The organism is Paenarthrobacter sp. GQ52 (assembly GCF_059759005.1).
Map to the genome: position 1 here is coordinate 1 of NZ_JCAXEJ010000013.1, position 56163 is coordinate 56163.

56 protein-coding genes, 8 tRNA genes, 1 pseudogene and 1 riboswitch (1 of these 66 only partly in view) are annotated in these 56163 nt (G+C 60.6%); of the genes and pseudogenes, 20 read left to right on the plus strand and 45 right to left on the minus strand.

Annotation, left to right across the window (positions count from 1 at the left end):
- Positions 1-194: 194 nt before the first annotated feature.
- Positions 195-1514 (plus strand): Shedu immune nuclease family protein, encoded by a 1320-nt coding sequence (locus AC6CH8_RS15735; protein ID WP_498191442.1) that lies wholly within the window; start codon positions 195-197, stop codon positions 1512-1514.
- 24 nt (positions 1515-1538) lie between these two features.
- Here the strand turns inward: AC6CH8_RS15735 and AC6CH8_RS15740 are convergent, their stop codons facing one another.
- Together AC6CH8_RS15740 and AC6CH8_RS15745 are read right to left on the minus strand one after the other, a co-directional pair.
- Entirely contained in the window at positions 1539-2561 is a 1023-nt protein-coding gene (locus AC6CH8_RS15740) for a hypothetical protein (protein ID WP_498191443.1), read from the minus strand.
- Between the two features lie 187 nt (positions 2562-2748).
- On the minus strand, positions 2749-3210 hold the full coding sequence (locus AC6CH8_RS15745) for a hypothetical protein (RefSeq protein WP_498191444.1): 462 nt from the start codon (positions 3208-3210) through the stop codon (positions 2749-2751).
- Positions 3211-3557: 347 nt separating this feature from the next.
- Between AC6CH8_RS15745 and AC6CH8_RS15750 the strand changes: the two genes are divergently transcribed.
- A complete protein-coding gene (locus tag AC6CH8_RS15750) occupies positions 3558-4397 on the plus strand; it encodes a hypothetical protein (protein WP_498191445.1) in 840 nt (279 codons plus the stop codon).
- Between the two features lie 780 nt (positions 4398-5177).
- Here the strand turns inward: AC6CH8_RS15750 and AC6CH8_RS15755 are convergent.
- The 3 genes from AC6CH8_RS15755 to AC6CH8_RS15765 all read right to left on the minus strand — a co-directional run bounded on the left by AC6CH8_RS15755 (position 5178) and on the right by AC6CH8_RS15765 (position 7934).
- Positions 5178-5702: a C40 family peptidase gene (locus tag AC6CH8_RS15755; RefSeq protein WP_498191446.1), complete on the minus strand. Its 525-nt coding sequence runs from the start codon at positions 5700-5702 to the stop codon at positions 5178-5180.
- A gap of 572 nt (positions 5703-6274) precedes the next feature.
- On the minus strand, positions 6275-6985 hold the full coding sequence (locus AC6CH8_RS15760; RefSeq protein WP_498191447.1) for a hypothetical protein: 711 nt from the start codon (positions 6983-6985) through the stop codon (positions 6275-6277).
- A 49-nt stretch (positions 6986-7034) separates the two neighbouring features.
- Positions 7035-7934, minus strand: coding sequence for a sigma factor (locus AC6CH8_RS15765; RefSeq protein WP_498191448.1), 900 nt, complete (start codon positions 7932-7934; stop codon positions 7035-7037).
- Positions 7935-8116: 182 nt separating this feature from the next.
- Between AC6CH8_RS15765 and AC6CH8_RS15770 the strand changes: the two genes are divergently transcribed.
- Positions 8117-8440, plus strand: a complete 324-nt coding sequence (locus tag AC6CH8_RS15770) for an ArsR/SmtB family transcription factor (RefSeq protein WP_498191449.1) — start codon at positions 8117-8119, stop codon at positions 8438-8440.
- On the opposite strand, the gene AC6CH8_RS15775 is transcribed toward AC6CH8_RS15770, so the two are convergent.
- Complete coding sequence (locus AC6CH8_RS15775) at positions 8394-8900, minus strand: hypothetical protein (RefSeq protein ID WP_498191450.1); 507 nt, start codon at positions 8898-8900, stop codon at positions 8394-8396. The two genes, AC6CH8_RS15770 and AC6CH8_RS15775, sit on opposite strands and share 47 nt — an antisense overlap.
- Positions 8901-9091: 191 nt before the next feature.
- On the opposite strand from AC6CH8_RS15775, the gene AC6CH8_RS15780 reads away from it, so the two are divergent.
- Entirely contained in the window at positions 9092-9358 is a 267-nt protein-coding gene (locus tag AC6CH8_RS15780; RefSeq protein WP_498191499.1) for a helix-turn-helix domain-containing protein, read from the plus strand.
- Here the strand turns inward: AC6CH8_RS15780 and AC6CH8_RS15785 are convergent.
- The 10 genes and pseudogenes from AC6CH8_RS15785 to AC6CH8_RS15830 all read right to left on the minus strand — a co-directional run bounded on the left by AC6CH8_RS15785 (position 9327) and on the right by AC6CH8_RS15830 (position 17373).
- Positions 9327-10067 carry an alpha/beta hydrolase family protein gene (locus tag AC6CH8_RS15785; RefSeq protein ID WP_498191500.1) on the minus strand — a complete coding sequence of 247 codons (741 nt, stop codon included), beginning with the start codon at positions 10065-10067 and terminating at the stop codon, positions 9327-9329. The two genes, AC6CH8_RS15780 and AC6CH8_RS15785, sit on opposite strands and share 32 nt — an antisense overlap.
- Positions 10068-10190: 123 nt before the next feature.
- A pseudogene (locus tag AC6CH8_RS15790) lies at positions 10191-10544 on the minus strand (DUF8805 domain-containing protein); the annotation flags it as partial.
- Positions 10522-10980 (minus strand): hypothetical protein, encoded by a 459-nt coding sequence (locus AC6CH8_RS15795; protein ID WP_498191451.1) that lies wholly within the window; start codon positions 10978-10980, stop codon positions 10522-10524. The gene AC6CH8_RS15795 and the pseudogene AC6CH8_RS15790, both read right to left, overlap by 23 nt.
- Positions 10977-11993, minus strand: a complete 1017-nt coding sequence (locus AC6CH8_RS15800; protein ID WP_498191452.1) for an MAB_1171c family putative transporter — start codon at positions 11991-11993, stop codon at positions 10977-10979. Before AC6CH8_RS15800 ends, AC6CH8_RS15795 begins: the two co-directional genes overlap by 4 nt.
- Positions 11990-12481 (minus strand): hypothetical protein, encoded by a 492-nt coding sequence (locus tag AC6CH8_RS15805; RefSeq protein ID WP_498191453.1) that lies wholly within the window; start codon positions 12479-12481, stop codon positions 11990-11992. Before AC6CH8_RS15805 ends, AC6CH8_RS15800 begins: the two co-directional genes overlap by 4 nt.
- An 812-nt stretch (positions 12482-13293) precedes the next feature.
- Positions 13294-14121: an ETEC_3214 domain-containing protein gene (locus AC6CH8_RS15810; protein ID WP_498191454.1), complete on the minus strand. Its 828-nt coding sequence runs from the start codon at positions 14119-14121 to the stop codon at positions 13294-13296.
- A 55-nt stretch (positions 14122-14176) separates the two neighbouring features.
- The gene (locus AC6CH8_RS15815; RefSeq protein WP_498191455.1) at positions 14177-14983 is read right to left on the minus strand and encodes a DUF8453 domain-containing protein; all 807 of its coding nucleotides are present in this window, start codon (positions 14981-14983) and stop codon (positions 14177-14179) included.
- Positions 14925-15695 carry a DUF8548 family protein gene (locus tag AC6CH8_RS15820; protein ID WP_498191456.1) on the minus strand — a complete coding sequence of 257 codons (771 nt, stop codon included), beginning with the start codon at positions 15693-15695 and terminating at the stop codon, positions 14925-14927. The genes AC6CH8_RS15815 and AC6CH8_RS15820 overlap by 59 nt, the downstream gene beginning before the upstream one ends.
- Before the next feature lie 378 nt (positions 15696-16073).
- The gene (locus AC6CH8_RS15825) at positions 16074-17204 is read right to left on the minus strand and encodes a tyrosine-type recombinase/integrase (protein WP_498191457.1); all 1131 of its coding nucleotides are present in this window, start codon (positions 17202-17204) and stop codon (positions 16074-16076) included.
- 87 nt (positions 17205-17291) lie between these two features.
- A tRNA-Leu gene (locus AC6CH8_RS15830) sits at positions 17292-17373 on the minus strand.
- A gap of 198 nt (positions 17374-17571) precedes the next feature.
- Here AC6CH8_RS15830 and AC6CH8_RS15835 point away from each other — a divergent pair.
- On the plus strand, positions 17572-18177 hold the full coding sequence (locus AC6CH8_RS15835; RefSeq protein WP_011774540.1) for an ANTAR domain-containing response regulator: 606 nt from the start codon (positions 17572-17574) through the stop codon (positions 18175-18177).
- A 126-nt stretch (positions 18178-18303) separates the two neighbouring features.
- Here the strand turns inward: AC6CH8_RS15835 and pyk are convergent, their stop codons facing one another.
- From pyk to hisI, 11 genes are all read right to left on the minus strand, one after another.
- On the minus strand, positions 18304-19797 hold the full coding sequence (pyk, locus tag AC6CH8_RS15840) for a pyruvate kinase (protein WP_498191458.1): 1494 nt from the start codon (positions 19795-19797) through the stop codon (positions 18304-18306).
- Positions 19798-19851: 54 nt separating this feature from the next.
- Positions 19852-21309 carry a glutamate synthase subunit beta gene (locus tag AC6CH8_RS15845; RefSeq protein ID WP_091466800.1) on the minus strand — a complete coding sequence of 486 codons (1458 nt, stop codon included), beginning with the start codon at positions 21307-21309 and terminating at the stop codon, positions 19852-19854.
- Entirely contained in the window at positions 21302-25915 is a 4614-nt protein-coding gene (gltB, locus tag AC6CH8_RS15850) for a glutamate synthase large subunit (RefSeq protein ID WP_364309465.1), read from the minus strand. Before gltB ends, AC6CH8_RS15845 begins: the two co-directional genes overlap by 8 nt.
- A gap of 259 nt (positions 25916-26174) precedes the next feature.
- Positions 26175-27329, minus strand: coding sequence for a prolipoprotein diacylglyceryl transferase (gene lgt / locus AC6CH8_RS15855; RefSeq protein WP_498191459.1), 1155 nt, complete (start codon positions 27327-27329; stop codon positions 26175-26177).
- 21 nt (positions 27330-27350) lie between these two features.
- Entirely contained in the window at positions 27351-28163 is an 813-nt protein-coding gene (gene trpA, locus AC6CH8_RS15860; protein WP_091466796.1) for a tryptophan synthase subunit alpha, read from the minus strand.
- Entirely contained in the window at positions 28163-29539 is a 1377-nt protein-coding gene (trpB, locus tag AC6CH8_RS15865; protein WP_091466794.1) for a tryptophan synthase subunit beta, read from the minus strand. Before trpB ends, trpA begins: the two co-directional genes overlap by 1 nt.
- Before the next feature lie 114 nt (positions 29540-29653).
- Positions 29654-30472 (minus strand): indole-3-glycerol phosphate synthase TrpC, encoded by an 819-nt coding sequence (trpC, locus tag AC6CH8_RS15870; RefSeq protein ID WP_178995458.1) that lies wholly within the window; start codon positions 30470-30472, stop codon positions 29654-29656.
- A 2-nt stretch (positions 30473-30474) separates the two neighbouring features.
- Positions 30475-30747 (minus strand): HGxxPAAW family protein, encoded by a 273-nt coding sequence (locus AC6CH8_RS15875; protein WP_011774532.1) that lies wholly within the window; start codon positions 30745-30747, stop codon positions 30475-30477.
- 132 nt (positions 30748-30879) lie between these two features.
- Entirely contained in the window at positions 30880-31485 is a 606-nt protein-coding gene (locus tag AC6CH8_RS15880) for a Trp biosynthesis-associated membrane protein (RefSeq protein WP_498191460.1), read from the minus strand.
- On the minus strand, positions 31482-33065 hold the full coding sequence (locus tag AC6CH8_RS15885) for an anthranilate synthase component I (protein ID WP_420180809.1): 1584 nt from the start codon (positions 33063-33065) through the stop codon (positions 31482-31484). Before AC6CH8_RS15885 ends, AC6CH8_RS15880 begins: the two co-directional genes overlap by 4 nt.
- A gap of 58 nt (positions 33066-33123) precedes the next feature.
- Entirely contained in the window at positions 33124-33540 is a 417-nt protein-coding gene (hisI, locus tag AC6CH8_RS15890; protein WP_017197407.1) for a phosphoribosyl-AMP cyclohydrolase, read from the minus strand.
- A gap of 89 nt (positions 33541-33629) precedes the next feature.
- Between hisI and AC6CH8_RS15895 the strand changes: the two genes are divergently transcribed.
- Positions 33630-34274, plus strand: coding sequence for a TIGR03085 family metal-binding protein (locus AC6CH8_RS15895; protein ID WP_402937575.1), 645 nt, complete (start codon positions 33630-33632; stop codon positions 34272-34274).
- Positions 34275-34345: 71 nt separating this feature from the next.
- Here the strand turns inward: AC6CH8_RS15895 and hisF are convergent, their stop codons facing one another.
- The 16 genes from hisF to AC6CH8_RS15975 form a co-directional block, all read right to left on the minus strand.
- Positions 34346-35122 (minus strand): imidazole glycerol phosphate synthase subunit HisF, encoded by a 777-nt coding sequence (gene hisF / locus AC6CH8_RS15900; protein WP_091466787.1) that lies wholly within the window; start codon positions 35120-35122, stop codon positions 34346-34348.
- 43 nt (positions 35123-35165) lie between these two features.
- Positions 35166-36026, minus strand: a complete 861-nt coding sequence (gene hisG, locus AC6CH8_RS15905; protein ID WP_017197405.1) for an ATP phosphoribosyltransferase — start codon at positions 36024-36026, stop codon at positions 35166-35168.
- 84 nt (positions 36027-36110) lie between these two features.
- Positions 36111-36374 carry a phosphoribosyl-ATP diphosphatase gene (locus tag AC6CH8_RS15910; protein WP_018778638.1) on the minus strand — a complete coding sequence of 88 codons (264 nt, stop codon included), beginning with the start codon at positions 36372-36374 and terminating at the stop codon, positions 36111-36113.
- A 105-nt stretch (positions 36375-36479) separates the two neighbouring features.
- A complete protein-coding gene (ribH, locus tag AC6CH8_RS15915) occupies positions 36480-36965 on the minus strand; it encodes a 6,7-dimethyl-8-ribityllumazine synthase (protein ID WP_014921429.1) in 486 nt (161 codons plus the stop codon).
- A gap of 17 nt (positions 36966-36982) precedes the next feature.
- Complete coding sequence (gene ribA / locus AC6CH8_RS15920) at positions 36983-37687, minus strand: GTP cyclohydrolase II (protein ID WP_178995464.1); 705 nt, start codon at positions 37685-37687, stop codon at positions 36983-36985.
- Positions 37684-38379 (minus strand): 3,4-dihydroxy-2-butanone-4-phosphate synthase, encoded by a 696-nt coding sequence (gene ribB, locus AC6CH8_RS15925; protein ID WP_420180808.1) that lies wholly within the window; start codon positions 38377-38379, stop codon positions 37684-37686. The genes ribA and ribB overlap by 4 nt, the downstream gene beginning before the upstream one ends.
- Entirely contained in the window at positions 38376-39005 is a 630-nt protein-coding gene (locus AC6CH8_RS15930) for a riboflavin synthase (protein ID WP_420180807.1), read from the minus strand. Before AC6CH8_RS15930 ends, ribB begins: the two co-directional genes overlap by 4 nt.
- The gene (gene ribD / locus AC6CH8_RS15935; RefSeq protein ID WP_498191461.1) at positions 39005-40144 is read right to left on the minus strand and encodes a bifunctional diaminohydroxyphosphoribosylaminopyrimidine deaminase/5-amino-6-(5-phosphoribosylamino)uracil reductase RibD; all 1140 of its coding nucleotides are present in this window, start codon (positions 40142-40144) and stop codon (positions 39005-39007) included. The genes AC6CH8_RS15930 and ribD overlap by 1 nt, the downstream gene beginning before the upstream one ends.
- Entirely contained in the window at positions 40141-40842 is a 702-nt protein-coding gene (gene pnuC / locus AC6CH8_RS15940) for a nicotinamide riboside transporter PnuC (protein ID WP_498191462.1), read from the minus strand. The genes ribD and pnuC overlap by 4 nt, the downstream gene beginning before the upstream one ends.
- 90 nt (positions 40843-40932) lie before the next feature.
- Positions 40933-41088, minus strand: a riboswitch (FMN riboswitch).
- 78 nt (positions 41089-41166) lie between these two features.
- Entirely contained in the window at positions 41167-41841 is a 675-nt protein-coding gene (rpe, locus tag AC6CH8_RS15945) for a ribulose-phosphate 3-epimerase (protein ID WP_498191463.1), read from the minus strand.
- A 58-nt stretch (positions 41842-41899) separates the two neighbouring features.
- Positions 41900-43468, minus strand: coding sequence for an RsmB/NOP family class I SAM-dependent RNA methyltransferase (locus tag AC6CH8_RS15950; protein WP_498191464.1), 1569 nt, complete (start codon positions 43466-43468; stop codon positions 41900-41902).
- The gene (fmt, locus tag AC6CH8_RS15955; RefSeq protein WP_498191465.1) at positions 43465-44385 is read right to left on the minus strand and encodes a methionyl-tRNA formyltransferase; all 921 of its coding nucleotides are present in this window, start codon (positions 44383-44385) and stop codon (positions 43465-43467) included. Before fmt ends, AC6CH8_RS15950 begins: the two co-directional genes overlap by 4 nt.
- Complete coding sequence (def, locus tag AC6CH8_RS15960) at positions 44382-44954, minus strand: peptide deformylase (protein WP_498191466.1); 573 nt, start codon at positions 44952-44954, stop codon at positions 44382-44384. The genes fmt and def overlap by 4 nt, the downstream gene beginning before the upstream one ends.
- Before the next feature lie 50 nt (positions 44955-45004).
- Positions 45005-45898: a cytochrome gene (locus AC6CH8_RS15965; protein ID WP_091466771.1), complete on the minus strand. Its 894-nt coding sequence runs from the start codon at positions 45896-45898 to the stop codon at positions 45005-45007.
- A gap of 12 nt (positions 45899-45910) precedes the next feature.
- A complete protein-coding gene (locus tag AC6CH8_RS15970; protein ID WP_498191467.1) occupies positions 45911-46090 on the minus strand; it encodes a hypothetical protein in 180 nt (59 codons plus the stop codon).
- Positions 46091-46222: 132 nt separating this feature from the next.
- Positions 46223-46297: transfer RNA gene (locus AC6CH8_RS15975), tRNA-Val, on the minus strand.
- Between the two features lie 248 nt (positions 46298-46545).
- On the opposite strand from AC6CH8_RS15975, the gene AC6CH8_RS15980 reads away from it, so the two are divergent.
- The 9 genes from AC6CH8_RS15980 to AC6CH8_RS16020 all read left to right on the plus strand — a co-directional run bounded on the left by AC6CH8_RS15980 (position 46546) and on the right by AC6CH8_RS16020 (position 50511).
- Positions 46546-46618 (plus strand) — tRNA-Gly (locus AC6CH8_RS15980).
- A 46-nt stretch (positions 46619-46664) separates the two neighbouring features.
- Positions 46665-46735 (plus strand) — tRNA-Cys (locus AC6CH8_RS15985).
- Between the two features lie 39 nt (positions 46736-46774).
- Positions 46775-46849, plus strand: a tRNA-Val gene (locus AC6CH8_RS15990).
- Between the two features lie 57 nt (positions 46850-46906).
- A tRNA-Gly gene (locus tag AC6CH8_RS15995) sits at positions 46907-46979 on the plus strand.
- Positions 46980-47002: 23 nt separating this feature from the next.
- Positions 47003-47077, plus strand: a tRNA-Val gene (locus AC6CH8_RS16000).
- Positions 47078-47134: 57 nt separating this feature from the next.
- A tRNA-Gly gene (locus tag AC6CH8_RS16005) sits at positions 47135-47210 on the plus strand.
- A 178-nt stretch (positions 47211-47388) separates the two neighbouring features.
- The gene (locus AC6CH8_RS16010; protein ID WP_498191468.1) at positions 47389-48843 is read left to right on the plus strand and encodes an amino acid permease; all 1455 of its coding nucleotides are present in this window, start codon (positions 47389-47391) and stop codon (positions 48841-48843) included.
- Positions 48844-48939: 96 nt separating this feature from the next.
- Positions 48940-49173: an antitoxin gene (locus tag AC6CH8_RS16015; protein ID WP_091466768.1), complete on the plus strand. Its 234-nt coding sequence runs from the start codon at positions 48940-48942 to the stop codon at positions 49171-49173.
- A gap of 120 nt (positions 49174-49293) precedes the next feature.
- Positions 49294-50511 (plus strand): benzoate/H(+) symporter BenE family transporter, encoded by a 1218-nt coding sequence (locus tag AC6CH8_RS16020; protein ID WP_498191469.1) that lies wholly within the window; start codon positions 49294-49296, stop codon positions 50509-50511.
- 19 nt (positions 50512-50530) lie between these two features.
- Here AC6CH8_RS16020 and zapE read toward each other — a convergent pair whose 3' ends face one another.
- Positions 50531-51571, minus strand: coding sequence for a cell division protein ZapE (gene zapE, locus AC6CH8_RS16025; RefSeq protein WP_091466765.1), 1041 nt, complete (start codon positions 51569-51571; stop codon positions 50531-50533).
- A gap of 209 nt (positions 51572-51780) precedes the next feature.
- Between zapE and AC6CH8_RS16030 the strand changes: the two genes are divergently transcribed.
- The 3 genes from AC6CH8_RS16030 (at position 51781) to ybaK (ending at position 53801) form a co-directional block, all read left to right on the plus strand.
- Entirely contained in the window at positions 51781-52707 is a 927-nt protein-coding gene (locus tag AC6CH8_RS16030) for a sulfurtransferase (RefSeq protein WP_498191470.1), read from the plus strand.
- A 92-nt stretch (positions 52708-52799) separates the two neighbouring features.
- The gene (locus AC6CH8_RS16035) at positions 52800-53261 is read left to right on the plus strand and encodes a SufE family protein (RefSeq protein ID WP_178995486.1); all 462 of its coding nucleotides are present in this window, start codon (positions 52800-52802) and stop codon (positions 53259-53261) included.
- Between the two features lie 33 nt (positions 53262-53294).
- Positions 53295-53801: a Cys-tRNA(Pro) deacylase gene (gene ybaK / locus AC6CH8_RS16040; RefSeq protein ID WP_178995488.1), complete on the plus strand. Its 507-nt coding sequence runs from the start codon at positions 53295-53297 to the stop codon at positions 53799-53801.
- A gap of 42 nt (positions 53802-53843) precedes the next feature.
- On the opposite strand, the gene AC6CH8_RS16045 is transcribed toward ybaK, so the two are convergent.
- Entirely contained in the window at positions 53844-55112 is a 1269-nt protein-coding gene (locus AC6CH8_RS16045) for an alpha/beta hydrolase family protein (RefSeq protein ID WP_498191471.1), read from the minus strand.
- Between the two features lie 135 nt (positions 55113-55247).
- Here AC6CH8_RS16045 and AC6CH8_RS16050 point away from each other — a divergent pair, with 135 nt between their 5' ends.
- Positions 55248-55739 carry a hypothetical protein gene (locus AC6CH8_RS16050; protein WP_091467649.1) on the plus strand — a complete coding sequence of 164 codons (492 nt, stop codon included), beginning with the start codon at positions 55248-55250 and terminating at the stop codon, positions 55737-55739.
- 14 nt (positions 55740-55753) lie between these two features.
- Positions 55754-56163, plus strand: the 5' portion of a protein-coding gene (msrB, locus tag AC6CH8_RS16055) for a peptide-methionine (R)-S-oxide reductase MsrB (RefSeq protein ID WP_091467647.1). It continues 31 nt past the right edge of the window; only the first 410 of its 441 coding nucleotides appear in the window; it begins with the start codon at positions 55754-55756; the stop codon falls past the right edge of the window.

The window sequence follows — 56163 nt, forward strand, 5'->3', positions numbered from 1 at the left end:
AGTTGCTCGAGGTTCACGCACTTATTAGTCTTTTATAACTGTGCGAATGTGAGTACGCCACCCGTTCACCTGCCCACTCCCCACCCAGGGTCAATATGCAGGCCCTGACGAAAGTTGATGACTAGAGTATGGCGCAATTTGGGATGCAGGCCGGAGACCGAGGGAGCCTGGAAGTCCGAACGACTGAAAACGGATTGATTGAAGGCTACTTCATCCCAAAGGAGGCTCCGGCTCCTGGGACGGCGGCAACAAATCAGTCCTCTGGCATAAAACTCATAGAAGTCAGTCCTGTTAAGGGATACTTGACGAGTTACCCTACAGACACCCGGCCCGGGAGCGGCAGCTTTCTGGGCCCGAAGTATTCGAAGATCAGATCACTTGTCATCCCTGTGGATGTCGCACACGACGCGGATCTCTTCGACATTTTGGATACGTTACCTCCGGGATTCACTACGGATTACGAGTATGGACTCGGGCTGACGCAACTTTGCGACCCCTTGGTCCACCTGATTGAGGAATCGACAGATTGCACGGCTATAGAGTTTGTGACCTCAGGGGATCCAAGAGTCGTCAAGGATAAGTTCTTAATCAGCTTCACCAGGTTCAACGCCCTACGAACAGAGCTGCGACGAATCAGGGACCGCGGCAACCGCGGAATCCGCCGGGTTAAGGAGACCTATGCCCACAATGATCTTGCAGACGTGCTCGGCCTGAAACCTCGGTGCCTCTCGCTCGGAAATCTTGAAACATCGAAGTGGATGACCAAGGTCGCCGCAGGTCAGGAGCCGCTTAACGGCGAGGAACAGGACGCGTTGGTCAATGCAACCTCCGAATTCGCGCCACAGATTGCTTCCGAGGCCCCGGAAAAAATGGCGCGACTACAGCGCAACATCAGCTTAGTCAATCTAGAGCAGCTCATAGCATCGTACGAAGTGGCGCTTGATGCTCAGCATAAAGAGAACTGGTGGCAGCAATTCTTCGAGGAGAACATTTTCGCCCTACAACTTTTGTTTGGCGGCCCGACGATGTTCATAGATGCTCAAGTTCCAATAGGCGATGGTTCCAACGCAGCCAAAGGAAAGAAGATCGCCGATTACGTGCTCAAGAATGCACTGACTAACAACGCAGCTTTAGTGGAGATCAAGAAACCATCGACCACACTAATGAAAAGAAGGCCATATCGGCAGGGCGTCTACGGAGTACAGTCCGAGATTGCTGAGGCAGTAACTCAAGTCCTCGATCAGGCGCTACAGCTAACGCGCCATGAGATGGCTACGAAACAGCGGACAGGCGATGTTTCCTGGATAAGCAACGCTCCTCGCTGCTTCGTTATTGCAGGGCTCGCCAAGGAGCTCGACACTGATGACAAGAAAAAATCATTTGATTTGTATCGAGAACACCTGTCAAGTGTTCGTCTCGTTACCTATGACGAAGTCTTGGGACAGCTGACAACACTCCACGACTTTCTCTCGGCTGAGGAATCAATCGACCGTCGAGGTACCGACAAACACTAGCTGAAGTGCAGCCGCTAATCGGACCTACAAATTCTCGTGGTCGAACTCGAATGATTCGATGAGCCTGTTGTAAGCTTCTTCGCCCAGGTCTTCCTGTGAGACGTCATAGCGGGATGCGGGCAGCTGACCTTCGCTTAGTTCTTCCGTTCCATGCAGTTCGAGCCTGCACACGTTGCAGACGTAGGTCTCAGGATGAAAAGTAAGTTTCCAGTAGACGCCCGCCAAGACTGGTTCATAGAGACCATTTCCGAGTGGTTCTACATCCCAATCGGCTTCCGGATCGCCGTCAATCCTCCCGAACAGTCGTCCTTTCGAACCGCATTCGGGACACGCCCAATCCACGCTGGAGAAACCGCTCCCGAAGTCCTCTGGGCTGAGTAAAGCATCAGCTTGCTCCTCTAGTTTATCGGTGGCCTCTTGGAATATGACCTCTCCAAGCCGAATTTCGAGGGCATTGAGGTGATTGCGCGCACGTGCGCGTTTTGCTGCAACTCGGTGACCAGCCTCGGAGAGTTTTTCCTCCAAGAGAGAGCGTACGGTCCAATAGTGATCACCGTAGAAGATCTTGGGATCCTCCTCTAATTGTTCCAGAAGCGTTTTGCATAGAGCCAAAGAATCCAGAAGCACGTGACGCGACTCGCTCGGAGACCCGACATGCATGGCCCCATTACGGATTTCCACCATGCGGCCGCGTCTCTTCTTGTCGATTGGCAGCACGCCAAGAATCTGCTCGAGGCGTCGAAGCAGCACGGCCAGACTTACAGTTCGGAGACGAGGGTCCGAAATATCAGGTTTAGTGGCCAGACTTATGAGAGAGTGTTCCGCATCCGGGCTTAGTGGAACGATTAGAACCGGGTTCGTCATCCAAAGGGCCGCTTTGCCCAGGTGCTCCACAGCCAAAGGGGCTAGCACCGCCACTTTTGCGTAGTCGTCTTCCGCCCAAGCTTTTAGAGCGTCCTCCATCCATCTGGACGCCGAGCTCATCAAGCTCGCAACTGCCGGGTGGATCTTGATGTCTGCTGCCTCGTGGTCAGAAGGTTTCCCCATTGGTGCAGTATGTCAGGGTCAGCGCCACCGGCGGAATTTAGAGCCGCGGTGACCGCCCTAGTGCCCTGCTCACGTCACCAGCAACGATGATTTATGTGACACCAGGCACCAGCCATTGTTGGATCGTTAGATGAAAGTCCTGGAAGGTGAAGCGCTGCAGGCGCCTTGTGATCGATGCGGCCGCACCTCAGAGGGTAGCAGCGGTGTCCGAACGTAAATCATGTGGCTGCTCACAGCCGAGGTGCCCGCGGAGAACGGCGATATCCCGCGCGTGATCGCGTAGTATCCGCTTCGATTTGACGACGAATGTGGATTTAGCGATGACCACAAGGCGCAAACGGTGCATGGGAATGAGCAGACGCTTGCGCTCGTCGTAGAGGCGGCGCTGCTCGCCGCGATCGACGCCAGATATGGTCTGTCGTCGATCGAAGAACGGCGAAGGCCGCGTATGCTGCTCCTCCTGAAACTCTATGACTAGCGCGAGATCCGGCCAATAGCTGTCAACTGGGAGCCTGGCGCCGATGGGACGCGCGGCAGAAACGTCGCCGCGGAGCCAATCAAACGTCGCCTGACGATTGCCACTAAGGCCAAGAATCTTGTCGCATAGGTCCAGGACGTAGTGCTCGTCAGATGCAGCGCGGTCACCCATAAAGTGATTCTCGCAGATTTAACTGGGACCATAAATCAGCCCCTCAGAGAGCAGCCGACTTGGACAGCGATGAGGGGCCTAACGCTTCGGGCAAAATGCACTGAAGCATAAAACCGGCTCATCCCTCCGATCTGCGGGCATGATGGCGGCACTTAGATGCTTTCGCCGCAAGAATGAAGGCAGCGTCGGAGACGCCCCCAGCGAGCCTGGAGCGGAGGGAAAGTCGTGCTTAGCGACCTGCTTTGCCTAGGCTGCTTGGCTGCGACACATCCCAGCCTTCTCAAATCAAGTGGACCAAGAGGTATGGTCAGAAAACGAACGAGAAAATTCAAGGCTGGGCGGGTGTGATGAGCAACCTATTTGGAGCATACGATGCGTTCTTTTCCAAAGGCTTCCGATCACGTCAGTGCATTTATGCCGACTCAGTCAACGGCTGCCTGATCCCGGGCACCGAGGATCGCTTCAAGGAGGCGGTGTACTTTGCTAGCCAAATGGAGGCTGGATATCATGATCCACAGAAGTTTCGCTATTCACTAGGCGCCTTCCTTTCCGCATTTGGATCGATTTCGGAGATCTTGACCAAAGAGCTCGAAGCTAATAGGCGCTGGGCAGATTGGAAAAAGCATCTAGCGACCATCCCGAAGGGGATAGCAGTCAATGAGTATGCTCCAGCGCTGACTCGCGCCCGTAACATAAACATTCATCAGAAGTCGGTTTTTGATGGAAGCACTTGCCAAATCGGCCTCTATCGCGGCCGAAGGCACAAGCTGAGTATTGCATCAGAAGTTCATTGGGATATCTCAAGTGCTGAACTAATCGATCGACTCTGGGATTCTGAGTTCGGCCAAATGATGCTGGACAGAGAACACTCCACGATTGGCGAACAATATGGAGTCCGAAGAATTTACCGTCTTAGAAGAATTACAGATGAACTTCCACGTTCATCCAAAGATCTGAATATCTTGGAAGTTATCCGACGGGCGTTGCTAAGGACCCACGACCTCCTAGGATTCACGCATACTATGGACGGACAGGTGGTTGGCCTACTGAGCGGCGGAGAGATCGCGAACCCTTTCACCTTCGCGCAGGTCACAATTTTGTTGGAAAGCGACATTCGTCCCGAATTGCTCCAACTCTGGAACTGGCCGGATTTGGGGGAAGAGCTAGTACCAGTGCCGAATTTCTAGTACCTGCAGACCTCAGAATTCCACCGGTCGGAAGTCTGTTCCGGCAGACCTGATCTCACCCAAGCCTTGAATCTATGGGAAACAACGCTTTCGGTGTTTCATCTGCGTGCTGAGGCGACTATTGCCTCGGTAATCGGTGTCAAGGATTCGAATAGTCACCGAGGCTTCGCAGGGAAACCGTCGGCCAACGTGGTATGCAACTAGAGCGATATGTATGCAGGCTACTCGCCCTTCCCCAGCCTCCCACCAAGGGAACCGCCCAACCCGGCATTTATTAGTTCGAGGTCTCTAGAGGTCGCGGAGCGCCCCCGGGCTACGGGTTCTCAAAGCGCCCGGATTGAAATTCTTCACGCGCCCCCACAAAGTGTGTGACGGCGCGCGATCCTATGCGGGCGCCAACGACGGCGTGCCGAGTCCTTCATCGGCCTGGCTGCCACTCCCCTGCTAAACAGGGAGATGTCGCATCTGCATCGCCGTCAAGACGAACGAATCTACTAACACCCTTCCGGCCCGGAGGATTCAGCTTAATGGTGCCCTTCTTCTTGCCGAGTGTATTGGTAAGGAGACCAGCGCCTCACCGCAGTCATTGGGAGGACACGCCAAGGCCAGGAACCGGGATCGCCTAATGGACTCTTGGTTCGACACCGCCGATACCCTCGAAGTCACTTGCTGAAAACCCATAGGTTCCTTGCAGAGGATTATGCGCCGATAGCGGGCTCCTCTCTGAGCCCAATCGTCAGGTAGTCATCGAAGAACGATAGAGTTACAGCCACTCTAATTCTAGAGAAGGTCAAAATAGGCACTGCCCGGGTTCCAATCAATTGGATGCAGCAGCGTCCCAGCGGACGGGTTGAGCGCGCTGTACATCATCCCGTTCCCCGCATAGATGCCCACGTGCCCCCAGTTGTACGGACCTTGTGGGTTCTGCACGACAAGGTCCCCTATCTGTGGGCTGTCCGTCATTCGCCCGACCCGCCACTGCTCCACACGCGGCAATTCGATCCCAACCTGCCGATAGATCCACTGCACGAATCCGGAGCAGTCCCAGGCCTTGAATGCCGTTCCACCCCAGACGTAAGCACCGCCCAACCCTGCCTGGGTGAAGCGCAGAATGTCCTGCCTGATTTGAGACAAACCTTCCGCAGACACCGGATTAGGCTCGCCGCTCTCCACCGCACTGCACGTCGGGACTGTGGTGACACCCTGGAGCAGGTAAACGATGGCTGTCGCCTGCGGTTCCCATCGGGCATAAAGCTCTGGAAACGCTGAAACTTGAACTGATTGGGCAGCCTGCCCTTTGCTCATGGCAGACCAGCCTGGCACATCCAGCAAACCTCGAGGACTACCTTGATTCGGTCCAGACGGCCCTCCATAGAATGCCCGTGCGTTGTATGAAGGATCCATCAGCTCTGCAACGGTTCCCCATCCAGCCGCCGGCCGCTGCTGTGCCGAACCTACAGAGTCGTGGTCACTCCCAACCCCGTCATGAGGAAACTGTAATGACGCAGGGACGTTCGCGTTGGCGAGCATCCGGAGGGTCGACTCCTGGAGAGACATCATTATGGCGATCACCATCGCCTCCCGAGGGACGCCAAGTTGCTTCCCGACGGAAATGTACCCCTGTGCCACAGCAATCTGCCCTGCGGAGAGTCCGACAGCTTGACCATCCGGCCGAGATCCACTGTTCTCGAGAACGCTTTGTCTGACTGCGCCGCTGCTTGACACACACCCGACGGGTGATTCCGGCTTGTCGCCCGCCCGGGCTATAGCAACTGCACTGACGACAACACTTAGGGAAAGCACGATGACGAGAACGACGGCGGTTGCGGCCCGCAAGAGCGTTCGGCGCCTGGCTAGCGCGATAGCCGGATGCGGCATCAGTAGACGATCCGGCTAGTCGAGGCATAGAAGCCGACCATGTGGCATCGATCAGGAGGGGCGGTCGCTGCGGGCGGGCAATTGGCCATGACACTGACCGGCGCTGTGTACGAATTGCTGCTACTGACTGTCTGGTCGATGACCTTGAGACGAACCGTGCAGACGTGAAGCCCCGCCCACGGAGCCGGCCGTTCGCGAACTTTTACAAGTTCGTTGTCGCATGCCATGGATTCGAACGTAGCCACCCTGTAGGCACCTTGGCCCGCAAGCGAAGCGAAGGACCCCGCGTTTATGCCCGTCGCTTCAAACTCCTGGACCAGGACGGCCAACGGATTTGATCCATCAGGGAGGACGAACCACCAACCCCGAATTCGAGCGTACACATCAGAATAGGACGAACTACGGGTGTCCCAGCTATAGATTGCCACGGCGGCCGCGGAAGCCAGCGCCCGATAATCGGCCGTGACAGGCGGAATGGGCGCCGGCACCTTGGCGAGCGGAGCTGACTTCGGTTTCGCTGTAGTAGTCGGGGAAATGCTCGGCAGATCCCGCGGCGTCGAAGATTCAGCCGATGGGACACCCGCCCCTTTCGTAGACGGGGACTCCCGCGGTGCGACCAGAACGACAATGAGGGCGCCTAGGATGGCCGCCAGTGCTAAGCCAAACGCCCACCGACGCGTTGTTCGCCCATGCCAAAGGGACTCAACCATGTTTGCCTCCTGGCCTGTTCATGCGCAGCTCGCCAATGAGCAACATGACTCAAACAGCCGAAGTCATGGAACTGCGAATGACTCTCCATGCCGTTTGGTACAGGCGACGGGCCGTGCCGATTTGAACTGCCACATATCGAGCAGTCACTTTGAACTCCTCGGCAACAGCGGCGATGGCAACCTGCCGTTCGACGCCGTGATGTTCAGGCACAACGATTGCTTCGGCCACTCCCCGCAGCAGCGGACTCGGCAGACAACCAACGGCCTGCCGGCATAGACCGGGCATGTCGTGCACAGCTTCAGGATCTACATCCAACGCTTGGCTTATCGTCTTTGCAGTCTGCCGAACCGCGGTGACTGCATTCCAGCGGCGACGGTCTTGGGGCGATGGAGGGGCGTATCGTCGCGGCTCGGTCAGGCTGCCCACTGCCAGGCGCCATACCGGAGCTGACACAGCGGCCCGAGTCAGCCCCAGAACCATGTGCGCCCATTCTTGATCGATGATCTCCTCGGCTTCGCGGTAATCACGGGACACGACCAGCACTGTTAGCTGCTGGAGAATGTCCGGGCTCTCACCGTTGCCCGGATCCAAAAGCAGCGGCAGCGTCTTGTGGCCGAGTTCCCTGCGGACGTGCGCTGCGCAGACATTCCCGGTTACGCCTTGCACCCAGGCTTCGAACGGAACCCCAGGGATCTGCCGGTAGTTTCCGCGTGCCACCCCGTCCCAGACTGCCATCCTGATGTCCTGCATGACATCGTCCACATCGCATGAGCGGCCGATCCGAGCCAAGTGCGAGATGACGTAGCGACGCACGCCTTCGACCGCTCCCATCATTTGGTCGACGGAAACTCGCAGGGTCGGTGTCACCGGATTCAGCAGCGAAAAGTCCACTGGGGATGAATTTGCGTTCTCTATTTCAGCGTTGCCCGCCAGGTGTTCCAGGCTCATGGCTCTCACCGCTTCGACTAACGGATTCGAATATCTCCAGCGCCACCAGACGTGGCGACTCAACGTGGCAGTGACGACACTGACCACAACACAAGCTTCTAAAGAATATTGTCGAAGATAATTAAAGTATCGTCAAGATCCCAGTTCTTACTTTTTGCATGTTGTTCAGTAAGAATGGAGCCATGCCACGGATCACGCAGCCTCACGACGACGCCTGGTCGCCTGAGGTTGAAGACGCCGTGGCGACGTTCGGGAACCGATCAAGGAATGAGATTCTGAGGTTCCTGACGGCAAATGGTCCTGCGTCCAGGGGGGACATCGTCGCTGCGGTCAGCGCCGGCGAACCCAGCGTCGCCAAACACCTCATAGCCCTTGAACAGGTCGGCGCCATTGAGGTCGATGTGGAGGCCGGACGGCGCCACGGCCGGTCTCCTCGCTACTCAGCGAACTCTGCCCGCATCAAGGAGTTGCTGGACGCCCATCTCCGGTATGTCTTGGAGGAGTAGCCGCGGCACGCTCCCCATTCGGGTGCAAGTCGATGTCTTTGTTCAGATACTCGGAGATTGCGCGAAGCGTCTCCGGCGAGACGTCCCCGAGCGTCCTAGCAGCGAATGACTTCACCCGGGCTGCCCTCAGAGACTTCACAAACTCCAACTGCGAGTCGATTCGTTCGGGAACGTCGCCTTCGACGCCGTTCAGCAAATAGGAGGGATCGACGTCGAACATCTCGCAGATAGCGGCAAGCAGCTGCGGATCGCTGACCAGGCGTCCTGTTCCATCCTTCATGTAGAACCATCTTGCTCGAGAGATCTTGATTCCTCGAGACCGGAGTCCGGCCTCAATCTCCCTGAAAGTGACGGGCGAACCCCTCTCGGCTACAACGACGTCGAGCAGCAGGTTTAGCCGGCGCGCAAGGGTCACCTGTGGTGACAACTCTCCGTTGCGGCTAGCGTCTTTTGCCGGCATGCTCCACTGCCTCGTTCCAATAGAAATACTGCTGCGTTGCCATCAGTATTCCGCGAGCGCAGTGACTAAACAATCAACCCCACCTTGAATCTAGTCCGCTGCCTACATGAGGCGTATCCTGTTGCTGTAGACCCGTCTACAGCAAGCATCCCCAAACCTGAGCCGTGGTTTGAATGTCGACATCCATCTTGATGAACCGAACACGGAGCCAGATCCTTCGCTTCCTTATCAGAAGTGGGCCATCAACCCCTGGCGTCTTGGCGTCAGGACTACGGGCTTCCCGCGCGACGGTTCGGCGTCATCTCCTCGTCCTTGAGTCGGCTGGCTACATTCAGGCTTTGGCCGACGAGCGTTACTCCGCTCACGCCTCACTCGTCGAGTGTCAGCTCATTGACCTAGCGGCCCAATACTCAGTGCAGATGCCTCCTACGACTGCCCTCCCGTTGGTTCAAGACTAGAGCCAGCCAGAGGGAGACCGTAGAACCACTCCTCGACCGATCGCTCCCACTTTTCGGGGTCGACATTCCACTCCAGAGAGTGGCCCACAGATTCAAACTCCACCAATCTGACTAGGTCCGGCCTCAGACTGGCAGCTTTCTTGGATGCTTCAAAGGGCGTTGTGTCGTCCTTCTCTCCATGGAGTACGAGGACAGGTTTGTTCAATTCAGTCGCTCGCGCCAGCCAATCCAGGGAATCAAGACATATCGGTTCAGCAAGGCCAGTCACCCACCGGAGGGCCTTGGACCGAAGAATGGTGAAGCCCAGGTTCACAAGTGGCCGCGGAAGTCCGGCAGCCTTGGCGTTCGCTGCTAGGGTCGTTCGCCAGTCGAAGACTGGCGCGTCGAGAACCATCCCGGCTACTCGCGAGGAATTCGGCGACATGGCCGCTGCTTGAAGTGCGATGGAAGCACCCAGTGACCACCCAAAAAGGACAATGCGTTCAGCGCCATTAGAAATGGCGTAGTTGATGCCGGCCTCGACGTCACGCCATTCGGCCTGGCCGAGACTGAAGCGGCCATCATACGACGGCGGGGCGTCGCCGTCGTTGCGGAACGAAACAACCAGCGACGTCAGTCCCAGACTCCTTGCGAGGGGTATGCCGCGAAGAGTCCCAGCCCTCTTGCCGCCCATTCCGTGGATGTGAATGGCCCACGCTCCGGGAGTCACGACACCAGCGGACGGGTCAAATCTCCACGCTGGGGCGACACCGTTGTCGACTGGAATCCCAACATCCTGATACGGCAGTCCAAGTTGCTCCGGTTTCGAGTAAACGTACCCACTCCAGATACCTGACTTGGCTTGTTTGAGCTCCCCCGAGTCCACTCGCTCAACCCCTCGGATGACTGTGCTCCGGTCGGGGTGTAACTCAACGACCGGTCCGAGGCATGCATGCCCTGTCCCCTGCTCATACCAAAAGCTATATCGTCCCGGCGCTTTCGTTTGTTCCGTAGCGGGAAGTTCGATTTCGAGAGACCCGTCTCCATAGGTGTGCACGGCCCGAACGTCCAAATCCTCGCGACGGATGTATTTCGGCACTACAACCTGGCGAGCGAAGTACGCTGCCCCGGCGACGCCTGCTAACAAAATTCCGGTTGAAGCGAGAACTCCAACCGTTAAAGCCCTACGACTGGTTGCTGTCGGCATCGTCCACCCCCGGGGCCCTCTTTCGATCGTCGATCACTTGGCGGAGCCGCACCAGGGTTTCCGGAGAGATTCCCTGCAGCTGACGAGCTGCGAAGTTCCGCACACGTGACTCACGCAGGGTACGAAGAAGTTCCAGCTGAGCGTCTACAAGCTTTGGTATCTCGCCGGCATCGTCTAAGAGGTAGTCACGGTCCACTCCAAAGAACTCTGCAAGATTGCGAAGCAGCATGGGATCGGTCGCCAGTGAGCTGTCGCCGCTGCGCATGTACGCCCAGCGGGAGCGGGAAAGTGGCGTTCCACGCTGACTCATATGCCGATTGATCTCGGGGTAGGTCAACGCCTCCGATCCCTTGGCCTCATAGAGGTCAAGAAGAAGGTTGAGCTTTCGCGCCAATCTGGTCTGAGGGGTTTCGGAGGAAGTGGCATCATCCGTCATGTCGCCCGTTCCCCTTTCCGTCGACGAACTGGAACTTGGCGCACGATCGGTCCCGCCAGGTAATTCTCTGCAGCGTTCAGAACATTGAGGTCATGGATGTCCAAGGAGCTGCCTAAACCGGGCTCGACTAACAGTGCGTCCTGTACTTCAACAAGCATTCTATGGAGTCTCTGTGCCGGGTCCTGTTGGCTGATCATTTCGGTGCCTCGCACGAGCCGAACGTCTTGCCGCTTCTTTGTTGTCTTTTCCCAAATTTTCGAGAGTCCCTTGACCAACTCCTCCTCGGTCGCGGATTGCTTATGGCGGAGAACTTTACGCGCCACGGGCGGGATGGCCAGACCTACGCACAGGAAGGTCATGGCGGCAACGATGGCCGCATCATAAATAGGCGAGATCGCACGCATAGCATCCAGGCGCCCTTGCAGATGCAGAATGTCCATGACCAGCACCAGAATTACAAGGAGAACGGCAAAGACGCAGCCAACCCCGATGCACGTAAATGCCGTACGGAAGTAGGGCCTAAACATGTCACCGCGAAAGCGGAAACACGTAACACCGGTAACGCCAACCACGTAGCCGATGTATACGAACTGGATGGATGAGTAGAGGGCGGCAGGCCACTGGTCACCGTAATCCACCATGAAACGAGTGGAGCTCCCCTGGGTGACGATGGCGCTGAAGCTGGCTGTAAGGCCCGCGATCACCGATCCCAAGAGAATCATGCCAGCACTGTCTCGTTTCTCGACCCTCTCGTCCGGTGTGGCCGCTCGGATGATAGCTCTCGAGAGAAAGTAGATGCCCACGACCATAGATATGTTGGCCAACAGGTCCACGAAGTTACGACCACCCAGGACGGAATCAACGCCCAAGTAGACCTGATCGATGTTGAGCGTCAGTGCGATTGAAATCGTGATCGCGGCCGTCAGCACGCTGTGATCGCGCCGTCTCCTGATTCCAGGCAACAGGCAAACGACGAGTAGCCAAATCAAAGCCGCGGCCACTATCTGGATCATTCGAAGACCTTCTCGAAGGACCTTGGTTCCCTTGCACTGTTCCTGATTGCTGCTGCGAAGAGATCCGCGAGCGATTCCGCGGCGGCTTCCAGGTCATCAGTGAAGCTGCTCCGGGCCAACGCACGGGTTACCAGTCCCACCGAAAGGTTCGGAAAGAGGACCTCAACGTAGTCGGCCGCGACGACTAGTTCGTCGTGCCTCAAGACCATGTGTCCGAGTTCGTGCAGGACGAACTGTTGCCGATGAAGCCCAGATGGACTGACCGCGTGCAAGATTATCTCGACGTCGTCCGTGGACAGCCACAAACCGCAGACTGATCCACCATTCAGTGCTCCGGCAGCTTCAATTTGTATGGGGCGATGCCGTACGCCCTCGACCACCCCGACGAGGCGCTCCAGACTCAGGTGATTCGGAAGCGCTAACGAACCGAAGGCACTCGCTGCGCGTTCCGCCGGTGATCGTCCTGACCTATATGGATCGTTGTTCATGGCATCCCCAGTGATGCGTTTTTCCGTCGGTTCGTGGGTAGCCCCGCACAGAATCGCTGGTGTTGGGCATTCGGCGAACCCTCAATTCCATTGAACGCCCAGGCTTTGGACATGTCCAGACCGCAGCAAGCGCCGAGGGCGGTGAATGAGCAAACTGGTCCTCCGGATAGGCGAACGCCGCCATTACGTAGTCAGCTTTGGACTGGTGATCCCCAATGCCAATCCCATCCACGTCAACCATCGAGGCAACAGCTCGCTCTGAGACCCCAGAGTCACCGCAGCGACGCGCTCCGCGCCGAGGTCGTCCAGCCACCGGCGTTCCCCGCCGTAGAGGTGGCAAACACGAACTGACTTCTTGCCATGCGGAGTGCGGCTCAATGCAGCTAACTCGGACGAATCAGGAAGACGCCAAAGTGGCGTTCAACCTTCCTTCCCAGGTTAACCAGTTCACATGGGCGAATCGATGGAGACTTAAGCCCCTAAGGGATCTGGACTACCGAGACGAGATCTCGCGTCGTGCTTTGAACCTGGCCGGATGATACAGAACGTCGCTGCTTAACTCTTACGGTGACAGCAACATTGACCTCTTCGCTGATCGCATTCAGCGTCTTTACCCGATTCAACAGATCCGAAGTCTGCACCAAAATGACCAGTGAGCGGTTTGATCCTTCGGGCCGTAACCACATACGAGCTTCGGAGGGCTTGTACCCGTCCAGGGTGCTGCGAGGCTTAGTACGCTCCTGAAGCCAATGTCTGAAACTGTCTGTTGTTTAAGCCGGTGAGGTCGGACATGCGCATCCTAGTCGGCGGGTCTAGCTACCCTTCGTCTTGTTGCGAAACCTCTCGCCGGGTGTTGCCCTCTTCTTGAGCCACTTCTTCCTCTCCGAAGGTGCTCCACGCAGAGGCGACACACGGTCCCGATTAACCACAGGCCACATTGCTGCTCCACCCGGCAAAGTAGAGTTACTTGGGCCACATGCATAGAACGTGTTCACCACGGTGCCTTGACGAGTCTCTTCAAGCCGATCAACGTCTCCCTCTGAATTATTGCTGACCCCCGCAAATACCCCGGAAGCCACGATTCGCTGACCGCTCTCCACGAACGTACCGATGCCCTCTTGGTTGTACATGAAAACAAACGTCTGGTACCCAGAGGGTCGTCCAAAGTATCGACTTTCAGTGTAGGAATATGTGGCCGCGCCTCGCTCCTCGTAAACACCACTTGACTTCTTCACCACGTCAGCGAACATCGCGTGCCCCAAGGTTCCTTCGACCAATCCCCGAGTTAGATCGCGGAGATCAATCTTGAATTTCCGGTCCGTTACAGTGACTGACCATTCTTCGACGGCTCCATCTCGTATCCGAGCGACAATCCACGCGTGATTGGTCATGAAGACATAGTCCGTGCGACCTTCTACTCCAGGAGCCAGCTGCTGCATGATCGGGACGCCGAAGAGTGATCTGACATGGTCACTCGTTACTCCCACGATCATCTGGGTCAACCGTCGCTTCAAATCTCTCCGGCTTCCAATGCCGCGCTGGTACCAGCTCCGCAGGGCAGCGACGAAGGGTACAGCCGCAGCCACGGCAGCAAAGACAGAAGCGAACTGCCCCAAAAGATTCCAAAGAGATGCATCCACGGGCTAATTGTGCCGTACAACCGCCATGGAACCTTTGACCGGGGGTGCCCCAAACCTACTCGGACGGGTCGCTATCATCGGCGAAATTTGTTGCCGGATCTTTGTGCTCAGCTTGTGCTGCGCGTTCTGCCGCTCGCCGTGCGCGGTACTCACGGCTCCTGCGTACTTGCTCTTCATCCTTGGAGTCACCATCACGGAAGTAGACCCGGAGCCCACCATGGATGCTTTCGTTCCACTTCTTCTGGTTGTCCCGTATGTCACGAAGCGCCCTTGCTGCATGATGGATACCGTAAACCTCTGTGTAGATACGCGATTTATAAGTGTGGAGATCGATTACCACGTCGCTGCTGAGTGATTCTTCATCTATCCCCTCATAAGTGACGACTCCCTTGTATGTCATAGGCATGTCTTCTCTGCTGGCGCGCACGCTCAGGAAATCGAATACTGTGCGCCATTCCTGCCCTGGTGCTAAGAAAGAGATGACCCCAGGAAGTTCCACTGGTTCTTCGCCACCATCATCGTCTGTGCGGTTCAGAACAGGATTAAAGGAGAGCCGGACATTTCGACCTGCAGTTTGACCGAAGTTCTTCACTACAAGATCAAGTATCTGGCCACCCACAACATTCTCATCTAGGTAGGCCACGACGTATGGCTGAGATCGTTCAAGCTCCAACGACTTTGTTTGTGTTCTGGCCTTCGAAGCTTCAACTAGCTGACCTCTAGCGAACACTGCGGCGACTGCGGCAATGAGCAGTGTCAGTGCCGTTGAAACTGCTGAGATCCAGTCGGTCGCACTCGGGTCGTCATCCCCTGCCGCCTTGATTAGTTGTCTGGCAAGATCTGCCCATTGATCTTCCGTCACAACTCAAAACCTCTCGCCCGGACACATGCCGCCAAATTACGTGATCGAGTTTGCTCACCTGTGTTGGATAAAGCTCAGCTACTTTGCGGACTAAGCTTGTCGCAGCGCTGGTGCTTAGCCCCTGATGCTCCGAACCAGCGTGCTCTTCGATGAAGCGCATCACCATCCGGTCGGGCTTGACTGACTGAAAGCCCACCAAGATAAGTAGATAGTTGAACGTTACCCCCGAAGACTGGCTTGGAAGACGCAGCCACATCTTCTTGATTCGCTGAAGGTCTTCGTCTTGGGCAAACTCCGCATGCATGTCAGCCGTCGTGAAGATTCCCCCGCCTTCCAGCTCCTTCAATGCCAGGGCTGCACGATGAATAACTTCAGCCTTTAGGAGGGCACCAGGCTTTGTGTGAGCGGGCTTGTGATTGTCTACAGCCTTCGCCCACCCTGCGCTTCCACCAACCTCTTCGAAAGATGCCAGAAGTTCTTCTACGCCGTCACCATGAGGGTCAGCGCCTTGCGCCCTTCGAATCGCACAGTAGGCATCAACCACATTGATCACGCTTGTGTAATGGGAGCCTGTGGAGAAGATGGAATCGATGATGCAGAGAGCAAGGCTTCCCGGATACCCGTTGGCTGTGATCCACGTTGATTCAGCACCGAAGATCTCTCGGCACGATTCAGTTAATTTGGTTGCATCCAAGGTCTGCTCAATCGTCATTTCTGGACTGTAGCAAGCTTTCATCTTCGAGATCGATCATGTCCTTCCTCAGAAATGAGCACATGAAATGTCACCTAAGATCAACCAGGATCGGATTGACATGGAGTTGGAATTTTTCGAACCTGCTGAAGCTGCAGCCCTCATGCGATGCAGCGAAGGATGGCTACGTGACGGCGCTGCTGCGGGGCGCTTCCCACACGCCTGCTGGGGCAAAGGAAAGATCGTCTTTACGTCTGAGCACATCGCGGAGATCGCCAGGATTAGTGAGATATTGCCCTGTTCCCGCTCGGCAACAGATGACCGGGAGCGAAGCAACACCAACACTCGGCTCATAGGGACTAGAGCACGCAACCGCATGGCCTCCTAGGAGACCACTAATCACCCCATAAACGCCGACACCGAACGCTCCGTCGCGTCAGCCCCAGCCTGCAGGGCCTCAGGCATGAGGTGCCCATAAACGCCCTCTGTAGTCCTGGTGGACGCGTGCCCCAACCGACGCGAAATCGTGAAGATAGGGACACCGTCCTGAATCAACCACGACGCGTGTGTGTGCCGTAGGTCGTGAATTCGTGGATTCTTCCGGAGGCCGCGGTCCTGGGCTGCCTTGACCGCCGGCATCCAGTAGTGGTGCCAGTACAGCTTGTGAACAATCCGCTCACCTTTGGGTGTCGTGAAAAGCAGGTCACCACCAAGGCGTCCTGCCACCAACGGAATCAGCAGATCCACCAGTGCAGGATTCAACCCAATAGTCCTCTTGCCTGCGCCTGTCTTCGTAGGACCAATGTAGAACTGATTCTGCCCATCCCGCTTCCACGCTTTATTGATCCGAGCGGTAGCCGGTTTGCCCAGAAGATCAATGTCCGCGACGGTCAGTGCCGTGGCTTCCCCAAAGCGCGTCCCAGTCATCACCAGGAAGTTGGTGAAGTCCTTGTACCGCTCCCCCATGCCGTCCATGATCAAACCGAACTCCGCATGGGTGAGGAACATCATCTCGTCCTCAGCCTTCTCAACGCTCGGCAACTGGACCCCGCGGCATGGATTGCGAGTGATGTAGCCCAGCATCTCTGCGGTGTTCATCGACGCCGAGATCAGCCCATGGACATTCTTGATCGTCTTGGGCGACCGTCCCTTGGCCATCATCGACTTCACCCAGTAGGCGATCATCCGATAATCCAGCTTGTCGACAGGGACGTGGCCGATGACCTTCTTCACATGGAGATCGAGCATCGTCTGATACGTCTTGACTGTCCCGCTCGACGGACGGATCAGCAGGTCGATGTGTTCCTGAATAACCTCACCAACAGTTGGTACGCGCTTCGCGTTGTTAAGGATTGCATGCTGAGCGATTTCGAAGTTCTGCCCATTGGCGTCGAGCAGTCGCTTGAGCGTTTCTGCTTCGGATTCGGTGGCTACAGTGAGGCCCTGGGCCTTGCCAGTCTTGGGCTCCCGCCAACGCACCATAAAGGACTTGGAACCGTCCTTTTTAGTGCGTGTAGAGATGCTGGCCATGCATAAAACGCTACGCCGCTGTACACACTTTTAGGGGATTTGTACACAGTCAGGGGCCATATAGGCCCCTGACCTGCGACAACACAGTGCCCGAGGTGGGACTCGAACCCACACACCTTTCGATACTGCATTTTGAGTGCAGCGCGTCTGCCAATTCCGCCACTCGGGCGCGGATTACCGGGAAGTTAAATCTCGCTGACTGCTCTCATTTCTGTGAGCAACGCGATCCTTTCCCAGCACGCGAAACTACTCTACATGCAGATAGGCTGATTCAAAGAACCGGGCGCGCTGATGCAACAAAAACCAGCCATCAAAGAGTCCACACTAAGATGGACATGAACCCGCCGAACCTTTTCAAGGAGATCCCGTGACCGAACAGACGGAGTCCACGTCCACAGCCCAGCCGGCCCGACGCGTTGTCGTAGCCGAGGATGAGACCCTCATCCGCCTGGACATTATCGAGATTTTGAAGGGCGAAGGGTACGACGTCGTAGGCGAGGCGGACAACGGCGAGAAGGCCGTGCAGCTGGCCGAGGAACTCAAGCCTGACCTTGTCCTCATGGACGTGAAGATGCCTGTCATGGACGGCATTTCGGCAGCTGAGAAGATCGTCAAGGCACGCATTGCACCTGTTGTGCTGCTGACCGCTTTCAGCCAGAAGGAACTGGTGGAGCGCGCACGCGACGCCGGCGCCATGGCTTACGTCGTCAAGCCCTTCTCCCCTGCAGACCTGATCCCGGCCATCGAGATCGCCCTCTCCCGTCACGAGGAGATCAAGGCGCTCGAGAACGAGGTTTCCGATCTCCAGGAGCAGTTCGCCACACGCAAGCTTGTAGAGCGCGCCAAGAGCCTCCTGACCACCAAGATGGGCCTGACGGAGCCGGAAGCTTTCCGCTGGATCCAGAAGACCTCCATGGACCGTCGCCTCAGCATGCGTGAGGTTGCCGAAACCATCATCAACCAGGTCAATTAACCCAAAGCAACACACGACGTCGGCCGCTCACCTCACGCGAGGTGGGCGGCCGCCGTCGTACTCCCCAAAAAACGAAGTGGGCCCCGCCAAACGGCGGGGCCCACTTCGCAAAACGAAACTAAAGAACTAGTTCTTGGCCTTCGACTTCTTTTCAGGCCACGGGCCAACGGGTTCCTTGCGTGAACCGTCGTCGGTCTTGGAGGTGTCGGCGAGATCGCCTACCTTGTGGACCTTCAGCGAGTTCGTGGAACCGGCCTGTCCTGGAGGGGAACCGGCAGCGATGACAACCAGGTCGCCTTCGTCCACGAGATCCATTTCCAGCAGGCTCTTGTCCACCTGTGCAGTCATCTCGTCGGTGTGGCCCACGGAGGGAACCAGCACCGGCTGGATGCCCCAGGTGAGGGCCAGTTGGTTCCAGACGTGCTCAACCGGTGTGAACGCGAAGACCGGCTTGACCGGGCGCAGGCGCGAGAGGCGTCGTGCCGAGTCGCCGGACTGGGTGAAAGTACAGATGTACTTTGCGTCCAGCTGGTCGGCGATTTCGACGGCGGCACGGGTGATGGCGCCACCGCGGGTCTTGGGCTTGGTTCCCAGCGGGGGGACGCGCTCAAGGCCGTGGACTTCGGTGGATTCGATGATCCGGGCCATGACCTTGACGGTTTCGATGGGGTACTGGCCCACAGAGGTTTCGCCGGAGAGCATGACTGCATCGGCGCCGTCGAGAACTGCGTTGGCGCAGTCGGAAGCCTCGGCGCGCGTCGGACGCGGGTTGTCGATCATGGATTCCAGGACCTGGGTTGCCACGATGACCGGCTTGGCCCAACGGCGTGCCAGTTCAATGGCGCGCTTCTGGACGATCGGCACCTCTTCGAGCGGCAATTCAACACCGAGATCGCCACGGGCAACCATGATGGCATCGAAGGCGTCGATGATTTCGTGGAGCTGCTCCACGGCCTGCGGCTTTTCGATCTTGGCGATCACCGGCACACGGCGGCCTTCTTCATCCATGATCTCGTGGACGCGCTTGATGTCAGAGGCATCACGCACGAACGAGAGGGCAATGAGGTCGGCGCCGCGCTTGAGGGCCCAACGGAGGTCGTCCTCGTCCTTTTCGCTCAATGCGGGGACGTTGACGGCAACACCGGGCAGGTTGATGCCCTTGTTGTTGGAGACCTTGCCACCAACCGTGACGGTGGTGACAACCTTGACGTCGTCAACCTCGAGGGCCCGCAGAGCCACCTTGCCGTCGTCAATGAGCAGGGCGTCGCCCACGTTGACGTCTTCGGTGAGGCTCTTCAGCGTGGTGGAGCAGATGTCCTTGGTGCCCGGGACGTCTTCGGTGGTGATGGTGAAAGTGTCGCCCACGGCCAGCTCGTGCGGGCCGTCAACAAACCGACCCAGGCGGATCTTGGGTCCCTGGAGGTCGGCCATGATGGCCACGGGCTTGCCAAGCTGGGCGGCGGCCTTGCGGACGTTTTCGTAGGTGGTGTCATGCACGGAGTAGTCGCCGTGGCTCATGTTCATGCGAGCAACGTCAACGCCGGCCTCCAGCACCGCGAGGGTGTTCTCGAAGCTGGAGATTGCCGGGCCGAAAGTTGCCACAATTTTCGCGCGTCTCATATACCTACCCTAAGTAGTCATGCTGATTGAGTAAAAGAAGTGTTCCTGCCGGCGCTATAAGACCGCTATCGCCCGGTCGGTGGGGGCGACCGGTGCCGGGAGGATGGTGCTTCCCATCAGGAACCTGTCCACTGCAGCCGCGCACGCACGGCCTTCCGCAATGGCCCACACAATCAGTGACTGGCCACGTCCGGCATCACCGGCAACAAACACTCCCTCAGTGTTCGTCATGTAGTAGCCGTCGCGGGCAACGTTGCCCCGACCGTCGAATTCTGCACTGACCTGCTCCGTGATACCTGCCGGCTCAGCACCGGTAAAGCCCAGGCTCAAGAACACAAGGTCAGCTGGAATGATTCGTTCTGTACCGGCCTTGGGCAGGCGTTTGCCATCCACGAACTCGGTTTCAGCAACTTTAACGCCGGTGAGCTTGCCGTTTTCTCCAACGAACTCAACGGTTGATGCAAGGTAGGTACGTTCGCCGCCTTCTTCGTGGGCGCTGGCGACCTCGAAAAGGGTGGGGAACGTTGGCCACGGCTGGTGGGTGGCGCGTTCGGCGGGCGGCTGCTTGCCGATCGCGAGCGTGGTCACCGAGGCAGCCTGGTGGCGGTGGGCGGTGCCGATGCAGTCAGCACCGGTATCGCCACCACCAAGGATGACAACGTGCTTGCCGCGCGCATCGATGTGGTTCTCAGGGTTCTCCCCCGCCACCTTGCGGTTGGACGGAACAAGGTAATCCATGGCGAAGTGGACACCCTCAAGCTCACGGCCCGGGATGGGCAGGTCACGCGGGACGGTGGCGCCGGTGGCGACAACAACGGCGTCGTAACGGCGTCGCAGCTGCTCCCAGGTCACATCAGTACCCACAGCGACGCCGGTCCGGAAGCGCGTGCCTTCGGCCTTCATCTGTTCCAGGCGACGGTCAACCTGTTCCTTCTCCATTTTGAAGTCGGGGATACCGTAGCGGAGCAGGCCGCCGATCTTGTCGTCGCGCTCGTACACGGCAACAGTGTGGCCCACTCGGGTCAGCTGCTGTGCCACGGCCAAGCCGGCGGGACCGGAACCAACCACAGCCACCGTCTTGCCGGTGAGGCGTGTGGGAGGAAGGGGCTGAACCCAGTCGTTGTCGAAGGCTTGGTCGATGATCGAAACCTCAACCTGCTTGATGGTCACGGCAGGCTGGTTGATCCCCAGCACGCAGGACGCTTCGCAGGGTGCAGGGCAAAGACGGCCGGTGAACTCCGGGAAGTTGTTCGTGGCATGAAGGCGCTCAATAGCTTCTTCACCCTTGTCCCGCCACACGAGGTCGTTCCACTCGGGAATGAGGTTACCCAGCGGGCAACCCTGGTGGCAGAACGGCACGCCGCAGTCCATGCAGCGTCCCGCCTGGCTCTTCAGGACGCCCTTTTCCTGGGCTTCGTAAACTTCTTTCCAGTCCATGATGCGGACGGGAACGGGACGGCGTGGCTGCGTCTCGCGCTGCCGGACTTTCAGAAATCCGCGTGGATCAGCCACCGGTTACCTCCAGGATTCGAGACCATACTTCTTCGCCATCGGGGTCAAGGCCCTCTTCGATGGCGTCGAGACGGGTTTGCAGGACTGCGGCGTAGTCGCGCGGCAGTACTTTGGTGATGCGGGCGGCGGTGTCGTCGAAGTTCTCGAGCAGACGGCCGGCCAGGACGGATTCGGTTTCCTCGACGTGCTTGGTCAGCAGGCCGTGAACGATGTCGCGGTCCTCGGCGTCGAGCTCCAGGAGCTGGAGTTCACCGGTATCGAGGGCCATCTTGTTGACGCGCTCAGGCTGCAGGTCCAGTACGTAGGCAGTACCACCGGACATGCCGGCACCGAAGTTGCGGCCGGTACGGCCGATGATCAGTGTCTGGCCACCGGTCATGTATTCGCAACCGTGATCGCCAATACCTTCGACGACGGCGGTCGCACCGGAGTTACGGACCAGGAAGCGTTCGCCAACCTGGCCACGCAGGAACATTTCACCGCTGGTGGCGCCATAACCGATCACGTTGCCGGCAATGACGTTGCGCTCCGCCTGGAACACGTTGGTGCGATCCGGGCGAACGATGATCCGTCCACCGGAGAGGCCCTTGCCGACGTAGTCGTTGGAGTCGCCGAACATGCGCAGCGTGATACCGGCAGGCAGGAAAGCCCCGAGGGACTGGCCGGCAGTACCGTTCAGCGTCACATCGATCGTATCGGTCGCCAGCACATCGGTGCTGAACGTCTTGGTCACCACGTGGCCGAGCATCGTACCCACGGAACGGTCCGTGTTGATGACGTCCAAGGTGATCTTGACGGGCATGCGGTCGCTGAGTGCTTCCTGCGCCATGGTGATCAGCCGCTGGTCAAAGTGCTTGTCCAGCTCGTGGTTCTGGCCGGTCATGTTGCGCAACGGCACATCGTCGTCGAACTCGAGCCCATGCAGGATGGGATCGAGGTCCAGCCCTTCGGCCTTCCAGTGGTTGATCGCTTCGCGGGTGTCCAGGACTTCGGCGTGGCCGATTGCCTCTTCCAGGCTGCGGAATCCGAGCTCGGCCAGGATTTCGCGGACTTCTTCTGCGAGGAACTCGAAGAAGTTGACCACGAACTCGGGCTTGCCGTTGAACCGGGAGCGAAGCTCGGGGTTCTGCGTGGCAACACCAACAGGGCAGGTGTCCAAGTGGCAAACACGCATCATGATGCAGCCGGAAACAACCAGCGGTGCAGTCGCGAAGCCGTATTCCTCGCCACCCAGCAGGGCAGCAATGACAACGTCGCGTCCAGTCTTGAGCTGACCGTCAACCTGAACCACCACGCGGTCACGGAGACCGTTGAGCATGAGGGTCTGCTGGGTCTCGGCGAGGCCAAGTTCCCAGGGCACACCCGCGTGCTTCAGCGAGTTCAGCGGCGAGGCGCCGGTACCGCCGTCGTGACCTGAAACAAGCACGACGTCGGCCTTGGCCTTGGTGACGCCGGACGCCACCGTGCCGATCCCGACTTCCGAAACCAGCTTCACGTGCACGCGGGCCGAAGGGTTGGCGCGCTTGGCATCGTAGATGAGCTGCGCGAGGTCTTCGATCGAGTAGATGTCGTGGTGCGGGGGCGGTGAAATGAGTCCGACGCCGGGTGTGGAGTGACGCGTCCGGGCTACCCAGGGGTAGACCTTCTGGGCCATCAGCTGGCCACCTTCGCCGGGCTTGGCACCCTGCGCCATCTTGATCTGGATGTCATCGGCGTTGGTCAAGTACAAGCTGGTGACACCGAAGCGGCCGGAAGCGATCTGTTTGATGGCAGAGCGGCGCTCCGGGTCCAGCAGGCGGTCAACGTCCTCGCCACCTTCACCGGTGTTGGACTTGGCACCCAGGCGGTTCATGGCAATTGCCAGGGTCTCGTGGGCTTCCTTCGAGATGGAGCCGTAGCTCATTGCACCCGTGGAGAAACGCTTCACGATGCTGGAGACAGGCTCCACTTCCTCGAGCGGAACAGCCGGACGGACACCGTCCTTGAACTTAAGGAGCCCGCGAAGGGTCATCAGGTTCTCGGACTGATCGTCAATGCCCTTGGTGTAGGACTTGAAGATGTCGTACCGGCGTTCGCGGGTGGCGTGCTGCAGGCGGAACACCGTCTCCGGGTTGAAGAGGTGGGGTTCGCCGTCGCGGCGCCACTGGTATTCGCCGCCTCCGAGCAACGGCTGGTGCGGGTGCTCGATGCCGCCTTCCGGGTACGCCATCTGGTGGCGTGCCGAAACTTCCGCGGCGATGACGTCCAGGCCGACGCCGCCCAGCTGGGAGTGCGTGCCGGAGAAGAATTCGTCCACGAGCTCCTGGGACAGGCCCAACGCTTCGAAGGTCTGGGCGCCCGTGTAGGAAGCCACAGTGGAGATGCCCATCTTGGACATGATCTTCAGGACACCCTTGCCGAGGCCCTTGATGAGGTTGTAGACGCCGTCTTCGGCAGTGACGCCTGTGACGTCGCCGTTGGAGATCAGCTGTTCAACCGATTCCATGGCCAGGTACGGGTTGACGGCAGATGCACCGTAACCAATGAGTACCGCCACGTGGTGCGTCTCGCGGACGTCGCCGGCCTCAACCACGAGCGCGGTCTTGGTGCGGTTGGCGCTGCGGAGCAGGTGGTGGTGGACTGCGCTGACCAGCAGGAGCGAAGGAATCGGAGCCCACTGCGCGTTGGAGTCACGGTCGGACAGCACAACGTACTGCACGCCACGGTTGATTGCACCGGAGACCTGCTCGCAGATCTCGGTCAGGCGTGCACGGAGTGCCGCCTCTCCACCCTCTGGGCGGTAAAGGCCACGGACCTTCATGGCGATGCGGTCGCCGTCGGGGCTTTCGATGTTCGCGATCTTGGCGAGCTGGTCGTTGTTGATCACGGGGAACGGCAGGGAGATCTGCGGCTGGCGGACCTGCTTGCCATCCAACAGGTTGCCGTTGGGACCGATGGCGCACTTCAGTGAGGTGACCAGCTCTTCGCGGATGGCATCAAGCGGCGGGTTGGTGACCTGTGCAAAGGACTGCACGAAGTAGTCGAACAACAGGCGCGGACGCTTGGAGAGCACAGCAACAGGAGTGTCCGAACCCATGGCGCCCAAGGGCTCAGCGCCGGTACGGGACATGGGCCCGAGCAGGATCTTCAGCTCTTCGGTGGTGTAGCCGAAGGTCCGCTGGCGAATGTTCACGGACGCAGCCGTGTGAACAACGTGCTCGCGCTCGGGGAGCTCGTTGATGTCGATCAGGTTGTCCTTGAGCCACTCAGCCCACGGGTTTGCTGCAGCGACCTCGGCCTTGACCTCGGTGTCGTCGATGATGCGTCCGGCCTCAGTGTCCACCAGGAACATCTTGCCGGGAGCAACACGTCCCTTCTTGACCACGTTGGAAGGCTCCACCTCGATCACGCCAACTTCGGAGGCGAAGATGATGAGGCCGTCTTCGGTGATCCAGTACCGTCCCGGGCGCAGGCCGTTGCGGTCCAGCGTTGCGCCGACGAGGTTGCCGTCGGTGAAGGAGACAGCGGCCGGGCCATCCCACGGCTCCATGAGCAGTGAGTGGTACTCGTAAAACGCACGGCGGGCGGGATCCATGGTGGCGTGGTTCTCCCACGCTTCCGGGATCATCATCATGATGGAGTGCGTGATGGGGCGGCCGGACAGCCAGAGGAGCTCGGCTACCTCGTCGAAGGAAGCGGAGTCCGAGGCACCAGGGGTGCAGATCGGGTACAGCTCTTCGGGGACCGAGCCCAGCAGCGGGCTGGCCAGCTGGGACTGGCGGGCACGCATCCAGTTGCGGTTGCCCTTCACCGTGTTGATCTCACCGTTGTGGGCGATGGTGCGGAAAGGCTGCGCCAACGGCCATGACGGGAACGTGTTGGTGGAGAAGCGTGAGTGGACGATAGCGAGCTTCGTCTTGAAGCGCTTATCCGAAAGGTCCGGGTAGAACGGCTCCAGCTGGGCGGTGGTCAGCATGCCCTTGTACACAATGGTGCGCGAGGACAGGGACGGGAAGTACACGCCGAACTTGTTCTGGGCACGCTTGCGGATACGCCAGGCGCGGGAGTCCAGCTCGTTGTGCTCAAGCTGCTCACCGGTGGCGGAGGCAAAGAACGGCTGAGAGAAGTACGGCATACAGGCCCGTGCCATGGCGCCTACGAGGTCGGCGACCACGGGAACCTCACGCCAGCCGAGAACCGTCAGGCCCTCGTCAGCAGCAAGTGCTTCAATGCCGGCCTTCGCAGTCTCGGCTTCACGGGACTCAGCGGGAAGGAAGGCGGTGCCCACCACGTACTGGCCCGGGGCTGGCAGTTCGAATTCGGTGACGGCCCGGAAGAACTCGTCGGGAACCTGCATGAGCAGGCCTGCACCGTCGCCGGTACCTTCATCGGCGCCCACGGCGCCGCGGTGTTCGAGATTGCGGAGGGCGGTCAATGCCGCTTCCACGATGTCGTATCCCGGTTCCCCGCGGAGCGTGGCAATAATAGCCAGGCCGCAGGCGTCCTTCTCCTTGTCAGGGTTGTAAAGACCCTGAGCCTCCGGGAGCGCGGCAAAGCGCTTGAATGGAGACATGGCACCCTGAGGTTCGATATTTTCGGACCAACCGGGGTTATGAAGATGGGTCATGGGAGACGTCCTTCCTCGGAATCGTGCGTATGGAAGGGACAACGTTGGCCCCACCTTGCCTGCCCTGTGACGGGCACAACAAAGCGCTAGTAATTGGAATTGTAGGCCAGCCGATCCAGCGCAACGAACAGTTACGCAGACCTCTGGCCCCGGCTTGACCAGTGAACATCGGTATGCTGCGATCCGGTTTCCGGGGTGCCACGACGCTGTGGACTGGGCCCTACGAGCGGTGACTCTGTTGCCCCTTTACCGAACGCGACTACTTGGTGTCGTCTGCCTTCGGCGTGGATCCGGGGGCCTTCCTCGCGGCAGTAGCAGCAGATGTGGAACCGGTGCCGGACATGCTGTCCTTATCCCTGTCCCCTGCTGATTCCTGCGGCTCGTCAACGTGGCCCGGATCGCTTTGGTTATCTGGGAGATTACCACGCGAACCAGTATCTGAGACAGATGCGTCCACATCATGACTGGTGACGCTGGTCACCGCGGCAGGGTCTTCTTCCGCCTTCTTTTCCGGCTCCCGGCCCGGCAAATAAGGAGTGTCGGGCACCGGACGGCCCCGCCTGCCAAGGATGAAGAAGATCGCCAGCGCGCCAATAAAGACGAAGATGCTGGTCCACACATTGAGCCTGGTGGTGATGCCAAAAAGACTGATCTGTTCGGCATCGTCAATGCGCAGCGCCTCAATCCACACACGGCCCAGGGTGTAGTAAACCGCGTACAGCCAGAAGAGCCTGCCCCAACGGAAGTTGAACTTCTTGTCCAGGAGAAGCAGGATGGCGACGCCAACGAGGTTCCACAGCATCTCGTACAGGAACGTCGGGTGGAAGAGCGTACCCGCAGCCATATCGGGTGGGAAGTTGGCATTCGCGGGATCGATTTCGAGTCCCCAGGGCAAGGTGGTGGGCGCACCGAAGAGTTCCTGGTTGAACCAGTTCCCCAAGCGGCCGATGGCCTGTGCCAGCAACAATCCAGGAGCAGCGGCGTCGAGGAAGGCAGTCAACTTGACGCCGGCCCGGCGGCAGCCGATCCAGGCACCTACCGCACCTAAGATGACGGCACCCCAAATGCCCAGGCCGCCACGTTGGATCTGAGGTATCAGGGAAAGGTCCCCAGTGCCGTCAAAACCCGGGCCGAAGTACGCATCCGGTGAAGAGAACACGTGGTAGAGGCGGCCACCGATGATGCCGAACGGAATAGCCCAGATGGCAATGTCCCACAGGCTGCCTTCGGGCGTCCCGCGGCGCTTCCAACGGGTGGAGGTCAACCACAAACCCACGATGATGCCCGCCAGGATGCAGAGGGCGTAAGCGTGGATGCGCAACGTCCCCCACGGCAGCGGAATGTCGAAACCGGACCACGACGGGCTCGGGATACTCATGGGGACCATTGCCGCAGCGTGGAGGACGGTCTGCATTCGCTTCGCTGTTTCCTTTTCCTAGGCTTCTGCAGCTGCGCGGCCCAAGCCGGCGCTGAGGTTCTTGGTGAGTTGTCCGACGGCGTCCACGCCGCCATCGCGGAGGGCCGCCACCAAAGCGGTGCCGACGATCACGCCGTCCGCGTAGGCGGCGATTTCGCGGACGTGGTCCGGGTTGGAGACGCCCAATCCGACGCAAACGCGCTCGGCGCCGGCCGCATGGGCACGGGCCACCACATCTTCAGCACTGCTGCTGACGGAGGTGCGTGTTCCAGTAACACCCATGATGGATACGGCGTAGACGAAACCACGGCTTGCCTTGACCGTCATGTCCAGACGCTCCGGGGTGGACGAGGGCGCCACGAGGAACACCCGGTCCAAACCGTACTTGTCCGAAGCTTCGAACCATTCCTGAGCCTCGTCGGGTACCAGGTCCGGTGTGATGAGTCCTGCTCCCCCGGCTTCGGCCAGCCTTCGGGCAAACTCGTCGACGCCCATGCGCATGACAGGGTTCCAGTAGGTCATGACCAAAACTGCCGCATCAGTAGCGGCCGTAATGCCGGCAACCACGTCAAACACATTGGCAACGCGGAAGCCGTTGGAGATCGCTTCTGTGGTAGCGGCCTGGATGACCGGTCCGTCCATTACGGGATCGGAGTACGGAATCCCGATTTCGATGAGGTCGGCACCGTTGCGGGCCAAGGCTATGCCGGCCTCAATGCTCTCCTGAACCGTGGGGTAGCCCGCGGGAAGGTAGCCCACCAGGGCGGCACGGCCTTCTGCTTTGGCGCGATCAATGGCGACGGCGGATTTGCTGGCGAATTCTTCAGTCATCAGTTCTGGTCCTCATTGACATCCACGGCTGCTTCGGACGTGCGCTCGGCCGGTCCTTTGGGCTTGCGCGTGGACAGCGTAGTGCCCTTGACGTGCCCTTCCTCATCCAACATGTTGAACCAGGCAGCGGCAGTTTCCACGTCCTTGTCACCACGTCCGGACAGGTTGACGATCACCGTCACGTCCGACGGCGTGTCCTTGCCTTCGGTGAGCCGCTTGCCGATCTTAATGGCACCGGCCAGGGCGTGGGAGGACTCAATGGCGGGGATGATGCCTTCAGTCCGGCACAGCAGGCTGAACGCATCCATGGCCTCGGTGTCGGTCACGGCCTCGTAGGTCACACGCCCGATGTCGGCCAGGTACGAGTGCTCCGGTCCGACACTCGGGTAATCCAAGCCGGCCGAAATGGAGTGGGATTCGATGGTCTGGCCGTCTTCGTCCTGCATGAGGTACGAACGGGCACCGTGGAGTACGCCTGGACGGCCCAGGGAGATGGCTGCAGCGTGGCGGCCCGTCTCTACACCTTCGCCGCCGGCTTCGAAGCCGTAAATCTTCACGGAGGCGTCATCGAGGAATGCGTGGAACAAACCGATCGCGTTCGAGCCACCACCGATACACGCAGCGATAGCGTCGGGAAGCTTGCCCGTTTGCTCCAGGATCTGGCTGCGTGCTTCTTCACCAATGACTTCGTGGAAGTAGCGGACCATGGCAGGGAACGGGTGCGCACCAGCTGCAGTGCCCAGAAGGTAGTGGGTGTGCTCCACGTTGGAGACCCAATCCCGGAGGGCATCGTTGATGGCGTCCTTGAGGGTTTGGGAACCGTTGGTCACCGGAACCACCGTGGCGCCGAGCAGCTGCATGCGGGCCACGTTCAAGGCCTGCCGACGGCAATCCTCAGCACCCATGTACACAACGCACTCGAGGCCCAGCAGGGCTGCGGCCGTGGCACTCGCAACGCCATGCTGACCGGCACCGGTCTCGGCGATAACGCGGGTCTTGCCCATGCGCTTCGCAAGGAGTGCCTGGCCCAGCACGTTATTGATCTTGTGGGAGCCAGTGTGGTTGAGGTCCTCGCGCTTGAGGAAAATACGTGCTCCCCCGGCGTGCTCTGAGAAGCGCTTGGCTTCGGTCAGCAAGGAAGGCCTGCCGGAGTAGTTCTTGTTGAGGTCCTTCAGCTGCGCGATGAACTCGGGATCAGCTTTGGCCTTCTCAAAAGTGTCCTGGACCTCGTCAAGGGCGGCGATGAGCGACTCGGGCATCCAGCGTCCGCCATAGCTGCCAAAGTAGGGCCCCGATGCGTTCCGCAGCGAAGGGCCACCCTGCAGGAATGCGTCCGCCGCATTCTCTTCTGAGCCGGCTGTTGGCGCGTCGACCATCAGTCTCACCGTCCTGTTCCAGTTAGTTCATTGGGTAGTTCCACGTGCCACAAGGCAGCCGCAGGCTTATGCCCGGGCTGCCCTGCAACTATTCGCCGTGATTCAGTTACTGCCTCAGTTCCTGACGGCGATGGCGGCAGCTCCAGCTGCCTTGAATTCAGTGATGCGTTCGCGCGGTGTGGAGTCGCTGACCAGCGCCTCCCCCACCAGGATGGCGTTAGCGCCACCCGCGGCATAGTGCGAAACGTCCTCGGGACCCCTGACGCCGGATTCCGCCACGATGACGGACTCAGCCGGAATCAAACCGGCCAAAGATCCGAAAACGGAGCGGTCGACGTCGAGCGTCTTGAGGTTGCGGACATTGATGCCGATGATCTTGGCCTGTGCCGCAACCGCGCGCTCGATCTCTTCCTCGGTGTGCGTTTCCACCAGCACGTTCATCCCGAGCTCGTGGCTCAGCGCACTGAAGTCGGCAAGCTCCGAGTCGGACAGTGCCGCTACGATCAGCAGGATGAGGTCGGCTCCGTGGGCACGGGCCTCCCAAATCTGGTACTCGTCGACGGTGAAGTCCTTGCGCAACAACGGAGTTTCGACGGCGGCGCGCACCGCATCAAGGTCCGCCAGCGAGCCGCCGAACCGGCGCTGTTCGGTGAGGACGCTGATGACGGAAGCCCCGCCGTCGGAATACTGCACAGCGAGCGACGCAGGATCGGCGATGGAGGCCAAGTCACCCTTGGAGGGGCTGCGGCGCTTGATTTCAGCGATGACTTTGAGGTCGTTGCGGATGGATGACGGGCCGCCAAGGGCCGCCCAGGCATCACGAGCGGGAGCGGCGTTTGCGGCGCGCTCCTTCAGCTCCGCGAGGGACACGAGGCCTCGGCGGGCCTCCATGTCCTCCTTGACTCCAACAATGATGTCATCAAGAACGGTCACGATTAGTGGCCGTTGTTCTGCAGCTTGCTGCCGCCAACTCCGTAGCCTGCCTTACGCATGACGAAGCCCACGATCAGGCCGATAACCATGACAACCAGTCCGCCGACGAAGATCGGGGTGCTGGCGATGACGAACGCGATGGAGGAAATCAGGGCACCGACCAGCATCACAAGTACGCACGTCCAGGCAGCCGGGCTGTTTCCGTGGCCGATGGCGTCAGCGTGGCTGGCCATGGTGGATTCCGCTTGGTTGTTGGACACTGTGGTTTTGCTCATGTGAAATCTCCTCAGGATGAATACTGCTTACATTCTGCCATTTATTGGCGACGGCCGGGACATCGCCGGACGTCAGGACGGCCAGTGTCGGCTTTGTTGCACCGGACCTGCATAAAAGTCCGCTGTGAGTGCCTACGTCGGGTCTTCACCGCGTGAGAGGCTGTCCCAACTGTCGATCTCGTCCACGGGTTCGCTGCCGCTCTTCTTTACCCTCGCCGCGGCGTCGTACTTGGTTCGTGAGGTCCAGTGGCGTCCGGCCAGGGGCAAGACAATTGCGCAGACCGCCAGGAGGGAACCGGCAACGATGGCAACCACAGGGAACGCAGTTACTGCTGCGTCGGCTTGCCCGCCCGAGACTCCGGTGGCGGCAGCAATGGAACCTTGTGCGGCTCCCAGCGGATCCAGTATCACCGTGACCGCCGCGAGGATGATTCCCGCAGCAGACAACGTGATGAGGACAGCGATGATCCAGCGGGCGATCTTTCCGGCAATGGATGCGGCCAACCCGCCGGCCAGAGCGACGACCGCCAGCGCCGTGACTGCTGTGGCGGCCTTGCTGCCCTGGACATGGAGGTCGCTGTTCGAAGCACCCGTGGGGTCCAGGCGCACCTCGATCCAGGTCTGCGTCGTGGCTCCGAAAACAGCCAACGCAAGAATGGTGGTGGCAAGGACAATCGTGGATTTCCGCGCCCAGCGCGGCGACTGCCTGACGGAAGGAGCTGATGCTGCCGTGCTCATGTGGCGGGAGTCCCGTCGTCGGAAGCGTCCGCGTTCCGCACGGTGTCCGCGGCGATGTTCTGCAGCGACCCTGCTGTGTGGACTGCCCTTAGCGGCGCTGCGGCCTTGTTCACCGTCTCCAACGCCTCGGAAGGCTTGTGCGAATCAGCCACGATTCCACCGCCGGCCTGCACGTAAGCGCGGCCTTCACGGAGAAGTGCGGACCGAATCGCAATGGCCATATCCATGTCGCCGGCAAAGTCCAGGTAGCCAACCACACCGCCGTAGATTCCGCGCCGGTGGGGCTCGAGTTCGTCCAGGAGCCTCAGCGCCCTGGGCTTGGGCGCTCCGGACAACGTACCGGCCGGGAAGGTCGCTTTGAGGACGTCGTAGGCCTTGGCATGGGGGGCGAGCTCGCCAACCACAGTGGACACGAGGTGCATGATGTGGCTGAACCGCTCCACTTCCATGAACTGCGTGACGTCAACCGTTCCGGCTACACACACCTTTGAGAGGTCGTTGCGCGAAAGATCAACCAGCATCAGGTGCTCGGCGCGCTCTTTCTGATCGGCCAGCAGTTCAGTAGCCAGGGCCTTATCGGCTTCAACAGTCTTACCGCGGGGGCGTGAACCGGCGATCGGGTGGGTGATGACTTCCTCACCGGTCACCGTCACCAGGGCTTCGGGTGATGAACCAACGATCGAGTACTCGCGGCCGTCCGCATCCTGCAGGCTGAAGAGGTACATGTACGGGCTTGGGTTGGTATTGCGCAGGACGCGGTAGACATCCAGGGGGTCGGCGGCGCACTCCATTTCGAAGCGCCGGGAGATCACTACCTGGAAAACCTCCCCGTCAACAATGGCTTCCTTGCCGCGATCAATAGCCTCCAAGTACTTGGCTTCATCCCAGCGTTCCTGCACGCTGGAGGCGAAGTCCAAGGCTGCAGTTTCCAGCACGGAAACCGGCTGGGCAACAGGAGTGCTGATCTGGTCCAGCAACCCCTTCACCCGGGCTACGGCGTCGTGCCAGGCGTCATCCACACGCTCGGAACTGTCATCAAAGTTGATGGCATTGGCGATCAGGAGGACGGTACCGTCCACATTGTCGTGCACCGCCATGTCGGTGACCAGGTTCAGTGCCATCTCCGGCAACTGAAGGTCATCCTCGGGCGGGGAAGTCAGGCGCTCCCAGTGCCGCACGGCTTCCCAACCAAGGAAACCGACCAGGCCGGAGGTGAACGGCGGCAGGCCGTCGAACCGGTCCGTCTGCAGCGCAGCAATGGTGTCTCGAACAGCTTCCACCGGGTTACCTGAAACCGGCACGCCGACGGGCGGCTCACCGATCCAGTGCGCTTCCCCGTCCTTGGTGGTCAGCGTTGCCCGGGATTTGGAACCAATGAAGGAATAGCGGGACCAGGCGCCGCCAACCGCTGCGGACTCCAGGAGGAAGGTACCCGGCTGCCCCTTGGCCAGCTTCCGGTACAGGCCAATGGGGGTCTCGGCGTCGGCCAAAACCTTGAGTCGGACAGGGATGACACGGCTGTGGACGGCGAGTTCGCGGAACTCTTCCAGGCCCGGGCTGATGATTCCAAGGTCCTGCATGGCTATGTTCTCCGCCTTATTGTCTGAGGTGGTGCGTCAGTGGAAAGTGGTGGGTGCCTTATTCGCGGTGGCCCGTAACGACGGTGAAGTCGCGACCATCGAAGCAGGTCCGGGTTCCGGTGTGGCAGGCTGCGCCGATCTGGTCCACGCGGATCAGGAGGGCATCGCCGTCGCAATCAAGGGCGACAGACTTCACGAACTGTACGTGTCCGGAGGTGTCGCCCTTGCGCCAGTACTCCTGGCGTGAGCGGGAGTAGAACGTGACCCTGCCGGAGGTCATGGTGCGGTTGAGTGCCTCGTCATCCATCCAGCCGAGCATGAGGACCTCGTTGGTATCGTGCTGCTGAACGATCGCTGCGACAAGGCCGGAAGAATCCCGTTTGAGGGCGCTGGCGATCTCCTGCGGCAAGGGGCTCGCGGGGTCGCTGGAAAGCTCCGCGGCAGGAGTTGGGCTGGGGGCGGACTGCTCTGACATCAGATCAAGTCTAGTGCCTTCGGAGGGAGCAGGATTCTGCGGCGGTTCCAGTGCGCAAGAGTGCTCCGATCGTGCTAGTTTCACAAGTGATGCATTTCGTCGATCCTTCCCGAGAAGTACTGGCCGAAACCCTGCTGGCGGCCGGGCCTGACTCCCCCACGCTCTGCGAAGGGTGGTTGACCCGGGATCTTGCCGCGCACTTGTACCTGCGCGAACGGAAGATCGCCGTGGGCCTGGGGCTCCTGATCCCCAGCCTGGGCAAGGCCTCCGAAAAAGCCACCTCCAAACTCGCTGCCAAATTGAAGAGTTCGGACGCCTACGCGGACCTCATCAAGACGTTCCGTGCAGGTCCCCCGGCCCTTTCCCCCTTGAAGATCAAGGCGCTGGATGAGACGTCAAACCTCATTGAGTACTTTGTGCACACCGAGGACATTCGTCGCGCCGGCGACCGCTGGGCGCCCCGGGCCTTGGACGAAGCCTATTCGGACGCCCTTTGGGACGAACTGATCAAGCGTGCCGCGTTCCTGTACCGCGGCGTGGACCTCGGCATCGTGCTTGTGCGCCCCACCGGCCCCCGCCACGTAGCCAAGCGTGCCCCCGTCTCCGTTGCCATCGTTGGCGAACCTGGCGAACTGCTCATGCACGCCCACGGCCGCACCAGCCAGGCCCTGGTCACCTTTGAGGGCCAGCCGGACGCCGTCGCTCTTTTGCAGTCCGCGGACATTGGCCTCTAACCACTAATCGGGCTTAACAGCAAGGGAGGGTCACCTGCACGGTGACCCTCCCTTGCTGTTAAGCCTGAAAGCTAGCGGACTTCGAACCCGGCGTCTCGAATCGCAGTCTTGACCTGGGCAATCATGTCGTCCGGGCCGAAGTGGAACACGGATGCCGCCAGTACTGCGTCGGCGCCTGCCTCCACAGCAGGCGGGAAGTGCGCAGGCACTCCTGCCCCACCCGAAGCGATGATCGGAATGTTCACCGCGGCACGAACCAGGCGAATCAATTCGAGATCGAATCCGTCCTTGGTGCCGTCCGCGTCGATCGAGTTGAGCAGGATTTCTCCCACACCCCGATCGGCTGCTTCCTTGGCCCAGGCAATGGCGTCGATTCCGGTCCCGGTGCGGCCACCGTGGGTGGTCACTTCGAAACCGGACGACGTCGGCTGGTCGCCTTCGCGCGTACGGCGCGCATCCACGGAGAGCACCAGCACCTGCGAGCCGAAGTGGCGGGTGATTTCGTCAATGACATCGGGCCGGGCAACGGCAGCGGTATTGATGGACGCCTTGTCCGCACCAAAGCGCAGGAGCTTGTCCACCTCGGCAACACCACGGACGCCTCCACCCACGGTCAGGGGAATGAAGACTTCCTCCGCTGTACGGCGGACGACGTCGAACGTGGTTTCGCGGTTTCCGGACGATGCTGTGACATCAAGGAACGTGAGTTCATCGGCCCCGCCATTGTCGTATCGGTGGGCAAGCTCCACCGGGTCTCCGGCGTCGCGGAGTCCTTCAAAGTTGACGCCCTTGACGACGCGGCCGGCGTCGACATCCAGGCAGGGTATGACGCGTACGGCTACAGCCATGTGCTGCTCCTCAGTTCTTTGTGCTCAGCTGTTGTTACGCGGCTCAAATACGGCAGGCGTGGATGCTGCTGACCAGGATGGCGCGCGCGCCAAGGTCGTACAGCTCGTCCATGATGCGGTTGGTTTCCTTCTTGGGAACCATGGACCGCACGGCAACCCACTCGGAATCGCGAAGCGGCGAGACCGTGGGTGACTCCAAACCAGGGGTCAGGGCTGCTGCGTCTTCCACAAGGTCCTTGCGGATGTCGTAATCCATCAGCACGTACTGGCGTGCCACAAGAACGCCCTGCAGGCGACGAATGAGGATCTCGATTTCCTTGGCCGTTCCGTTGGCGGCGCCACCGGAGCCGGAGCGGCGGATCAGCACGGCCTCGGACTTCAGGATGGGATCGCCAAAGATTTCCATACCGGCAGCCTTGAGGGTGTTGCCTGTTTCAACGACGTCGGCAATGGCATCCGCCACGCCGAGGCGCACGGAAGACTCCACGGCTCCGTCCAGGCGGACCACCTTGGCGTTGACGCCTCGCTCGGCGAGGTAGTCGCGCAGAAGTCCGTCGTAGCTGGTGGCCAGGCGCTTGCCTTCAAGCTGCTCGACGCCGGTGAAGTCACCTACGGGACCAGCAAACCGGAACGTGGACGGGGCGAAGCCCAGGGGAAGCAGCTCTTCGGCTTCCACCTTGGCGTCAAGCAAGAGGTCGCGGCCAGTGATGCCGACGTCCAGGGTTCCCTGGCCTACGTAAACAGCGATGTCGCGGGGACGCAGGAAGAAGAACTCAATGTCGTTGTCGGGATCAACCATGACCAGTTCGCGGGTGTCGCGGCGCTGGCGGTAACCGGCCTCGGACAACATTGCCGAGGCGGCTTCGGACAGGGATCCCTTGTTGGGGACTGCTACACGGAGCATTGGGAGACTTTCTTTTTGGAATGGAGGTTTTCAGGCACGTTGGCCACGCAGGGGGCTCCGCAAAAGGCAGGCGGAGTGGCGTGGCTAGAGATGCTTGTAAACGTCCTCCAGGCTGAGGCCCTTGGCGAGCATGAGGACCTGCAGGTGGTAGAGCAACTGGGAAATTTCCTCAGCAGCGGCTTCGTCCGATTCGTACTCCGCGGCCATCCAGACTTCGGCGGCCTCTTCGACCACCTTTTTGCCGATGCCGTGGATTCCGGAGTCCAGTTCGGCAACCGTGCGCGAGCCTGCCGGGCGGGTCGCTGCTTTCTCACTCAGTTCTGCGAACAGCGTCTCGAAATTCTTCACGCCCTCCAGACTACTTGCTCGGGGGCGACCACCGCTTGTTGGGGCGTTGCATGACGAAGGGGATGTGAGTGAAGACACACCCACATCCCCTTCGAGCCAATGCTTCTAGCTGAACTGCTTGAGTGTCACAGCCGTGGCCAAGGCAGCGGTCACTGCTTCGTGGCCCTTGTCCTCCTTGGAACCGGGAAGGCCTGCACGGTCGATGCCCTGCTGCTCGGTGTCACAGGTGAGGACGCCGAACCCGACCGGTACGCCGGTGCGGACACTGACGTCGGTGAGGCCCGACGTCGCGGCCTGGCAGACGTAGTCGAAGTGCGGCGTTCCGCCGCGGATAACCACGCCAAGTGCTACGACGGCGTCAAAGTGCGGCGCGAGCCTGGCCGCAGCAACGGGAAGCTCAAAGCTGCCCGGAACCCGCAGCAGCGTGGGTTCCGCAATGCCGGCTTCCTTGGCTGCGCGCAGGGCGCCGTCAACCAATCCGTCCATGATCTGCGTGTGCCAGCTTGCCGCCACAATGGCGAGCTTCAGCTGCGAGGTTTCCTCGGGGTTGAGGGTGGTGAGGTCAATAGTGGGTGCGCCGTGGCCGCTCATGTTTGCTGTGAATCCGATCAGTCTTGGTTGTTGTCAAAGGGGTTGGGTGCCGGTGTCTTGCCATTGCTGACCGGCTCGACATCGAGCGTCAGCCGGTGGTCCATCCGGTCCTTCTTGGTCTGCAGGTAACGCAGGTTCTGTTCACGGGAAGGCACTTCGGTGGGCACCATCTCCACAACAGTTACCCCGGCCTTGTCCAAGCGGTGCTGCTTATCCGGGTTGTTACTCAGCAAACGGACTTCGTGGAGGCCCATCTCGGCCAGGATCTGACCTGCCGCAGCGTAGGAGCGCGCGTCAACCGGCAAACCCAGCTGCTCATTGGCTTCAACAGTATCGAAGCCGGCTTCCTGCAGCGCGTATGCCTTGATCTTGTTGGCCAGCCCGATGCCACGGCCCTCCTGGCCGCGCAGGTAGAGCAGGGTTCCGCCCTCTGCGTGGATGAGTTCCAGTGCGAAAGCCAGCTGTTCTCCGCAGTCGCAGCGGTAGGAACCGAACACATCACCGGTAAGGCACTCGGAATGCAGCCGTACCAAGGGTGCGCGGCCTCCCGCGGGCGGGTTCGGGGAACTCACGGCAAGGTGCTCGTGCCCGGTTTCAAGGTCCGTCCACGCCTGTGCCACGAAGTCACCAAAAGCCGTAGGCAACTGCACAATCGGCCCACCGGACACAGGGTGCGGCGCGGGGCCGGTGTGGTCGCTGTTGCGTGTGGTCGATGCGGTCATCGCTTCTCCTCGTCCTCCTGTGAAACATGTGCCGACTGGGACTCTACCGCCTCAACATACGACACCAGGTCCTCGATCGAGATGAGGGGGCATCCATGTTCAGCGGCAAAATCTCGCAAGCTGTCCAGCCGCATCATTTCACCGTCGTCATGTACCAACTCTGCGATCACACCCACCGGAGCCAGCCCGGCAAGACGACACAGGTCCACGGCAGCTTCCGTGTGACCTGGACGTTCACGCACTCCCCCGTTAACTGCCCGCAACGGGAAAATATGCCCGGGGCGGGTGATCGATGCCGGAGTACTGCTTGGATCTGCCAGAATCCGGGCCGTCAAGGCGCGGTCAGTGGCTGAAATTCCGGTGCTGACTCCGATCGCGGCGTCGCAGGAAACGGTGTAGGCGGTTCCTTTGGCGTCCTCGTTGATCTCCACCATCGGCGGCAGGATCAGGGCGTCCGCACGTTCTCCGTCCAACGGAACACAGATGACGCCGGATGAATACCGGATGGTCCAGCCCATGAGGGCCGGAGTGGCATGTTCCGCTGCGAAGATAATGTCGCCTTCATTCTCGCGATCTTCGTTGTCCACCACGATCACGGCCTGCCCAGCGGCCATCGCCGCGATAGCGGATTCAACAGGATCGAGACCGGTACGATGCGTGCCGGCGGGAGTTGTCTTGGCGGGCGCGCTCATCGTGCGCCTCCCTGGACAGGCGCGAAGGACAGCAGTCGTTCGGTGTACTTGGCCAGAACATCAACTTCAAGGTTCACGCGGCCGCCCACCGCTTTGGCCCCCAAGCCTGTTTCTTCCAGCGTGGTGGGGATCAGTCCCACTTCAAACCACGGTGCCGTTTCGGCCGCAGGACTGACGGCGGTCACGGTGAGCGAAACACCGTCGACGGCGATCGAACCCTTTTCGGCGATGTACCGTGCCAGCGGGGCCGGCACTCCGAACCGCAGCCGGTCCCAGTTTCCCAGCGGCTCGCGTTCCAGCAGTTCACCCACACCGTCCACATGGCCTTGGACAACATGGCCGTCCAGCCGCCCGCCGGCCGGAACGCAGCGTTCCAGGTTCACGGCATCTCCCTGGGCCAGCTCGCCGATGGTCGTCCGGACCAGGGTCTCCCCCATGACATCCACGCTGAAGTCCTGTCCGTCGATCCGGGTGGCTGTCAGGCAAACTCCATTGACGGCGATGGAACCGCCTAGGGGCAATCCCTCCGCGGTGGTGGGCGCTTTCAGCCTCAACGTTGCGCTGGTATCGCCGTCGTGCTCAATGCCCAGCACAGTGCCTTGCTCAGCAACGATTCCCGTAAACATCAGTGTCCTCCCGTGACATATTCCGCAGCTTCACTGTGTGAAGCCAAATTGTTCTGCGGAACCGAATTCTTGATAGTGCTGGCGGCCCCTCGTGGGGACCGCAGATGGAGCCGAAGGTCATTGCCGAGGATGCGCACAGCGCCACCGCCGGCTTCATCCCAAGACCAGTGCTGGGCGTCCTCCAGCGTGGTGATACCGAGGTCGTTCAGGGCAGGAGTTCCGGATCCCAGCAGCGTCGGGGCCAGGTAGACGATCAGTTCGTCCACCAGGTCTGCGGCGAGGAACGTGCTCAGAATCGAAGAGCCGCCTTCCACCATGAGATGACGGACCCCCTGCTCGAACAGCATGCCCAACGCTTCCGCCGGATCCCGCGTGGGCAGGTGGACGAAACGCCCATCAGTTCCGCGGACCGCAGCGTCTTGGGGGACGTCCCGCAAGCCCATGACGGCTCGTATTGGCTGATGAGGTGAAAGTTCGCCGTCCGGGGTTCGGGCCGTGAGCCGCGGGTTGTCGACCAGCACGGTCCCGGTGCCCACCAGGATCGCGTCAATGAGTCCGCGCAGTCCATGGTTGTCGGCAAGCGACTCCGGACAGGAGATCCACTGGCTGGTGCCATCCACCGCTGCGATGCGGCTGTCCAGGGTCTGGGCGATATGCAAGGTGACGAACGGACGCTTGGCCGCGACGGCGTCGAACCAGTCACGGTTCAGGTCCAGCGCCTTTCCGCCTTCCAGTCCCGAGCTGACGTCAACACCGGCGGCCGTGAGCGTACGCGCACCGCCTGCGGCGGGGTCATGGGGATCGTCGACGGCGTAAATCACCTTAGCGATTCCCGCGGCAATGATCGCTTGGGCGCAGGGTCCGGTGCGACCCACATGGTTGCAGGGCTCCAGAGTGACCACCATGGTGGTTCCGACGGTGTCCATACCCTTCTTGCGGGCTTCGGAAATCGCGTCCGCTTCGGCATGGGCCGTTCCGGCTCCCCGGTGATAACCAGTTGCCAGATGCTCGCCCTCAGGACTGAGGATTACCGCCCCGACCAGCGGGTTGGCTCCGCGGGGACCCGCCAGGGCCGCGGTCAATGCGGCCTCCATGGCCGCTTTTTCGGCGGCGGTGTAAGGCGTGTTGGCGAAGCTCACAGGATCGCTCCCGCAGAAACGGCAGCTGCCGGGCTGGCAGCGGGGACGGCGCGTTCACGCTTTTCTGCCCGCCACCATACGAAGAACCCTGCGAGGGTGAAGAACCCGTAGAACAGGTACATGACCGCGCTGGCGTAGTAACCAGCGCTGAACAGGAGCGGCACGCCCACAATGTCTACGGCCACCCAGATCAGCCAGAACTCGGTCCATCCACGGGCCATACCGTAGGTTGCCAGCAAGGATCCCATGAAGGTCCAAGCATCGGCCCAAACGGGCGGGTAGGAGCCAAGGGCGTCGAACAAGGGCGTCAGTGCTGCTGTGCCGGCCACCATCGCACCAATCAGGGCGATGCGGACCTTATTGCTGGCCCAACCGGGGACGATGGCGCGCCCTTGGGTGCTTGATTGCCGGCCCTGCTGCCACCGGTACCAGCCATAGATGGCGACGGCGATGAACATGATTTGGCGTGCGGCTTGTCCCCACAAGGTGGCTGGCGCTGCTGCGCCGAAGACGTTGCCCAGGAAGACCGTGAGCAGGAGGATGTTACCGACGATGCCGATTGGCCAAGCCCAGACTTTGCGGCGCATACCGCCGAGGGCGCTGAGGAGCCCAAAGATGTTTCCAAGCACTTCGCGTAAGACAAGAGCAGATCCTCCAACGGGGATCTGTGCTTCGAAGAGCCATCGCAGAAAGTCCATGCCGTTCCTTCCCAGTAAGCCGCGATGACTCCGGGGGTGTACGACAGCGCAATGCCGGGCGTTCGCAAAAGGAACGCCCAAGGCATGACTGTACGTGCTTCTCCCATCCAGACTTTAACTGTCGGTACCGGAATTTCACCAGTTCAACCGTCCGCCACCGGATGCCCAATTTCTTGGAATCCAATGGCTCGCGGGTCGCGGACTATAACCGCCGGTTCGGACTTACACCGACCCCGGAGCACGTATGTGTGTTGTTATTCTGCCACAACTACCAAGATGTCCGGGCTATTCCCGGGCCATCTTCGTAACATATGGTGACGGTCGTCAGGCTTTCGTCGCGGAAGCAGCCTGGCCCGCAGCGCGGAGCCGTTCGATCGCTTCCGCAGGGTCCTGATGCCCATAAACTGCCGAGCCCGCAACGAATACGTTGGCCCCTGCCTCAGCGGCCCGAACAATGGTCTCCTCAGTGATGCCGCCATCCACCTGGATGGCAACGCCGATGCCCGAACCTTCGATCGCCGCCCGGGCACGACGGATCTTGGGCAAGGTGATGTCCAGGAATGACTGTCCCCCGAATCCGGGCTCCACCGTCATGATCAGCAACATGTCGAGCTCGCTAAGCATGTCCAGGTAGGGCTCCACGGGCGTTGCCGGGCGCAGGGCCATACCTGCCTTGGACCCGCGGGCCCGTAGCTCGCGGGCCAGCTTGACCGGCGCCATGGCAGCTTCGGCATGGAAAGTCACTGAAGCAACACCTGCATCCGCGTAGGCAGGTGCCCAGCGGTCGGCGTCGGAAATCATCAAATGCGCGTCCAGCGGAACCGGGCTGACCGCTTGAATTCTCTGCACCACCGGCAGTCCAAGCGTCAGGTTGGGTACGAAGTGATTGTCCATGACGTCCACGTGGACGGCATCCGCATTGCTGATCCGTTGGAGTTCCGCCTCAAGGTTGACGAAATCCGCTGAAAGGATGCTCGGGTTGATACAGCACTGAGACAAGGCAGCCCCCTCTAATGGGTGATAGTCGAAAGCTCGGTGAAGGTCTAAGGGTTGCTAGCTACGGCTTCTTGCGGATGATCGCCATGAACATGGCATCTGTCTGGTGCACGTGCGGCCACAACTGGGCTGTGAGCTCGTGACCAGCGCCGAGGCTACCGGTGAGGCTGACATCATCCAACGCCTGTCCGGCGTCGAGGAGTTCAAGGTCCCCGCGCTTGGCCAACACGTCAGTAACAACAGCCGTGGTTTCGGCTGGATGCGGCGAACACGTCACGTAGGCTACGACGCCACCAGGCCTGACGGCGTCAAGCGCGGACTTCAGCAAATCACGCTGCAGCGGACCCAAATCTCCGATGTCTTTGGGCGAACGGCGCCACCGCGATTCGGGCCGCCGTCGCAGCGCCCCAAGACCACTGCAAGGTACGTCCACGAGCACACGGTCAAAAGTCCCGGGCTGCTCCGCGCCCACTTCACGACCATCACCGGTCCGCACTGTCCAAGCCTCTTTGGGAACAGCCGAGAGCGCTTGCTGAACAAGTTTGGCCCGGTGTGGTGCAGGCTCGTTGGCCAGGAGAGTTGCGCCGTCGCGGTAGGCCAGGGCAGCCAAAAGAGCCGCCTTACCCCCGGGGCCGGCGCACAGGTCCAGCCATCGCTCACCCGGTGCTGGCGGCTCCCCCAGCTCGACTCCGGCCAGAGCACGCGCCACAAGCTGTGATCCGACGTCCTGAACACGCGTCGTTCCCCGCCGGACCGATTCGAAACGGCCGAGGTCTCCGCCAGCGGAGAGTGCTGAATCCTCCACCAACTCACCGGCGGTGGCTCCATTATCGAATGCCTCGTCGAGGTTCCCCAGTCCTGGCAAGGCCACCAAGTTGACCACCGGGGCGGCGTTATCTGCCTCCAGGAGGGCGTCGATTTCGTTTTTGGGCCGACCATGGTTCACCAACGATTGGCGAAGTGCCCGGACAATCCATTCAGGGTGCGCATGGCGCAAGGCTGCGATCTTGGTTTCATCGGATTCATCATCCAGCAGGATCTCAAGCCACTCGGCCATGCTGTGCGCAGTGACCTTGCGAAGTACCGCATTGATAAGGGCCGACGGGCCGGCGCCGATAACCGCGCGTGCCAGGCCGACGGTCTGGTCCAGCGCGGCATGGGCCGGAACCCGCATGGAGAGCAGCTGGTGCGCACCGATTCGCAGGGCATCCAGAATTGCAGGATCCAATTGCTCCAGGGGGCGGTCCACGCAACGGGCAAGAATGGCATCGTAGGTACCCTGCCCGCGCAAGGCCCCGTAGCTCAATTCAGTGGCAAATCCGGCATCCCGACGGTCGAGGCGGTGTTCCCGGATGCGCGCCGGAAGCACAAGATTTGCGTAGGCATCTTCGGAAGCAACCGCGCGGAGCACTTCAAAAGCCACCAATCGGGCTGGATCTGCGCGGCGGGTGCGCTGCGACGGAGCGTTATTGGTGAAGCCCCTCTGCGGTCCCCTGTTTCGCTCGCGGCCCTGGGCGTTGCGCTTGCTCTCCCCACGGGCTCCACGGTTGCCCTGCGAGTCTCGGTTTCCCGCCCCGCTGCCGTCCCGGCTCCCGCTGTTGTTGGGGCCTCGGCGGCCGGACTCGCTCATTCGAATACCACTCTCTCGGGTGTTGCCAAGCCGCGGGCCCAGTCGGCCGACGACATCATTTTCTTACCTGCCGGTTGGATCCGGCCAAGCTCCACTGCATGGGAACCTGTACCCACCAGAACCGACTTGCACTCCACCCGGATGCTTCCCGGAGGAAGGTCCTTGACATCGGGACGGAGAGCTACCGGTTCAAGTTTGACCCTTTGGCCTTCAAAAGTTGTCCATGCGCCGGGTTCTGGAGTAACTCCGCGCGCACGGCGGTTCAAAGCAAGGGCCGGCTGCTGCCAGTCCAAGCGCCCGTCGTCGAGTGTCAGTTTGGGGGCAAGGGAGATCTCCCCGTTTTGAGGCTGCGGAGCGGCCTGACCCGCGTCAATAGCGGAAAGGGTCTGGCTCAGCAGAACCGCGCCGCTGATGGACAGGCGCTCGAGGAGATCGCCAGCGGTATCTTCAGGACGAACTGTTTCGGTCAGTGTCCCGAATACAGGCCCGGTATCGAGGCCTTCTTCAAGCTGGAATGTAACGGCCCCGGTGACGTCGTCGCCCGCGATGATGGAACGCTGCACGGGGGCAGCACCGCGCCATGCCGGAAGCAGGGAGAAGTGCAGATTGACCCAGCCGTGCCTCGGGACACCCAAGGCAGCTTTGGGGACGATGCCGCCGTAGGCAACAATGGCGGCGACGTCGGGAGCGAACTCCGCGATTCTGGCCGTCGTGTCGGCGTCGACCTTTGCCGCGCGAATGACCTCTATACCGAGTTCCATAGCCCGTGCAGCCACAGGCGAAGGAGTCAGGACACGTTTGCGGCCCACGGGCGCATCCGGCCGCGTTAGAACGGCCACGACGTCGAAGCCCGCCTTAATCAGCGCGTCCAACGACGGCACAGCCACAGCCGGTGTTCCGGCGAAGAGTACCCTCACTCGGGCGCCCCGAAGCTTCCGCCGCCAAAACTGGACCCGACGGAACTGGCGCGCTTGGACGTGGTTTGCTCGGTAATCGCGTGGTAGTTGGCGTTCCGGATAGCGCGGAGGGCGGCCTTACGGTCGTCGCCTTCCAGCCTGTCGGTATACAGGACCCCATCAAGGTGATCTGTCTCGTGCTGGAAGCAACGTGCGAGCATGCCTTCAGCCTCCACCGAGACCGGATTGCCGTTCAGGTCCACGCCGGTTGCCCGGGTGGCCCGAAAGCGACGCACAGGGAAGCCCAGGCCGGGAATGGAAAGGCAACCCTCCACCTCGTCCGGCTGGAAATCCTCACTGTTTTCCAGGACCGGGTTGATGATGTGGCCTTCCACTCCCCCGATGCGATAGGTAAACACGCGCTGGCTGACGCCCACCTGCGGCGCGGCGAGACCTGCACCCTCAACGTCCTCCATGGTTTCCGTCATGTCAGCTACCAGCTTGGCGAGCTCCGGACCGAAATCGGTGACGGGGTCAGCTACGGTGCGCAGCACCGGGTCCCCGATGATTCGGATACTCAAAATTGCCATCTGCTGTCAGTCCTCACGATCGTCAAACCAGGTTCCGGTTGTTGCGGAGCCTAAGCCAGTTTAGTTGAGGACAAGGCCGGTGTCGGTGCCGCCCCGGCTGACGCAAAGACCGGCGGAGCAACAGGAAGCAGTGGCTGCCCCGCAGCGACAACGTCCGCTGACATCTCCCATACCCGCCGCAAGGCGCAGAACTTCCACCAATGGTGCTTGAGGATGTCGGGGTTGGCCCGCTGCGGCCGGACTTCGGTCTCACCGATGGCCACCGCGAGCAGCATGGGGTTGTCTCCGTATTTCCACGGCTCCCATTCACCCGCAACAGGATCCACCAGGCTTTCCTCGGCCTTCATCCCGGCCGCGAGTTGCATGACCACTTTGTCATCCAAAGCCTTGACTGTTCCGTCTCTGGTGGTTCCCTTGGTTTTGTAGTCAATCAGGCAGATGCGGCCGTTGATCCGGGCAACGAGATCCAACGTCCCGGCATAACCCACCGTCTTGTTCCATACAGTGATCTCGGGCGCGAGTGGCTCCACCCGGTAGAGGTCCCACCATTCGTCAAAGCGCGCAGCGAAGGCCTGTTCACCATGGGCAGCGAGGTCGTCCCTGCATTCCTGCATCCGGTGCGGACGACCCATCGCCCGCAACGCTACCTGTTCGCAGTAAGTGTGGACGCGGTCACCTCGTGCGGCCGCCGCATCCCGGTAAACCTCCGCGGCTTTGGAAGCTTTGTTGATTGCCTGACGGATTTTCGCCGGGCTTCCGAGAATCGAAGGAAGCTCCGGATCCGCGGCAAGGCTGCTCGCCCCCATGTAACTGAACCACCCGTCCAAGGCGTGCGCCTGTTGTCCGATCACCGTAGTAATGGACGGCACGGAAAATTGCTCAGTTGTGGATCGGGCGTACATCCGGCCGTAGTCAGTAGCGTGGGCAAGCAGTGGAGCAGTCATACAAAGACTGTGTCACAGAGGGCCGACAGAATTCATCCGCGGGAAGATCAGCGCCAGCTGCTCAGGGGACAGCCGGGCGAGCTTGCCAGCGAGGATCGGGGCGGTCAGCGCGAGATCCGCGAAGGGCGTGGCAGGTTCCGTGGAGGCCGCGGCCTTGGCCGCAGGCAAGTCCGGGTCTTCTTGTTCGCGCATGCTGATGTGTGTCGCGTCCACGCAGTTCGTGACGCAGGAACCCGCAATCCGCCAAACAAGCCTGCTGCACAGAAAAACCCCGTCCGGACTGACTCAATCAGTCCAAACGGGGTTTAACCATTTGCAAACAGGTGGTGGGCGATACTGGGTTCGAACCAGTGACCTCTTCGGTGTGAACGAAGCGCGCTACCACTGCGCCAATCGCCCGGTGCATAGAAAACACTAACGGACCAGTGCCGGAATGCAAAACGGATCATGACCCCCGGCCTCACTTAGAACTACAAGAGTGGAATTACAGCAATGAAACTTACGGAATTCCGCGTAAATACAAGGATCCAGCGGGCTCCTCGATCAAAAGCAGGCTACCGATTTGGAGTTTGCAGGAACCTCCTATAGAGTTTTTACTCGTCGGAAAGCGACGGAATGCCTGCAGGGCTGCCCGCCGAAACGACACTGCGGACGTAGCTCAGCTGGTAGAGCACCACCTTGCCAAGGTGGATGTCGCGAGTTCGAATCTCGTCGTCCGCTCGCAAGGCACTGTCAAGGCAAGAATTCCTCGGAATCCTGCTTACACGGTGGGTTGGCCGAGAGGCGAGGCAGCGGCCTGCAAAGCCGTATACACGGGTTCGAATCCCGTACCCACCTCGGTGAAAACCATGTCTTCCAGCTGTTGGCTGGATGCATGGGCGATTGGCGCAGCGGTAGCGCGCTTCCCTGACACGGAAGAGGTCACTGGTTCGATCCCAGTATCGCCCACCAGAACAAGGCAACTTGTTTGTTGTTGAACGCCAGGCATCAGCCCGGCAGGCAACATGTGCGGACGTAGCTCAGCTGGTAGAGCACCACCTTGCCAAGGTGGATGTCGCGAGTTCGAATCTCGTCGTCCGCTCTCCTTTTGAAGGACCCGGTAACGGGCGATTGGCGCAGCGGTAGCGCGCTTCCCTGACACGGAAGAGGTCACTGGTTCGATCCCAGTATCGCCCACCAGAACAAGGCAACTTGTTTGTTGTTGAACGCCAGGCATCAGCCCGGCAGGCAACATGTGCGGACGTAGCTCAGCTGGTAGAGCACCACCTTGCCAAGGTGGATGTCGCGAGTTCGAATCTCGTCGTCCGCTCCAAATAGGGAAAGCAGCTCTTCGGAGCTGCTTTTTTTATGCCCGGATTCGGCCACAACCCAATTGATTAATGGAAGTAACCGATACCCCTCAGAAGAAGTCGCTTTATCTAATGTGATTCGGCTCGCATAATGTACTGCGAGCTCATCACCGTTCCACGCCTACCGGCAGGAGTACCCCCATGAACCAAATGACGGCTTCCAAGTCCGTCCTGCGGCGCAAGCCCATCGACGATATCGAGGAAGAGAACAAACACAGCGGACTTTTTAAGAGTCTTGGCCTCTGGCAACTGACAGCCATCGGCGTCGGCGGAATTATCGGCGTCGGCATCTTCTCGCTGGCCGGGCTGGTAGCCCACGGCAGCGAGAGCAACCCGGGCGTCGGCCCTGCCGTGCTCTTCTCGTTCCTCATCGCCGGTCTCGCCTCCGGTGCAGCAGCATTGTCCTACGCCGAATTCGCCGGCATGATCCCCCGAGCCGGATCGGCCTACACCTACGGCTACGTAGCCCTGGGAGAGATCATCGGCTGGTTCATCGGCTGGGATCTCCTCCTTGAGTACATCGCCATCGTGGCTGTGGTGGCCATCGGGATTTCCGGTTACTTCGACGCCTTCCTGTCCGGCATCGGAATCCATATGCCCACGTGGATGACGTCCACCGCTGATGAGGGCAAGGGCGGCATCATCAACCTGCCGGCCATCTTCGTCTGCCTCCTGGTCACTTGGATCCTGAGCCGGGGCACCAAGGCATTCGGCCGGTTTGAACTGGTAGCCGTTGCCATCAAGGTCATCCTGATCCTGTTCATCATCGGCCTGGGTATTTTCTACATCAACACCGAGAACTACAACCCGTTCATGCCCAGTGGCTTCGGCCCGGTCCTGGCCGGTGCCGCCACCGTCTTCTTCGCCGTCTTCGGCTATGACGCCATGAGCACCGCCGCAGAAGAGGCCAAGGACGGCAAGAAGCACATGCCCAAGGCCATCATCCTCTCCCTCATCGTGGCCATGCTGCTCTACGTTGCCGCGACACTCGTGCTCACGGGCATGCAGAACTACAAGGACATTGATCCGACGGCCGGCTTCGCTTCGGCGTTCACCGGAGTCGGATTGCCTGTCATCGCCACCATCATTTCGGTATTCGCGGTGCTGTCCATCCTCACTGTTATGCTCACCTTCCTGCTGGGCGTCACCCGAGTGTGGTTCTCCATGAGCCGTGACGGCCTTCTCCCCGGCTGGTTCGCCAAGACTGACCGGCACGGCACTCCGCAGCGCGTCACGTGGATCGCAGGTGTTGCCTCGGCGTTCCTCGCCGGTGTCTTCCCCATCAAGGAAGTTGCCGACCTCACCAACATCGGCATCCTGGCTGCCTTTGTGGTGGTCTGCATTTCCGTGATCGTCTTCCGCTACACCAAGCCCAACGCTCCGCGCACGTTCCGTTTGCCGTTTATGCCGGTGGTCCCCGCGTTCGGTGTCCTGGCATCGGCATTCCTGATGTTCCAGCTCCACTGGGAAACCTGGGTGCGGTTCGGGGCCTGGCTGGTCATCGGCCTGATCATCTACTTCGCCTACGGCCGCAGGCACTCCCTCATGAATCCGGACAGCCCGCGCCACAAGGTCGAAAATAAGCCGTTGGCGTAGTTCGTCCACAGGCCGCCGCCGAACCCTTGGCACCCCGGAGAACTGGTGTTAGGGTCGGACGCGGAGGAGCGAACTGGCTCCGCGAATGGAAGGGAGGTGCCCGTGGGTTTAATTGACGACCTGAAGGGCAAGGCTCAGGGTCTCATTCAAGGCAACGAAGAAGCCATCAAGAATGGCATCGACAAGGCCGGGGATTTTGTGGACCAGAAGACGGGCGGCAAGTACGCCGGTCACGTCGACAAAGTCCAGAATGCCGCTTCCGATTTCGTGGCCAAGAACGACGGTAAGCCTGGACAGGCTCCCGTCACGGATGAGCCGAAGCAGCCGTAGCTGCCTGAGCCGCCGTACCAGATACGTCAAGGGGGCACCGGTCCCGCCGAGAGGCGCCACCGGTGCCCTTGGCGTTTAACGGGCAGCCGCTAAACCGGCTGGTCAGGTACGTTGGACGTTATGCCTTCAGCTTCCGCCCCTGCCGTCCAAAGCCGCGCCGCCAAGGAGACGCTGGGACCACCCATCACAGCAGGCATCGTCACCGCCCTCGTGGGTTTCACCTCGTCATTCGCTGTGGTCCTGGCGGGTTTGAAGGCTGTGGGGGCGAACCAGGCACAAGCATCCAGCGGCCTATTAGCGCTGACGCTCACCTTTGGACTGGGAATCCTGTGGCTCTCGCGCCGGTCCCGGATGCCCGTAACTTTGGCGTGGTCGACGCCCGGGGCGGCGCTGCTCGCCTCCGCTGGAATGGTCGACGGCGGCTGGCCGGCTGCTGTGGGTGCGTTCCTGATCGTCGGGGTGCTGATCGTCCTGACCGGGCTACTTCCCGTCCTGGGCAGGATCATGGCGAAGATCCCCACCGCACTGGCGCAGGCAATGCTCGCCGGCGTGCTACTCCCGCTATGCCTCGCACCCTTCAAATCGTTGGGATCGGCTCCCCTGTTCATCGCACCAGTGGTGGTGTGCTGGGTGGTCCTGATGAAATTCGCACCACGTTGGTCGGTGCCGGCATCGCTGCTCGTCGCGCTGGCGGTAGTAGGCGTCCACATCGTGTCCAACGGCGTTCAGATTCCCGGCGGCAGCCTCCTGCCAAGGCTGGAGTGGACCACACCGGCATTTACCGTGGAAGCTGCGGTGGGTTTGGCACTGCCCCTCTTCATCGTCACCATGGCGTCACAGAACATTCCCGGCGTCGCGGTACTGAAGTCGTTCGGCTATACCACCCCCTGGCGGCCGTCGATGCTTGTGACCGGAGCGGGCACCATCGCGGGAGCGCCGTTTGGAGGCCATGCGATCAACCTGGCTGCCCTGAGCGCAGCCTTGGCTGCGGGTGAGGAGGCAGGCAAAGACCATGGCAGGCGGTGGTTCGCAGCGTTCGTCTCAGGCTTTGCCTACCTGATCCTGGCCGCTGCCTCAGCGGCACTTGTCACCTTGGTGGCTGCAGCACCGCCCGGACTTCTCGAGACCGTGGCCGGACTCGCACTCCTGGGGACGCTGGCCTCGTCCATCTCGTCTGCACTGGCGGTTGCCGAGGAACGTATTCCCGCCTGCATCACCTTCCTGCTGGCAGCATCAGGCCTGAGCTTCGCCGGCGTTGGCGCTGCTTTCTGGGCATTGGCAGGCGGCATCCTGGTGCGGTGGATGCTGAAGAGCCGCAAACCTGTTCAGAAATCCTGAAGCAGGCAGAAACCCTGGGTCAGGCAGGCTCGTGGTTTTGGGCCTCACGGGCCAGAGCCGTCAGCCTGGACACAGCACGGAAGTACTTCTTCGTGTAGCCACCGGTCATCATCTCTTCGGTAAAGAGCTGATCGAAAGGTACGCCACTGGCAAGGATCGGCACGTCTTTGTCATAGAGCCGGTCCGCCAGAACCACAAAGCGGAGGGCGACCGCCTGCTCGGTGATGGTTTCGACGTCGCTCCACACCACGGCCTCCACCCCCGAGATAAGCTGCCGGTAACGGCTGGGGTGGACGGCGGCCAGATGGTTGACCAGAGTGCGGAAATCGTCCACAGCCACAGTCTTACCGTCGAACTCAGCACGCATACGGTGCTTAAGCTCTTCGGTCTTGAGCGGTGCGGGAGCCGCGGGCAAACCGCGGTGGCGGAAGTCTTCGCCGTCGATCCTGACGACGTCGAACTGGTCGGCGAGAACCTGTATTTCGCGCTGGAAGTCCACTGCCGCGAAGCGTCCTTCACCCAAGGAACCGGGAAGCGTGTTGGACGTGGCCGCGAGCTTCACACCGGCGTCGGCGAGTTCACGCATGAGCCGGGACATGAGCACGGTGTCTCCGGGATCATCAAGTTCGAATTCGTCGATGCACACCAGCTTGTAGCTGCTCAGTGCTTCCACGGTCTTGCGGAAGGACAGCGCACCCACGAGGTTGGTGTATTCCACAAACGTACCGAAGGCCTTCGGGCCCGGCGACCTGTGCCAAAGGGAAGCCAGGAGGTGGGTCTTACCCACACCAAAACCGCCGTCGAGGTAGATTCCTGCCCTCGTTGCAGGCGCCTTCTTGGCGAACAACTTCTTGAAGAGACCGCCACCGTCATCGGATCCCACGCCGTCGGCAAATGCGGAAAGCAGCTTCACTGCGTTTGCCTGGCTCGGCTGGGAAGGATCTGGCCGGTAGCTGTCGAACGATACCTCTCCGAATCGCGGAGACGGGTAGAAACCCTTGAGGAGTTCCTCCACGGAGACTGCCGGTGTGCGGGCAGCCAGTTGTTCGATCTTTACCACGGTGGTCCGTTCCTTCGGTATTAGGTCCCCAGCAAGAATACCGGCATTGGACACTCGGAAAACCGCCACGTGACCAAGCCCATGTTTCACCGTATGACCACAGGGAAGCATTACTCGCTGCCCGTGGTTAGTGTTGGAGCACGCCCGGCCGGCACCTGCACCACCTTCCACGGCCTGGCTCCGACCGTTGTCAGTGAAAGGCCATCACCATGTCCTACCGAGTTGAACAGAACGAAAAGTTTGCATCGTATGCGAACCCCGAACGCCTTGTGTCCACTGAGTGGCTCGCGGCAGCCCTTGCAGACGGCGCCATTGCCGATGGCAAGCTTGTGGTTGTCGAGTCCGACGAAGACGTTCTTCTCTACGAAACCGGCCACATCCCGGGCGCCGTCAAGATTGACTGGCACACCGACCTGAATGACGAGGTCACCCGCGACTACGTGGACGGCGCCGCTTTTGCCGCCCTCGCCGCCTCCAAGGGCATCTCCCGCGACAGCACCGTGGTCATCTACGGTGACAAGTCCAACTGGTGGGCTGCCTACGCGCTTTGGGTCTTTACGCTGTTCGGCCATGAGGATGTCCGCCTCCTCGATGGTGGCCGCGACAAGTGGATCGCCGAAGGACGCGAGCTGACCACCGACGTCACACAGCCCTCAGTGGGTGAATACCCGGAGGTGGAGCGCAATGATGCTCCGATCCGCGCGTTCAAGGAAGACGTCCTGGCACACTTGGGCAATCCCCTCATCGATGTCCGCTCCCCTGAGGAATACACGGGACAGCGCACGCACATGCCGGCCTACCCCGAAGAGGGCGCGCTGCGCGGGGGCCACATTCCCACCGCCGCGTCCATCCCCTGGGCACGCGCTGCGGCTGAAGACGGCACTTACCGGAGCCGTGAAGAGCTCGAAGCCCTGTACCTCGGCGAGGCTGGCTTGGAACCCGGCGATGACGTGGTGGCCTACTGCCGCATCGGCGAGCGTTCCAGCCACACCTGGTTCGCGCTGAAGTACCTGCTGGGCTTCGACACTGTCCGCAACTACGACGGCTCCTGGACCGAGTGGGGCAACGCTGTGCGGGTTCCCATCGTCAAGGGCGCCGAGCGCGGTTCCGTTCCTGCGTCCCTCGTCAGCAACTAGGGGCGCGGTTAGCACCAAGGCAGGAAATAAGGCATCCGTAGTGTTCGGCCACACAAGATGCATTGACCGCTGTTGTGCGTAAGCTGGAAGTGATGAGTACGAACACTTTGCCCACCGCCCTGGCGGAAATCGTCGATGACTTCCAGGCACTGACGGAGCCTGACCGCCTGCAACTCCTGCTCGAATTCTCGAGGGGCTTGCCGGAGCTTCCGGAGCGCTTGAAGGACCACCCTGAACTGCTGGAACAGGTTGTGGAGTGCCAGTCACCGTTGTTTCTCACTATTGAGTCCGAGAAAAATCCCGACGGCGGCGCCCGCGCCTACCGGCTCTTCTTCAAGGCTCCTCAGGAAGCGCCCACAACCCGCGGCTTCGCAGGGGTCCTGCACGAGGGCCTGGATGGATTGACTGCAGAGGAAATCCTTGCCGTGCCCGACGATATGCCGGAGTTGCTGGGCCTCACCCGGGCCATCACTCCCCTGCGCATGCGGGGAATGACCGCCATGCTGGGGCGTATCAAGCGGAAAGTCGCAGCCGCCAGCCGGCTGGAAAACTGACCCGCTGGAAAACTGAAGGGCACAACCACAGGTATGGCCAAGAAGATGGCTTCACAGGGAACGCCGGCTACTGCAGCACTTGCAGCGGCTGGCGTTCCCTTCGTGTTGCACCCCTATGCGCACGATCCGTCGGCGGCCAGTTACGGCATGGAGGCCTCGGAAGTCCTGGGCATTGAGCCTGAACGGGTTTTCAAGACCCTCATGGTGGAGGTTGAAGGCCGCCTGGCTGTGGCCATCGTTCCGGTGTCCGGGAACCTCGACCTAAAGTCCGTCGCAGCAGCCCTCGGAGCCAAGAAGGCAGCAATGGCCGATCCCAAGGCCGCCGAACGACGCACCGGATATGTGCTGGGAGGCATATCACCGCTGGGACAGCGGCAGGCCTCCCCCACAGTCCTTGACGAGTCTGCCTTGGACTTGGCTACCCTCCTTGTGTCCGGAGGCCGCCGTGGACTGGACATAGAGCTGGCTCCGGCCGATCTCATCCGGCTTACCAAGGCCATCACGGCTCCCATCGGCACTGCCTCGAGCATCAAGGGCTAACCGAAACCGAAGCCGCCTGGCCACCCGCAACTCCGGGGTTCCTCAGCCAGGCTGCCCGGTGGCGCCCGTCTGCCCGGGATTGTTTCGGGGAGCCAGTTGCCTCTGGAGCCAGGCGCGGACCAGGCGCTCCCAGCGTTCGGGGTCCACGTTCCACTCTTTGGTGTGCCGGGCGCCGTCGAACGGCTCAAAGGTGACCATCTCGGGGTTCTTCTCCGCAAGGCTCGCGGAAGGCCCGAAGGGCACGTAGTCGTCGTCCACGCTGTGGATCAGCAATGTGGGGGTCCGCAACTCGACTGCCCGCGCTTCCCAGTCCATGGCTTTCAGGTCCACAGGCGCAGATAGTCCGGTCAGCCTGCGTCCCAAGGGATGGCTCAGCATCATCTGTCCATACCGTCCTACGTTGTAGGGGATCCTGTTCATCTCGGCGTGGTGGGCCATGACATTAACCCAATTGATGACCGGGGCATCCAGTACCAACGCGCGGATGAGGTGGCGGTGCTTGGACAGGTCCGCTGTTTGCAGGCTGATCGCCCCGCCCATGGACCAGCCAAACAAAACTATTTCCTGCGCACCCTGATCCAGTGCGTATTCGACCGCGGCCTCAACGTCGCGCCATTCCGTGGAACCGAGGCCGTATCGCCCATCCGGCGCGGCGGGGGCAAGTCCGTCATTACGGTAGGAAATCAACAGGCTGTCCATACCGAGTTCCCGTGCAGTGCGGACGGCACGAAGGCCTTCCAGGCGCGTGGCTCCGCGGCCGTGGACCATGATGGCGCAGACTGGCGCCGCGGCCGAAGCTTCGGCCCGGATCAGCCAGGCAGGTGCTTTCCCGCCGTCGATCTCTATGTCCACGTCCTCGGCCGCAAGGCCGATCGCGGCCGGGTCCGGGTACGTTGCACCGCTCCACCAAGCACGGCGCGCCTCCGGGAGGTTGCCACTGTAAACTTCCTCGACCTCGCGCAGTACGGTTTGCTCGGCGGGCGAATAGGACACAATCCGGCCGATCCTGGCATGTCCTTGGCCGCCGGAGAAGAAGAGGCTGAAGACGCCGTCGATGGTGGTATCAGGGGTGGCCGCAAGAATGACCTGAGGTCCCTTGTCACCGCGGATTACGGCTAGTACTTCCTGGTCCTCGTGCCGGGCTGCGGGCGTGATGACACGGCGGGCAAAATACACGGCGAGCGCCGAGGATCCCGCGCCTACCAGACCGGCTACGGTACCGCCGGCCAGGAATCCTGCGATGGCCCATTTGGTTCGGAGGGAGAGTTTCTTGTCTGCAGCGTCGCTCGCTGGCGGGGTAGTCGATGCCATGGTTCCATTGTTGCTGCTCAGCGGCGGTGCTTGGGGCAGGCGTGGACCGCGCGGCGATCGGCCCGCGAATCCTGGCGCGTGAATCAGAGTCCCAAAAATCTGCGGACAGCGGTTCGCCGGGACTACGCTGTAGCCATGAGTGATCCCATCGTCATCCTGACTGAAGAGCCCCTCGGCCCCGACGACCGCGTTAATATCGCCAAATTGCTCGACGGCGGTGATGCGCCCCTTATTGTCTTGGTCCCCTCAAACACAGAGCGACATCTTCTGGTCGACTTCCTGGAAAACCTGTCGCTGCTTGATATCGCCAAGGCGTTCCGGGAGCTCACTGCACAGCATCCCGACCCTGAGGCTGAGCGTGCGGAGGCCTCTGAGACGCTGGCTGCATCGCTGGCGGCGTTGGCCGGGTTGGGCGGTGGCGTCACCGGGGAGGTCGTCGACGGCGGTGCCGTGGCCGGCTTGGTGGCGAAGGTCCGTGCGGTGGACGCCGCACAGGCGGTTGTCATTACCCGGCCCCATGCCATTTCTGACACGTTCCACACTGACTGGGCCAATAAGGCACAGGATCAGCTGGGTCTTCCGGTCCTCCACCTGTACGCCGGTTCGGGATTTATCGGCGACTCGTGAGCGTTGCATTAGACATGAACACTCCTGACAACACCAGCAAGACAACTTCTGTGCCCGTGGAAAAGAGCGATGCCCAGTGGCGGGAGGAGCTGACGCCCGAGGAATACCGTGTTCTTCGGCAGGCGGGAACCGAGCGGCCGTACACGGGCGAGTACTGGGACACCCACACGGAAGGCGAGTACCAGTGTCGCGCTTGTGGCAGCCGGTTGTTCACCAGCCGGGAGAAATTTGATTCCCATTGTGGTTGGCCGTCGTTCTGGGCACCCTTGGCCGAAGGTACGGTCCGGTATCTCCATGACCGCACCATGGGAATGGATCGTGTTGAAGTCCGGTGCGCCAACTGTGACTCTCATCTGGGGCACGTTTTCGAGGGCGAGGGCTATGGCACGCCCACGGACCAGCGGTTCTGCATTAATTCCGTGTC

Bases quoted from the DNA above. Each gene is read 5' to 3' on its own strand.
- hisG (WP_017197405.1), bottom strand. From the start codon at position 36,026: ATGCTCCGTGTAGCAGTCCCCAACAAGGGATCCCTGTCCGAAGCCGCC.
- pyk (WP_498191458.1), bottom strand. From the start codon at position 19,797: ATGAGACGCGCGAAAATTGTGGCAACTTTCGGCCCGGCAATCTCCAGC.
- def (WP_498191466.1), bottom strand. From the start codon at position 44,954: ATGGCAATTTTGAGTATCCGAATCATCGGGGACCCGGTGCTGCGCACC.
- ribH (WP_014921429.1), bottom strand. From the start codon at position 36,965: ATGAGCGGCCACGGCGCACCCACTATTGACCTCACCACCCTCAACCCC.
- AC6CH8_RS16050 (WP_091467649.1), top strand. From the start codon at position 55,248: ATGAGTGATCCCATCGTCATCCTGACTGAAGAGCCCCTCGGCCCCGAC.
- ribA (WP_178995464.1), bottom strand. From the start codon at position 37,687: ATGACCGCATCGACCACACGCAACAGCGACCACACCGGCCCCGCGCCG.
- AC6CH8_RS15875 (WP_011774532.1), bottom strand. From the start codon at position 30,747: ATGAGCAAAACCACAGTGTCCAACAACCAAGCGGAATCCACCATGGCC.
- AC6CH8_RS16020 (WP_498191469.1), top strand. From the start codon at position 49,294: ATGCCTTCAGCTTCCGCCCCTGCCGTCCAAAGCCGCGCCGCCAAGGAG.
- AC6CH8_RS15930 (WP_420180807.1), bottom strand. From the start codon at position 39,005: ATGTTTACGGGAATCGTTGCTGAGCAAGGCACTGTGCTGGGCATTGAG.
- AC6CH8_RS15885 (WP_420180809.1), bottom strand. From the start codon at position 33,065: ATGCAGGACCTTGGAATCATCAGCCCGGGCCTGGAAGAGTTCCGCGAA.
- AC6CH8_RS16030 (WP_498191470.1), top strand. From the start codon at position 51,781: ATGTCCTACCGAGTTGAACAGAACGAAAAGTTTGCATCGTATGCGAAC.
- AC6CH8_RS15805 (WP_498191453.1), bottom strand. From the start codon at position 12,481: ATGAACAACGATCCATATAGGTCAGGACGATCACCGGCGGAACGCGCA.
- AC6CH8_RS15775 (WP_498191450.1), bottom strand. From the start codon at position 8,900: ATGCCGGCAAAAGACGCTAGCCGCAACGGAGAGTTGTCACCACAGGTG.
- pnuC (WP_498191462.1), bottom strand. From the start codon at position 40,842: ATGGACTTTCTGCGATGGCTCTTCGAAGCACAGATCCCCGTTGGAGGA.
- AC6CH8_RS15740 (WP_498191443.1), bottom strand. From the start codon at position 2,561: ATGGGGAAACCTTCTGACCACGAGGCAGCAGACATCAAGATCCACCCG.
- AC6CH8_RS15760 (WP_498191447.1), bottom strand. From the start codon at position 6,985: ATGGTTGAGTCCCTTTGGCATGGGCGAACAACGCGTCGGTGGGCGTTT.
- trpB (WP_091466794.1), bottom strand. From the start codon at position 29,539: ATGGTCGACGCGCCAACAGCCGGCTCAGAAGAGAATGCGGCGGACGCA.
- AC6CH8_RS15820 (WP_498191456.1), bottom strand. From the start codon at position 15,695: ATGACGATTGAGCAGACCTTGGATGCAACCAAATTAACTGAATCGTGC.
- AC6CH8_RS15800 (WP_498191452.1), bottom strand. From the start codon at position 11,993: ATGATCCAGATAGTGGCCGCGGCTTTGATTTGGCTACTCGTCGTTTGC.
- AC6CH8_RS15950 (WP_498191464.1), bottom strand. From the start codon at position 43,468: ATGAGCGAGTCCGGCCGCCGAGGCCCCAACAACAGCGGGAGCCGGGAC.
- AC6CH8_RS15745 (WP_498191444.1), bottom strand. From the start codon at position 3,210: ATGGGTGACCGCGCTGCATCTGACGAGCACTACGTCCTGGACCTATGC.
- ribB (WP_420180808.1), bottom strand. From the start codon at position 38,379: ATGAGCGCGCCCGCCAAGACAACTCCCGCCGGCACGCATCGTACCGGT.
- AC6CH8_RS15765 (WP_498191448.1), bottom strand. From the start codon at position 7,934: ATGAGCCTGGAACACCTGGCGGGCAACGCTGAAATAGAGAACGCAAAT.
- AC6CH8_RS15780 (WP_498191499.1), top strand. From the start codon at position 9,092: ATGAACCGAACACGGAGCCAGATCCTTCGCTTCCTTATCAGAAGTGGG.
- AC6CH8_RS15970 (WP_498191467.1), bottom strand. From the start codon at position 46,090: ATGCGCGAACAAGAAGACCCGGACTTGCCTGCGGCCAAGGCCGCGGCC.
- AC6CH8_RS15770 (WP_498191449.1), top strand. From the start codon at position 8,117: ATGCCACGGATCACGCAGCCTCACGACGACGCCTGGTCGCCTGAGGTT.
- hisI (WP_017197407.1), bottom strand. From the start codon at position 33,540: ATGTCAGAGCAGTCCGCCCCCAGCCCAACTCCTGCCGCGGAGCTTTCC.
- gltB (WP_364309465.1), bottom strand. From the start codon at position 25,915: ATGACCCATCTTCATAACCCCGGTTGGTCCGAAAATATCGAACCTCAG.
- trpA (WP_091466796.1), bottom strand. From the start codon at position 28,163: ATGACTGAAGAATTCGCCAGCAAATCCGCCGTCGCCATTGATCGCGCC.
- AC6CH8_RS16045 (WP_498191471.1), bottom strand. From the start codon at position 55,112: ATGGCATCGACTACCCCGCCAGCGAGCGACGCTGCAGACAAGAAACTC.
- hisF (WP_091466787.1), bottom strand. From the start codon at position 35,122: ATGGCTGTAGCCGTACGCGTCATACCCTGCCTGGATGTCGACGCCGGC.
- ybaK (WP_178995488.1), top strand. From the start codon at position 53,295: ATGGCCAAGAAGATGGCTTCACAGGGAACGCCGGCTACTGCAGCACTT.
- AC6CH8_RS15795 (WP_498191451.1), bottom strand. From the start codon at position 10,980: ATGACGGATGATGCCACTTCCTCCGAAACCCCTCAGACCAGATTGGCG.
- AC6CH8_RS16035 (WP_178995486.1), top strand. From the start codon at position 52,800: ATGAGTACGAACACTTTGCCCACCGCCCTGGCGGAAATCGTCGATGAC.
- AC6CH8_RS15895 (WP_402937575.1), top strand. From the start codon at position 33,630: ATGCATTTCGTCGATCCTTCCCGAGAAGTACTGGCCGAAACCCTGCTG.
- AC6CH8_RS15750 (WP_498191445.1), top strand. From the start codon at position 3,558: ATGAGCAACCTATTTGGAGCATACGATGCGTTCTTTTCCAAAGGCTTC.
- AC6CH8_RS15965 (WP_091466771.1), bottom strand. From the start codon at position 45,898: ATGACTGCTCCACTGCTTGCCCACGCTACTGACTACGGCCGGATGTAC.
- lgt (WP_498191459.1), bottom strand. From the start codon at position 27,329: ATGCAGACCGTCCTCCACGCTGCGGCAATGGTCCCCATGAGTATCCCG.
- AC6CH8_RS15755 (WP_498191446.1), bottom strand. From the start codon at position 5,702: ATGAGCAAAGGGCAGGCTGCCCAATCAGTTCAAGTTTCAGCGTTTCCA.
- AC6CH8_RS15825 (WP_498191457.1), bottom strand. From the start codon at position 17,204: ATGGCCAGCATCTCTACACGCACTAAAAAGGACGGTTCCAAGTCCTTT.
- AC6CH8_RS16010 (WP_498191468.1), top strand. From the start codon at position 47,389: ATGAACCAAATGACGGCTTCCAAGTCCGTCCTGCGGCGCAAGCCCATC.
- AC6CH8_RS15880 (WP_498191460.1), bottom strand. From the start codon at position 31,485: ATGAGCACGGCAGCATCAGCTCCTTCCGTCAGGCAGTCGCCGCGCTGG.